Origin of the sequence: Microbacterium sp. S1037, from assembly GCF_048381605.1 — a bacterium.
GTDB classification, from domain to species: Bacteria; Actinomycetota; Actinomycetes; order Actinomycetales; family Microbacteriaceae; genus Microbacterium; species Microbacterium testaceum_B.
The window spans coordinates 1,848,963-1,906,633 of the sequence record NZ_JBLWIG010000001.1; the positions used below are offsets into that span (position 1 = coordinate 1,848,963).

Below are 57,671 nucleotides of genomic sequence, written 5' to 3' on the forward strand. Positions count from 1 at the left end.
TGCTTTCTCGCCGGCGCTGGCGCTCGTGCTCGCCGACGCGGTCGGCCCCGACACCGTCGTCACGACGGTTCCCTCGTCACGGGCCGCCTATCGGCGTCGCGGCTATCGACCCGTCGCCCTGCTCGTGCGCCGAGGGGGACACGCTCCCGTTCCGCTGCTTCGGGTGGCGCGTGCTCCGCGCGATCAGCGGGGGCTCGATCGAGAGGCGAGACGCGCCAATGTCGGGGGAGTGTTCGTCTCGCGCCCGGTCCGCGGGCGCCGCGTGGTGCTCGTCGACGACGTCGTCACGACCGGCGCCACGCTGGACGACGCGTCGAGAGCGCTCCGGGTCGCCGGAGCCGCCGAGGTCGTCGCGGTGACGCTCGCGCACACACCCCTTCGCGTCGACCCGTCGAGACGGCATGCGAAGGATAAGAGCGGATGACGAAAGGGTGATTCACGCGTGACAGGCGGCGGTCGCGCTACTAGCGTGGGGATGACTGAAGGCGACGGACGTTCCGCCCTTAGACCGGGCGGAACCCGGAACAAGGAGGTCACGGATGGACACCAACATCGTCGGCGTGGGAGTCGGGATCACCGATCGTTTCCGCTCGGTGGTCGAAGAAAAGGTGAGCCGTATCGAACACCTGGCCCCGCGAGCGCAGGCGCTCGAGGTCAAGGTCACTCACCGCTCTTATCGCAACGGGCGGATGGAGGACGACACGGTCGAACTGACGCTCGACGGCAAGGGTCCCGTCGTCCGTGCCGAAGCGACCGATGCGGACAAGTTCGCCGCCCTCGACCTCGCGGTCGACAAGATCTCGGAGCAGATCCGCCGAGCCAAGGACAAGCGCATCGACGCGCGCAACCACCCCCGCGGAGCCAAGTTCGAGAAGGGCACCGGCGAGCTCTCCGGTATCGACGTGCAGCCGGCCTCGGTCGACGTCCTGCGGGCTGTCGCCACGGGTGAGGTTCCCGTGCAGAACGACTCCGCCGACGAAGCGGACTACTCGCCCGTGGTGATCCGCGAGAAGGAGTTCGGCGCCGAGTGGATGACGGCCGAAGAGGCCGTCGACCGCATGGAGCTGGTCGGCCACGACTTCTTCCTCTTCATCGACGCGCGCACCGACCACCCGAGCGTCGTGTACCGCCGCAAGGGCTGGGACTACGGCGTCATCGCCCTGTCGACGCAGGCCCCGCCGCAGGCCGTCGCGTCCTGACGGGCCGTCGACGTACGGAAGCCCCCGGCCTCGGCCGGGGGCTTCCTCGTGTGCGCCGGTCGATCAGCCGTCGAAGATGTCGCCGAGGAGCGAGCCGATGACGAGGCCGCCGAGCATCCCGCCGACCATGTTGCCGCCGCTCATGCCGCCCTGTCCGCGACCGCCGCCGCCCCAGCCGCCGCCGTCACCCCAGTCCGACGGGCGGGACTGCTCGATGTCGCGCTGCGCGATCTGCAGGGCCTCGGCGGCCAGCGCTCCCGTGCGTCGTGCGGTGGCGAGCACCGTCTCGCGGTCGTCCTCGGCGACGGGGCCGAGCGGGAGCCCCGACCGCAGCCGCTCGGCTTCGACGAAGCGTGTGCGGGCATCCGCGCCGATCCAGCCGCGGTGCCCGGTGATGAGCCCGCGCGCGACGGCGAGTTGGCGGTCGGCGTCGTCGATCGCGTGATCGACCTGTTCTTGAGAGGGCACGGGACGCGCAGCGCGTTCACGCGCCGCATCGAGCTCGGCGTTGGCCTGCCGAAGTGTCGAGAGCGAACTGAAGGGGTCGGTGCGCGAGCCGGCCGGAGGAAGGGAAGCGAGGGCTCTTTCGAGATTCGCCATGGCCTGGGTCACGATGGGCGTCATGGGCCCGCGGCGGGCCTCGGCGAGGTCGCCGCGGGAGTCGTCGATGACGGCCGCGAGCGTCGATTCGGCACGGAGGGCTTCGATCTCGAAGGTGTCGACGGCGTCGAGCAAGGACTCGGCTCGGCGCACCGCCTCGGTGGCCGCCTCGAGGGCGACGGATGCCTGTTCGCGCTGACCCGCTTCGCGTCGGCGCTCGGAGACGCCGGCGGTGTGCACGGCGAAGTCCAGCAGCTGGTCGATCTCGTCGGGGTTCCCGCCGATCTGCTGCAGGGCTGCGTCGTTGTACCGGTGCGAGAGACGCTCCACGACCTCGCGGGCGTGCGGCACGCGTTCCGCGAGACGCTCGCGGTCGGCGCGCACCCGGGCGAGGATCTCGGGGGCCCGACGCACCGCGTCGATCTTGGGCTGGAGGACGAGCGTGCGCTCTTCGAGGAGGTCTTCCGCCCACTTCGACAGCTGGATGATCCGCGCGTTGCGCGTGCGCAGCTCCTCGGCGGTGTCAGGGATCTCGTCGTGGTTGAGCTGGTGCAGCTGGAACGCTTCCGCGAGGTGCGTCTTCACCGAGTCCAACGCCGCAGCGAGGTCCTCCGTGGCCTTGTCGCCGAGCTCGGCGCGGGCGAAGTCGAGTTCGTCCGACGTCAGCCGAACGCGTTCGTCCGCCGCGACGATCGCAAGCTCCGCCCGTCGCGCCAGATCGGCGTCCGCGGCATCCTGTTCTTCGCGCTTCCTTCTGCCCCAGAAACCGGCCATGGCACGATCCTAGGCCGCGTCATCGAGGAGGGTGCCGTGTGTTCGCTACGGGCGCGAGGGCATCGGGCCGGCTCGCAGGTCACGAACGGGTAACACGGATAGCATGGGCGATGTATGCCTGTTCGCAGGCCGGCGTCCGCACGGGCGTCGCACCCGACAGATGGAGATGCTTCGTGGCCAATCCGCTCGAGAAACTGCTGCGCGCCGGTGAGGGACGCATCCTGCGCCGCCTGCAGGGCGTCGTGAAGGCGACCGGTGCGCTCGAAGAGGATTACGAACACCTCACCGACGACGAGCTGCGCAACGAGACCGCCGAACTGCGCGCGCGGTACGAAGCCGGTGAGACCCTCGATCAGCTGATGCCCGAGGCCTTCGCCGCGGTGCGCGAGGCCGCCAAGCGCACGCTCGGACAGCGCCCCTACGACGTGCAGATCATGGGTGGCGCGGCTCTCCACCTCGGCAACATCGCCGAGATGAAGACCGGTGAGGGCAAGACGCTGACCGCGGCGCTCCCGGCGTACCTGAACGCCATCGCCGGCAAGGGCGTGCACGTCATCACGGTCAACGACTTCCTCGCGAGCTACCAGTCCGAGCTGATGGGCCGCGTGTACCGCGCGCTCGGCATGACGACCGGCACCGTCATCTCGGGCCAGACCCCCGAGGTCCGTCGCCAGCAGTACGAGGCCGACATCAGCTACGGCACGAACAACGAGTTCGGCTTCGACTACCTGCGCGACAACATGGCGTGGCGCAAGGAAGACCTCGTTCAGCGCGGGCACTTCTTCGCGATCGTCGACGAGGTCGACTCGATCCTCATCGACGAGGCGCGCACCCCGCTGATCATCTCGGGACCCGCGTCCGGCGAGGCCAACCGCTGGTTCGCCGAGTTCGCCAAGCTCGCCCGCACCCTCGAGCCCGGCGTCGACTACGAGGTCGACGAGAAGAAGCGCACGATCGGTGTGCTGGAGCCCGGCATCGAGAAGGTCGAGGACTACCTCGGCATCGACAACCTCTACGAGTCGGCCAACACCCCGCTGATCTCGTTCCTCAACAATTCGATCAAGGCGATCGCGCTGTTCAAGCGCGACACCGACTACGTCGTCATGAACGACGAGGTCATGATCGTCGACGAGCACACCGGTCGCATCCTCGTCGGGCGCCGCTACAACGAGGGCATCCACCAGGCCATCGAGGCGAAAGAGAACGTGCCGGTCAAGGCGGAGAACCAGACGCTGGCCACCGTCACCCTGCAGAACTACTTCCGCCTGTACGACAAGCTCGCCGGCATGACGGGTACCGCCGAGACCGAGGCGGCCGAGTTCATGTCGACCTACAAGCTCGGCGTGGTCCCGATCCCCACGAACAAGCCGATGGTCCGCAAGGATCAGCCCGACCTCGTCTACAAGAACGAGACCGCGAAGTTCGCTCAGGTGGTCGAAGACATCGCCGAGCGTCACGAGAAGGGCCAGCCGGTCCTCGTCGGTACGACGAGCGTCGAGAAGAGCGAGTACCTCTCGCGCCTTCTCGCGAAGAAGGGCGTGAAGCACGAGGTGCTCAACGCCAAGAACCACGCGCGCGAGGCCGAGATCGTCGCTCGCGCGGGACGCCTCGGCGCGGTCACGGTGGCCACCAACATGGCCGGTCGTGGAACCGACATCATGCTCGGCGGTAACGCCGAGTTCCTCGCCGTGCAGGAGATGAAGGCGAAGAACCTCGATCCGGTCGAGACGCCCGAGGCCTACGAGGCCGAGTGGGATGCCGTGTACCAGGGGGTGCGCGACACCGTCGCCGAAGAGGCGGCGAAGGTCGTCGAGGCCGGCGGCCTGTACGTGCTGGGCACCGAGCGTCACGAGTCGCGCCGCATCGACAACCAGCTGCGCGGTCGCTCCGGCCGTCAGGGCGACCCCGGCGAGAGCCGCTTCTACCTGTCGCTGACCGACGACCTCATGCGTCTGTTCCAGTCGGGCGCGGCCGAGGCGATCCTCGCCCGCACGAACTTCCCCGACGACGTCGCGATCGAGTCGGGCCTGGTCTCGCGCGCGATCAAGAGCGCGCAGTCCCAGGTCGAGGCGCGCAACGCCGAGATGCGCAAGAACGTCCTCAAGTACGACGACGTCCTGAACCGCCAGCGCGAGGCGATCTACGCCGACCGTCGTCACATGCTGCAGGGCGATGACATCGCCGACCGCGTGCAGCACTTCATCGAAGACGCCATCACCGCGGTCATCGACGACCACACGGGTTCGGGTCACACCGAGTCGTGGGACTTCGACGCGCTGTGGACCGAGCTGAAGACCCTCTACCCGGTGAGCGTGACGATCGACGAGGTCGTCGCCGAGGCCGGCGGCAACAAGGGTCGCATCACGGCCGAGGGCCTCAAGCGCGAGATCATCTCGGACGCCCGCATCGCCTACCAGAACCGCGAGGAGTCGCTGGGTGCTCCCGCCCTGCGCGAGCTCGAGCGCCGCGTGGTGCTGCAGGTGCTCGACCGCCGCTGGCGCGAGCACCTGTACGAGATGGACTACCTCAAGGACGGCATCGGCCTGCGCGCCATGGCTCAGCGCGACCCGCTGATCGAGTACCAGCGCGAGGGCTACCAGATGTTCCAGTCGATGATGGGGCAGATCAAGGAGGAGTCCGTGGGCTTCCTCTACAACCTCGAAGTCGAGGTCCGCAAGGTCGAGGGCGAAGAGAGTGCCCAGGTCGAGGCGAAGGGTCTCGCGCCCGCGCCCGTCGAGGGTCAGCGCCTGGAGTACTCCGCGGCCAACGACGCCGGCGAGGTCGAGGTCCGCAACGACCGCGGCCAGGTGCAGCAGGCGGCGACGAACCGCCTGCGCCAGGCCGCCGCGCAGGCTCCCGCCGCCGAGGCCCCGGCGCCGAGCGGACCGCGCGGCGCCTTCGGCCAGCGCACCGAGGCTCCCGAGCAGCCCGTGGCGAACAACCGCGCCGATCGCCGCGCCGCCGGCAAGAAGAAGTAACGGACACACGGATGCCGCGCCCCTGACGCTCATCGGGGGCGCGGCATCCGCGTACCCAAGGGCAGTCCACCCGGTGTCGATTGGCTCTGAGGGGGCGGGGATATCCTGAACCGATGAGCCCGTTGCGCCCCCTCGATCAGTCGTCGAAGTTGAAGGATGTCCTCTACGAGATCCGTGGAGAGGCCCTCGTCGAGGCAGACCGGCTCGAGGCCGAGGGGCACGCGATCCTCAAGCTCAACACGGGCAACCCGGCGATCTTCGGCTTCGAGGCGCCGCACCAGATCGTGCGCGACATGATCGCGGCCGTGCCGAACGCGCACGGCTACAGCGACAGCCGAGGCGTGCTGTCGGCGCGCCGCGCGGTGGTCTCGCGCTACGAGCAGGAGCCCGGTTTCCCGCACCTCGACCCCGACGACGTGTACCTCGGCAACGGCGTGTCCGAGCTGATCACGATGACCATGCAGGCACTGCTCGACGAGGGTGACGAGGTCCTCATCCCCGCGCCCGACTACCCGCTGTGGACGGCGATGACGAGCCTCGGCGGCGGCACCCCCGTGCACTACCTGTGCGACGAGTCGCGCGAATGGCAGCCCGACCTGGAAGACATCCGGTCGAAGGTGACCCCGCGGACCAAGGCGATCGTGGTGATCAACCCGAACAACCCGACGGGTGCGGTCTACTCGCGTGAGGTGCTCGAGGGCATCGCCGACATCGCTCGTGAGCACTCGCTGCTCGTGCTCGCCGATGAGATCTACGACCGCATCCTGTTCGACGACGCCGTGCACATCCCGATGGCGACGGTCGCACCCGACCTGCTGGTGCTGACCTTCAACGGCCTGTCCAAGACCTACCGTGTGGCGGGTTACCGCTCCGGGTGGCTCGCGATCACGGGGCCCAAGACGCACGCGGCCGGCTTCCTGCAGGGCATCAACCTGCTGGCATCCACGAGGCTGTGTCCCAACGTGCCGGCGCAGTTCGCGGTGCAGGCCGCGCTGTCGGGTGTGCAGTCGATCGACGCGCTGATCGCCCCCACCGGTCGTCTGCACGAGCAGAGGGATGCCGCGTGGCAGGGCCTCGAAGCGATCCCGGGTGTCTCGTGCGTGATGCCCCGGGGTGCCCTCTACGCCTTCCCTCGATTCGACCCCGAGGTCTACGAGATCCCCGATGACGCGAAGTTCGTCCGCGACTTCCTCGTCGCGGAGCACGTCTTGCTCGTGCAGGGTTCGGGCTTCAACTGGCCCGCGACCGACCACGTGCGGATCGTGACGCTGCCCGAGGCTCGCGTGATCAGCGACGCGATCGAGCGGCTGGGCAACTTCCTCGCGTCGTGGCGGCCCTGAGCCGGCGCCCCCGGCGCCGCGGCCGCGAACCGGCGGCCCGGACCATCAGAGCAGAGCGAGGGCGGTGACGCGCCAGCGTCCGTCGATGCCCTCGAGACGCAGGGCGACGGCGCGGGTCCGCGCTCGGGCGGCGGCCGTCACGGTCGCTTCGAAGACCCCGTCCGTCGGGGCGAAGAGGTGCACGTTCCGGATCTCGTGGACATCGCGTGGCACGGGCACGCCGCGGGCGCTGCGTGCACGTTTCGCGAGGCTGGCGCGTACGACGAGCGAGCGGTAGACCTCCTCCGACGTCCAGCGCGCGAGCTGTTCGACCTCGCGGACACCCGCCAACACCTCGAAGACGCCGCGAACGATGTTCCGCGTGAACACGTCTGCGCGCGGCAGCCGCGCAGCGGGGGTCTTCTGCGGGGCGAAATCGTCGATCTGCGGGGCCGTCGCGAGGCGCGCGGAGTCGACGATCGTGAGCGGAACGGTCATACGTTCCTCCTTGTGTGGCGGCGATGGAAGCGGTCTTCGTCGCTCGACAGTAGGACACCGCCACCCCCGTCGACGGGGTGAGGAACTCAGGTTGTGGATAAGAATCGCAGGGTGAATGCATGGGGAAGAGCGGTCAGTCCGGATGCCGGACGTCGCCCTCTCCCCACAGCTCGGGGAAGCTCGCCTCCTGGGACTGATTCCACAGGGCAGCCCGCCGGGCGATCTCGATACGGTCGTCGACGTACGTCGTGACGCTCTCCTCGTCGATGACCCAGCGCGGGGGAGTGCCGACCTCCATCCCGCGGATCTCGCCGCGACCGATGAGCCCGAGCACCTCGTCGCGCGTCATCCCGAGGCGCGAGGCGACGGCATCCGGGTCCACGTATCGGCTCGGAGGTGAACTCATGTCGGTCACGCCCTCATTATGTCCGCCGTATGGTCGGGAGAACGGCCTCACCCACAGGATGCGTGGCGCATTCAGAAGAATGTGTCCCGTGGGGAGAGGGTAGGCGTTCCGCGCACCGCCGGGAAGGGGGACGGCCTCTAGTGTGGAGTGGTGTCGACACTCAGTGAACTCGTCTACGCCCAAGGCCGCGCCAGCGAGGCCGATGTCGAGTGGCTGCACCGCCTGGCGGGCGACGGGCAGCTCCTCGCCGACCTCGCCTTCGCCGACATCGTGATCTGGGTGCCGACGCCCGACGATTCGTTCGTCGCTGTCGCGCACACGCGACCCGGGGGAGCGGCCACCCTGTTCTACCGCGACATCGTGGGTGACCGGGTTCGCCCGCAGTGGCGCACCCAGGTCCGCGATGCGTTCCAGAGCGGACGCATCGTCGACTCGGCATCCCCCGACTGGTTCGAAGAGACGCCCACCCGCGTCCGCGCGGTGCCGATCGTGCGCGAGCTCTCGCGCGAGGGCGACGCGGTGACGACCGTCGGCGTGCTCACACGGCACACCAACCTCGGCGAGACGCGAACCCCCTCGCGCCAGCAGATCACCTTCAACGACTGCGCCGACGACCTCTTCGGCATGATCGCCTCGGCCGAGTTCCCCGATCTCGCCGCGCCCACCGCACCGCGGCGTGGCGCTCCGCGCGCCTCGGACGGTCTCATCCGCCTCGACGTCGACGGCATCACCACGTTCGCCAGTCCCAACGCGCTGTCGGCCTTCAACCGCATGGGATTCGACGACGAGCTCGAGGGGGAGTCGCTCGCCGAGGTGACCGCGCGGATCCTTCCCGCCAAGCGGCTGGACGTCGATGAGTCGCTCCCCGTCGTCGTGAGCGGCCGCGCGCCGTGGCGCGCGGACATGGAGGCGCGCGGTGTGCAGGTGTCGCTGCGAACGATCCCGCTGCGGGATCGCGGGACGCGCATCGGTGCCATCGTGCTCAGCCGCGACGTCACCGAGATCCGCCACCAGGAGCAGGAGCTCATCACCAAGGACGCGACGATCCGCGAGATCCACCACCGCGTCAAGAACAACCTCCAGACGGTCGCCTCGCTCCTTCGCATCCAGGCCCGTCGCACCCATTCCGACGAGGCGCGCGACGCGCTCACCCAGGCCATGCGGCGGGTCTCGGCCATCGCGGTCGTGCACGACACCCTCTCGGAGGGCCTCGCGCAAAACGTCGACTTCGACGACGTGTTCGCCCGCGTGCTCAAGCTCGTCGCCGAGGTCGCGGCGGCGCCCAACACCCGCGCGCGCACCCGCACGACGGGTCAGTTCGGCACCCTGCCGAGCCAGTTCGCGACGCCGCTCGCGCTCGCCCTGACCGAGCTCGTCACGAACGCCGTCGAGCACGGCCTCGCGGGTCAGGAGGGCGACGTCGAGATCGCCGCTGAGCGCACCGACGAGGTGCTCGCGGTGAGTGTGCGCGACACCGGGGTGGGCCTGCCCGAGGGGCAGGTCGGCCGCGGTCTCGGCACGCAGATCGTGCGCACGCTCATCCAGGGCGAGCTCGGCGGAACGATCGACTGGCACACGCTCATGGGCAGCGGCACCGAGGTGACGATCGAGATCCCCCTGCGCTACATCGGCGGCACGTCCGTCTGACGCGCGCTTCGGCGGGCGGCGCTGATAGCGGCGGGGGCCGGTGGATTCCTCTTCGGCGCGGATACTCATCCGTCCCGCGCGGGCCGGCCGGCTCGCCTCGCCGTGCCGTCCGGCGGAGTCCGTGCGCGACGCGCCGGGGGCCGTCGCGCCCACGCGGCGTGTCGCTTACCGATTCCGCGTGACGGCACGCGCCGTACTTCCCCGCCGTCCGGTGTCGGGCTTCCCTGGCCGTCCGGTGTCGGGCCGCCCGGCCGTGCCGTCCGGCGGAGTCCGCGCGCGACGCGCCGGGGCCTGTCGCGCCCACGCGGCGTGTCGCTGACCGACTCCGCGTGACGGCACGCCTCCGGGCCGTCCCCAGGCCCACCAGGATGACACATCGCCCGGGGCCGCCCGATTCTCCGTCGGGTCCGAGGACCTGCTCGTGCGGGGCCGCGTGCGCACACGACGAAGCCCGCCCCCGGAGGGACGGGCTTCGTCGAACGGCGGATGCCGTGAGGTCAGGACGCGCGGCGAGCGCGAGCGGCGCGGCGCTTGAGAGCGCGACGCTCGTCTTCGCTCAGACCGCCCCACACGCCCGAGTCCTGGCCGGACTCGAGGGCGTACTGCAGGCAGACCTCGGTGACGGTGCAGCGAGCGCAGACCGACTTGGCCTTCTCGATCTGGTCGACCGCGGGGCCGGTGTTGCCCACGGGGAAAAACAGCTCGGGGTCGACGGTCAGGCAGGCTGCTTTGTCGCGCCAATCCATAGGGGTGCTCCTTGTAACAGAAAAATGGTCGATTCGGCACCGGCATTCGGGTCCGGTACCCTGGTGGGAACGCGAGCGATTGCTCGCCCCACTTCGCTGTGGGAGCACACGGCTTGTTCCATGCTCCCATAGCGATTCCGCACGATCAAGAGGTAACCGGTAGGTTTCCAGATCGTAACGGCGTGATGATCTCCGCCGGGAGGGCTTTTCCGATGCCTGTTCGCCTCTGGGCCGCGCTCGTTCTGGGCCTCGAAGCCCTCGGCATCCTGGCCCTCGCCGGCTGGCAGGTGGTCGCCCTCATCGGCGGCGATACCGACTCCGTCGTCAGCTCGATCGCCCTGATCGTGCTCACCGTCATCGGTGCGGCCATCGTCGCGGCGTTCGGCGTGGCCACCGCTCGCGGGGTATCGGCCGGACGCTCCGGCGGCATCGTCACCCAGCTGCTGATCCTCTCGGTCGCCCTCGGTGCCATCACGGGGGAGTGGGCCGCGCCCGCCGTCGCCCTGCTCATCGCGGTCCCCGCGGTGATCGGTCTCGTCCTGCTCGTGCTCGCCGTTCGGGCTGCCGCGCCGCGTCGCCGTGACGCTGCCGACGGCGACGGCGCCTGACGTACGCCCGTCCGCGGCGACGACGTCGCGGGGCGTGGGCGCCGACGGTGGTCGCGTTTCCTCGCCATAAACGCGATCCGCGCCCGTAAACACGGGCTCCTCGCGTTTATGCGAGCGGAGAGCGTTTATGGGTCGTCTGGGCCGCGCACCGTTGCGGATCCGGGCGGGCTCGGTGTGGCCGCGGGCCGGGGCCGTGAGCCGGTCCCGTCGAGCGAGCAGCGTCGGCGGTGTGCCCGCCTGCCCTCGCCATAAACGCTATCCGCGCTGATAAACACGTGCTGCTCGCGTTTATGCGAGCGGAGAGCGTTTACGGGGCGTGCGGGCCGAGGCGTGCGGCGCCGCACGAGCGCCGCGCAGCGTTGCGACGCCGGGAACGATGCGGCCCTGCCGCCGCGCCCGCACCGCGCAGCGTCGCGACGCGGGGAACGACGCGGCCCCGGCGCCGCACGAGCGCCGCGCAGCGTTGCGACGCCGGCAACGGAGCGGCCCCGCCGCCGCGAGCGCGGGGCGAGGCCGTGGCGTCCGTGTCAGGCGGCGAGGCCGAGCGCCTTGCGCAGGCGCGCGACGTGGCCGGTGGCCTTGACGTTGTACTGCGCCTCGACGATCGTGCCGTCTTCGTCGATCACGAAGGTCGAGCGCAGAACGCCCGTGACGGTCTTGCCGTAGTTCTGCTTCTCGCCCCACGCGCCGTAGGCCTCGTGCGCGGCGTGGTCGGGGTCGCTGAGCAGCGGGAAGGTCAGACCGTCGCTGTCGCGGAACGCGCGCAGCTTCTCGGGGGTGTCGCGCGAGACTCCGAGCACCGTGTAGCCGGCGCCCTGGAGCGAAGCGAGGCTGTCGCGGAAGTCGCACGCCTGCGTCGTGCACCCGGGGGTCTGCGCCGCCGGGTAGAAGTACACGATCACACGGCGCCCGCGGAAGTCGCTCAGCGAGACGGGGTGCTCGTCCTGGTCGAGCAGGGTGAAGTCGGGGGCGGTGTCGCCCTTTGAGAGGTTCGTCACCCCTCCAGCCTAGAACGCTCGATGGCCTGGAACGTGGTCAGCAATCGGTGAAGCGAGTCGAGTCGGGCCTCGGCCCCCGGGCCCAGGCGACCGGATGCCACGGCTTCGGCGATCGCGCAGTCCGGGGCGTCGGGCAGGTGCGTGCAGCCACGAGGGCAGTCCTCCGCGGCCTCGGCGAGGTCGGTGAAGGCCCCGAGCACGTGGGCGGGATCGACGTGGCCGAGGCCGAAGGAGCGCACTCCCGGGGTGTCGATGACCCAGCCGGAACCCGCGGGACCGCGGTAGCGCAGCGACACGGCGGATGACGAGGTGTGGCGCCCGCGGCCCGTGACGGTGTTGACGTGCCCGATCGCGCGCTCCGATCCGGTGAGCGCGTTCACGAGCGTCGACTTGCCGACGCCGGAGTGCCCGACGAACACCGTCGAGTGCCCCGCGATGGCCTCGCCGATCTCATCGAGCGGCATGGCTCCCTGCGCGCTGGTGAAGACGCGCAGGTCGATGCCGTCGAAGTGCGAGAGGAACTCCGTCGGGTCGGCCAGGTCGGTCTTGGTGACCACGAGCAGGGGACGGATGCCGGCATCCAGCGCCGCGACCAGGTACCGGTCGACGAGCCGCTCCCGGGGCTCGGGATCGGCCGCCGCGACGACGATGAGCATCTGGTCGGCGTTCGCGACGATCACCCGCTCGACCTGGTCGGTGTCGTCGGCGCTGCGGCGGAGCAGGGACGTGCGCTCCTCGATCCCGACGATGCGCGCGAGCGTGCCTTCGTCGCCCGAGAGGTCTCCCACGACGCGGGCGCGATCGCCGTTGACGATCGGCTGCTTGCGCAGCTCGCGCGCGCGGGTCGCGAGGACCCTGCGCTCGGTCGGCTCGTCCTCGTCGAGCAGCACGGTGTAGCGACCGCGGTCGACGCCCAGGACGCGGGCGATCCGGGCGTCCGCGTGCGCGGGTCGACGCTTCGTGCGCGGCCGGTTCGCCTTGGGGTTGGGCCGGACGCGGATGGACGACTCGTCGTACTCGAGGTCGTCGTCGTCGCCGTCGTCGAGCCAGCTCACGCGGCGCTCCGGGCGTCAGCGCGCGGCATCCGTGCCCTCGTCCAGGCCCAGCATGGCGTGCCACAGTCCGGCGAACTGGGGGAGCGTCTTCGCGGTCGTGCCGATGTCGTCGATCTCGACGCCGGGGACCCTCAGGCCGATCAGCGCGCCCGTCGTCGCCAGGCGGTGGTCGTGGTGCGCTTTCCACTCGCCGCCGCGCAGGGGCTGCGGCACGATGCGGATGCCATCGTCGAGTTCGTGCGCCTCGCCGCCGAGCGAGCGCAGGTTGCCCACGAGCGCGGCGATGCGGTCGGTCTCGTGACCCCGGATGTGGCCGATGCCGTGCAGCGTCGTGGGGCCGTCGGCGAACGCGGCGAGACCGAAGAGGGTCGGGGCGAGTTCGCCCGCGGCCGAGAGGTCGAGCTCGAGTCCCGCGATGCGCTCGCCCGCCGACACGGTGAGCGCGCCGCCGCGGCGGCTCACTCTGGCCCCCATCTCGCTGAGGATGTCGGCCAGGAGCGCACCGGGCTGCGTGCTGTGGAGGGGCCATCCGGTGACCGTGACGGATCCGCCGGTGACCATCGCCGCGGCGAGGAACGGAGCGGCGTTCGAGAGGTCGGGTTCGATCGCGACGTCTTTCGCACGGATCGGGCCCGCGGGGACGATCCATTCGCCGACCGCCGGTCGTTCGACGTGGATGCCGCGGTGCGCGAGCGCCTCGACGGTCATGTCGATGTGCGGGATGCTCGGCAGGCGAGAGCCCACGTGGCGCAGGTGCAGGCCGACGTCGAAACGTGGAGCGGCCAGCAGCAGGCCCGAGACGAACTGGCTCGACTGGCTCGCGTCGATCTCGACCTCACCGCCGCGCACGTGGCCATGGCCGCGGACGGTGAACGGGAGCGCCCAGTGGCCGCCGTCGTCGATGTCGACGCCGACCTCGCGCAGCGCGGAGATCATCGCGCCCATCGGACGGTGCAGCGCGCTCTCGTGCGCCGTGACGTGGACGTCGCCGCGCGCGAGTCCGGCGACCGGTGCGACGAAGCGCATCACGGTACCGGCCTGCCCGCAGTCGATCGTGACGTCGCCCGAGAACGCGGCGGGCGGGCTGACGAGCAGGTCGGGTCCGAAGGGCGAGTCGGTGGCCACCTCTTCGATGCCGACGCCCAGTTCGCGCAGGGACTCGACCATGCGGGCCGAGTCGTCGGAGTGCAGGGGAGCGTGCAGCATGCCGGGGCCGTCGGCGATCGCGGCGAGCACGAGTTCGCGGTTGGTGAGCGACTTGGAGCCGGGCACCGTGACGGTGGCATCCACCGCTGCGTCGGCGACGGGCGCGTTCCACGCCCCACGAGGAGTGGCGGCGGAAGGGGAATACCCGAGACGTGTCATCGGTTTCTAGCCTACTGAAAGGGGACGACACGTGACCGCACTTCTCGAGCGCTCCGGCGTGCGCACGACCATCCCGGTGGTCGTCGACATGCCCGACGTAGACTGGCGCCCAATGGACGACACGGCAGACACCCTCCCGCCGGTGGCGGAACCCCGCGCGCAGTTCGAAGAGCAGGCGCTGCCCTTCATGGACCAGCTGTACGCGGCGGCGATGCGCATGACGCGCAACCCCGCCGACGCGGCCGACCTCGTGCAAGAGACGTTCGTCAAGGCCTACGGGTCGTGGGCGACGTTCACACAGGGCACCAACCTCAAGGCGTGGCTGTACCGGATCCTCACGAACACGTACATCAACACGTACCGCAAGAAGCAGCGTGAGCCGTACCAGAGCGCGATCGACGACCTCGAGGACTGGCAGCTCGGCGGCGCCGAGTCGACGACCGCGACCAGCGCGCGCTCGGCCGAGGCCGAGGCCATCGACCACATGCCCGCGTCGGTCGTCAAGGACGCGCTGCAGTCGATCCCCGAAGACTTCCGCCTGGCGGTGTACCTCGCCGACGTGGAGGGCTTCGCCTACCAAGAGATCGCCGACATCATGAAAACCCCGATCGGCACGGTCATGAGCCGTTTGCACCGCGGCCGACGGCTGCTGCGCGACCTGCTGTCGGATTACGCGAAAGAACGTGGCTTCCAGGCCGCGACGGGAGAGAAGAAATGAGCGACTGCGGCTGCGACCAGGCACGGCGCGACCTCGAGGAGTACCTGCGCAACGAGGTCTGCAAGACCGAGGCGAAGGACATCCGGGACCATCTCGAGAACTGCCCCGGATGCCAGGACGAGGCGCTCGTCGCCCGCACGCTGACCGAAGTGGTCGCGCGGGCCTGCAAAGAGACGGCGCCGGAGGAACTCCGCGACCAGGTGCTCGCCCGACTCCGTTCGGTGCAGGCCGCTCACTGACGCGGACGGGCAGCGGCCCCACGAGGGTCCGTAGGCTGGGGGTATGGCCACGACAGACACGCGCGCTCTCGCTCTCGACGCCACCTCCGCCGCCGATCTGGAAGCCAGCGGCCTCGAGTACGCCCTCGTACCGGCTGACCACGAGGGCTTCGAGCCTTTCCTGCGTGCGGTGTCGCGAGGATTCCTCGGTGAGGATCCCTCCGCGGACGAGGTCGAGAGTGCTCGCCGAGCGCTGACCCCGCGTCGTCTGACCGGCGTGTTCGACCGTTCGGGCGTGGCCCCCGAGTCACCCGTCGCGACCGTCGATTCGTGGGCCACCGAGCTCACCGTGTCGCCCGGGCGGACGATCCCCCTCTGGTCGATCAGCGCCGTCACGGTGGCGCCGACCCACCGGCGCCGGGGGATCGCCCGCGCGATGCTCACGGGCGAACTGCGCACCGCGGCCGCCGCGGGCTTTCCGCTCGCGGGACTGACGGTCACCGAGGCGACGATCTACGGGCGGTGGGGGTTCTCTCCCGCCGCCTGGGCCTCCGACGTCGTCGTCGACACGCGGCGCGCACGGTGGACCGGTCCCGTCGCACCGGGGCGCCTGGACTTCGTCTCGCGCGAGAGCCTCCCCGAGCGACTGAGCCGCGTCCACGAGCGGGTTCGCCTCGAACGCCCCGGGTCCGTGCCCGGCTGGGAGGGGCGTTGGCGCGGCGTGGCCGGTCTCACCCCCGACGCCAAGGACGGCAACAAGGTGCGCGCGGTGTCGTACCGCGACGCGGCGGGCGAGGAACGCGGCATCCTCGTGTACACGCTCGACCCCGGACCGAACGACGACTACTCGGCACACGTCCTGAGCGTGCGGGCGCTCTTCGCCGACGGCGACGAGGCGGCGGCTGCGCTGTGGCGCTTCGCGATCGAGCACGATCTCGTCGGCGAGGTGAAGGCGTCGCTGCAGCCCGCTGTTCCGCCGGTTCAGTGGATGGTCGCGGACCGTCGGGCCGTGACCGCGACGCTCACCGACCACCACTGGCTGCGCATCCTCGACGTGCCCGCGACCCTGAGTGCGCGCCGCTACGCACGTGCTCTCGACGTCGTCATGCGGGTCGAGGATCCCCTCGGCTTCGCCGATGGCGCATGGAGCCTGCGCATCGACGCCGACGGGGTGGCGGAGGTCGACGCGGCCCCCGAGTCCCGCGCCGTCGACGTCGAACTGTCGGTCGGCGCGCTCAGCTCCCTGCTGCTCGGCGGTGTCCGAGCCCGTGAGCTCGCCGCCGCGGGCCTCGTGCACGGTTCCGCGCAGGCACTGGCCGAGGTCGACGCCGCCTTCGTTCCGGACGTCGCCCCTCTCCTGGACATCTGGTACTGAGCGTTTCTCATAGGGTCGCCCCGTAATCTCCTGCCGATGTCCGACGCCCCACCCCCCTCCCCGCCGCGGCGCTCGCGGTTCCGGGTCGATCCGCGCGCCGTCGCGGCGGCCCTCGGGCGGTACGTGCGGGCCAACCCGGTCGCGGTGTGCATCGCGGTGCTGATCACCGCGTCAGCGGCGGCGACGGGCACGCTCTGGGGCGAGGACGCTCTCATCTGGGGCGCAGGCCCCCTCGCCACGTTTGCCTCCGGGCGGTGGTGGACGATCGTGACCGCGCTGTTCATCCCCGACTCGCCGATCGACGCGGTCACGTCGGTGGTTCTCGCCCTGACGGCGCTCGCCGCGGCCGAACGACTCCTCGGCTCCCGGCGTACCGGCATCCTGTATCTCGTCATCGGTGTCGTCGGGCTTCTCGCCGGCGTGGGGATGCACGCGGCCGTCTGGTCGGTGACCGATCTGCGACCGGTCGTGGCCGCCGAGGTGCCGGTCCTCGACCCCACGACACCGCTCGCGGGCGTCGTGATGGTGGCCAGCGCGTTCGCCCTCACCCTGTGGCGCCGTCGACTCCGCCTGGTCGGGTTCGCCCTGCTTTCGCTGTTCGCGCTCTACGCCGGCGACGCGGACTCCTGGTACCGCATCATCACGGCGACCATCGGACTCGTCGTGGGTGCGGTGCTCGCCCGGGGGATCGAGCGACGGTCCTGGCATCGCAGCTCCGCGCGCGAGACGCGGACGCTCCTGGCCCTGATGGTCGCCGTCGTGGGGAGCGGGCCCCTCGTCGCGCTCATCAGCGGCGGCGGACGCGGACCCCTGTCCCTCGTCGTCGACGCGTACACGCAGTACGACGACGCCCTCCTCGCGCGGTGTGAACAGCTCTCGGAGTCGGTCTGCAACGAGCAGGTCGCGCTGCTGATGACCCGGGGGCTGGGACCGGCGCTGCTGGCGATCGTTCCCCTCGCCCTCATGCTGGTCGCGGCCTGGGGGCTGCGTCAGGGCCGGCGTGCGGCCCTCGTCCTCGCGGTCCTCACCCTCGTGATGTCCGCTGTCTCGCCCCTCGTCGCCTTGGCGAACGGTCGGCTGCGCATCGACCCGTGGGTCGACGGCAGTGGTGCCGAGTACGTGCTGTGGGCCCTGGCATCCGTCTTCATCCCGCTGGTCCTCGCCGCAGCCCTGGTGGTGGCTCGGCGCCGTTTCCCCGTGCGCGCGACGCGGCGCGCGACGCGCACCTTCGCCATCATCGTCGGGCTCGCCTTCGTCGCGATCGGCTCGGGCTTCTTCGTCACCGAGGAGCTGGGGCGACGCGCCTTCGACCGCGAGATCTCCGTGCTCGACATGCTGGGACTCACGCTGCGCCGGTTCTTCCCGCCGTCGTACACCACGCCCGGAGCCTCGGGATTCCCGCACCACGGCGTGGCCCTCTTCGCCTACCAGTGGGTCGGTGTTCTCTTCTGGGCGATCGTGATCGCGGCGATCCTGTGGCTGTATCGCCGGGTGCAGCGCCCGGATGCCGAAGACGACTCGCTCTACCGGGAACTGCTGCGGCGGGGGAGCGACACCCTCGGCTTCCTCGGCACGTGGGAGGGAAACCGGCACTGGTCGTCGGCCGATCGGCAGAGCGCGATCGCGTATCGACTGGTCGGCGACGTGGCGCTCGCCGTCGGCGACCCCCTGACGCCGCCCGGCGGGCGCACCGAGGCGCTGCGGGCCTTCACCGATTTCTGCGTCGAGCACGGGTGGACACCTGCGTTCTACAGCATCCATTCCGACACCGCGGACGATCTGCGCGACCTCGGGTGGAGGCAGATCCCGGTCGGCGTCGAGACGGTCATGGATCTTCCCGGACTGACGTTCGCGGGCAAAGCGTGGCAGAAGGTCCGGCAGCCGATGACGCGCGCGGAGCGCGAGGGCTACACCGCCGTCTGGACCCGATGGCACGAGCTGACGGTGTCGCAGGTGTCGCAGGTGATCGCCATCGACGAGGAATGGGTGGCCGATCGGGCGCTGCCCGAGATGGGCTTCACGCTCGGCTCCCTCGATGAGCTGCGCGACCGCGACGTCCGTCTGCTCCTGGCGGTCGGGCCCGACGACCGCATCGAAGCGGTGACGAGCTGGATGCCGAGCTGGACCGACGGCGAGCTCACGGGGTGGACGCTCGACTTCATGCGTCGACGCACCGACGGGCCCAACGGGATGATGGAGTTCCTCATCGCTAAGGCGGCCCTGCAGCTGCAGTCCGAGGGGGCTACGGTCCTCAGCCTGTCGGGAGCGCCCCTCGCGGACGATCCCGATGAGCCGGCGGACGGCGACCCCGGTCCGCTGCGGGCTCTGCTGCGGTGGCTCGCCGAGGTGCTCGAACCCGCGTACGGCTTCGCGTCGCTGTTCCGCTTCAAGGGCAAGTTCCGCCCGCGCTACCGTCCGCTCTCGCTCGCCTATCGCGACCCGCTCCAGCTTCCGGCAATCGGTGCGGCCGTCGGCCGCGCCTACCTCCCCGACGCGTCGCGCCGTGAGATCGTCGCTTTGGCGAGAACCGCATGGGAGGGGCGCCGGTGAACCGTTTCGTGCTGTCCTTCGAACTCATCGACAGTCCACTGCTCACGATCTGCGCGGTGATCGCGGGTCTGGGCGTGATCGCCGTGATCGCGTGGGCGCCGCGGCGGATCGTCCCGACGCTGCTCATCGGCGTCAGCGCGGGCATCCTCATGTACATCGTTGCCCACATCCTGGAGGCCAGGGGGCTCTTTCAGGGGCCGCTACCGGCCCACGCGGCCACCTGGGCCACGGGCGGGATCGTCGCCGTCGCCATCGGCGTCGTGGGCATCTGCCGTCGCCCGTGGGGTCGTCGGGTGGTGGGTGTGGTGACGGTGCTCGCAGGTCTCTTCGCGGCCGCGCTCGGCGTCAACACGTCGTACGGCGTCACGCACAATCTCGCGGCGATCCTGGGCGTGCAGGCTCTCGACCCCGCGTCGCTGCCCGCACCCACCGCGACCGCGGGCGATCCGGCGACGCTGTACCAGAACTGGCAGCCTCCTGCGGGAATGCCCTCGAAGGGTTCGGTGAGCGCCCTGACGGGGGATGCCAAGATCCCGACGGGGCAGTACGCCGCGCGCGATGCTTCCCTCTACCTCCCGCCGGCGGCGCAGGTCGCGAACCCGCCCGCGCTCCCGCTCCTGGTGTTCATGATGGGGCAGCCGGGTTCCCCCGACCCGACCAACCTCGCCAAGGCGCTCGACGCGTTCGCCGCTCAGCACAACGGTCTCGCTCCCATCGCCGTGGTCGTCGACCAGCTGGGCGCCGCCGACAGAGACCCCGCCTGCGTCGACTCCGCGACCTACGGCGCCGTGTCGACCTACATCAACCAGCTCGTGCCGCAGTGGGCGGAGGCGAAGCTCAACATCGTCAAGGACCACCGGTACTGGACCATCGGCGGGTTCTCGAACGGTGGGTCGTGCGCCGCGGTGTACGGCGCGAAGTATCCCGAGGTGTGGGGCCAGATGCTCGACATCATGGGCAACGAGTTCCCGGGCTCCGAGCACGTCGACAAGACCGTGGCCGAGGTGTTCAACGGCGACGCGAACGCGTTCCAGGCGACGAAGCCGTCGGTCATCATGGCCGCCGCGCCTCCCGGCACCTACACCGGCCACCTCGCGATCTTCACGTGGGGGAGCGAGGACACCACCTACGGCCCCGGGCAGAAGGCGAACTCCGAGGCCGCCCAGGCCGCGGGATTCACCGTCGTGACCTACGTCGTGCAGGGAGCGGGGCACACCGGAGAGGCACTGGATGCCAGCCTCACGTACTCGCTCCCCGTGCTGGCCCCGGTGCTCGGTCTGGCTCCGCCCGCGTCCTGACGCGGCTGTGTCCTGACACGGCCGCGCGGCCGCGAGCGTTCTGACGTGCGGCTTATGCACCCGCCATCACCGTTGGGGCCCACGGAGGCCAGACGGCGTGAGGGGCGCACGAGAAAAGGCCCGGTCTTTCGACCGGGCCTTTTCTCGTGGGGAGGATCAGCGCTCGAGAGCAGCCTTCATGATCTCGGCGTGCTCGTTCGCGTGCACCTTCGGCGAGCCGGTCGCCGTCGAGGCGGCGGCAGCGCGCGAGATGACGCGGATCGGGCGACCCAGCTTGTCGTCGACCTCGAGCGCGATGAAGGGCCACGCACCCTGGTTCTCGGGCTCGTCCTGCACCCACACCAGTTCGGCGTTCGGGTACTGGTCGAGAGCGCGCGTGAGCTCTTCGATCGGCGCCGGGTAGTACTGCTCGAGCCGGACGAGGGCGATCTCGGGGTTCGGGTTCTTGTCGAGCTCGGCCCGCAGATCCCAGTGGATCTTTCCGGCGTGCAGCAGCACGCGCTTCACGGCGCCGCCGTCGAGACCGCGGTCATCGTCGAGCACCGGCTCGAAGCGACCCTCGAGGAAGTCCTCGACCGGGCTCGTCGCCCCGCGCAGGCGCAGCATGGCCTTCGGCGTGAAGACGATGAGCGGACGGCGCGGGCGCTGGTACGCCTGGCGACGGAGCAGGTGGAAGTACGACGCGGGCGTCGACGGGCGCGCGACGATCATGTTGTCCTGCGCGCACATCTGCAGGTAGCGCTCGATACGAGCCGAGGAGTGGTCGGGGCCCTGGCCCTCGTAGCCGTGGGGGAGCAGCAGCACGACGCTCGACTGCTGCGCCCACTTCTGGTCGGCCGACGAGATGAACTCGTCGATGACCGACTGGGCACCGTTCGCGAAGTCGCCGAACTGCGCCTCCCACAGGACGAGCGCGTCGGAGCGCTCGACCGAGTAGCCGTACTCGAACGCCATCGCGGCGTACTCGCTCAGCAGCGAGTCGTAGACCCAGAATCGACCCTGGTTCTCACTGAGGTTCGCGAGCGGCAGCCACTCCTGGCCGTTCTTGCGGTCGTGCAGGACCGCGTGACGCTGCACGAACGTGCCGCGGCGCGAGTCCTGACCCGCGAGGCGGACGGGCGTTCCCTCCATGAGCACCGAGCCGAAGGCGAGGAGCTCGCCGAAGGCCCAGTCGATGCCGCCGTTGCGGCTCATGTCGAAACGCTTCTCGAGCAGCTGCTGGAGCTTGTTGTGCACCGTGAAGCCGTCGGGCTTGTTCACGAAGGCATCGCCGATGTGGTGCACGACCTCGCGCGACACCCCGGTCGTCTCGGGCGCGCCGGTCGGCACGTCGTCGGCGGCCTCGGTCGAGATGACGGGGTTCGTCCCGGTCTCGGCCTCGTGCGTGTCGGCGAAGGCGACTTCGAGACGGTTCTGGAAGTCCTGCTTGGCCTGCTCGTACTCGTCTTCGGTGATGTCACCGCGGCCGACCAGCGACTCGGTGTACAGGCGACGGACGGAGCGCTTCGCCTCGATGAGGTTCGTCATCAGCGGCTGCGTCATCGAGGGGTCGTCGCCCTCGTTGTGACCGCGGCGGCGGTAGCAGACGAGGTCGATCACGACGTCGCGGTGGAACTCCTCACGGTACATGAACGCGAGCTCCGCGGCGCGGACGACGGCCTCGGGGTCGTCGCCGTTCACGTGCAGGACGGGGGCCTGGATCGTCTTGGCGACGTCGGTGGCGTACACCGAGGTGCGGGCGTCGGTCGGCGTGGTGGTGAAGCCGACCTGGTTGTTCACGACGACGTGGATCGTGCCGCCCGTGCGGTAGCCGCGCAGCTGCGACATCTGCAGCGTCTCGACGACGACGCCCTGGCCCGCGAACGCGGCGTCGCCGTGCACGAGGATGGGCAGCCACGAGAACGTCCCGATGGGCTTGCGGTCCTGCTTGGCGCGGACGATGCCCTCGAGCACGCCGTCGACGGTCTCGAGGTGCGACGGGTTCGCGGCGAGGTACACGGGGAGCTCTTCGCCGTTGTCGCCGACGAAGGTGCCCTCGGTTCCGAGGTGGTACTTCACGTCGCCCGAGCCGCGCTTGCTACCCACGGCGACGGCGCCCTCGAACTCGCGGAAGACCTGGCCGTACGTCTTGCCGCCGATGTTGGTCAGCACGTTGAGGCGACCGCGGTGGGCCATGCCGATCGCGGCGCCGTCGAGGCCCTTGGACGCGGCGCCCTGCAGGATCTGGTCGAGCAGCGGGATGAGCGACTCGCCGCCCTCGAGGCTGAAGCGCTTCTGGCCGACGTACTTCGTCTGCAGGAAGGTCTCGAACGCCTCGGCCTGGTTCAGCTTCGACAGGATGCGCAGCTGCTCGTCGTGGCCGGGCTTGGTGTACTTGACCTCGACGTTGCTCTGGAACCAGGTTCGCTGCACGGGGTCTTGAATGTGCATGTACTCGACGCCGATGGTGCGGCAGTACGAGTCGCGCAGGACGCCGAGGATGTCGCGGAGCTTCGCCACGCGCCGGTTGCCGAGGCCCCCGGTCACGAACTCGCGGTCGAGGTCCCAGAACGTGAGTCCGTGCGACTCGATCTCGAGGTCGGGGTGGGTGCGCTGGACGTACTCGAGCGGGTCGATGTCGGCCATGAGGTGGCCGCGGACACGGTAGGAGTTGATGAGCTCCTGCACGCGTGCGCTCTTGTCGATGCGCTCCGAGATGTCGACGTTGATGTCGGCGGCCCAATGGATCGGCGCGTACGGAATGCGCAGCGCCGCGAAGATGTCGTCGTAGAAGCCGCGCTGCCCGATGAGCAGCTCGTGCACCTTCTTGAGGAACTCGCCCGAGCCCGCACCCTGGATGACGCGGTGGTCGTAGGTGCTGGTGAGGGTGATCGTCTTGCCGATCGCGAACTCGTTGAGCGTCTTCTCGCTCGCGCCCTGGAACTCGGCCGGGTAGTCGAGCGCACCGGCGCCGATGATCGCGCCCTGGCCGCGCATGAGGCGGGGGACCGAGTGCACCGTGCCGATGCCGCCGGGGTTCGTCAGCGAGATCGTGGTGCCCTGGAAATCGGCCGGGGTGAGCTTGTTGTTGCGCGCACGGCGCACGAGGTCTTCGTACGAGGCGAGGAACTCGCCGAACGTGAGGGTGTCGGCGCGCTTGATGCTCGGCACCAGGAGTGCGCGCGACCCGTCGGGCTTGGGCATGTCGATCGCGATGCCCAGGTTGATGTGCGCGGGCGCCACGACCGAGGGCTTGCCGTCGATCTCGGCGTAGTAGACGTTCTGGCTCGGGAACTCCTTGAGCGCCTGGATCAGCGCCCACCCGATGAGGTGCGTGAAGCTCACCTTGCCGCCGCGCGTGCGCGACATGTGGTTGTTGATGACGATGCGGTTGTCGATCATCAGCTTCGCCGGGATCGTGCGGACGCTCGTCGCCGTCGGGACCGTCAGCGAGTCGTCCATGTTGGATGCCAGGGCCTTCGGCATCCCCTTCAGGACCGTCACGCGGTCTTCTTCGGTGCTCTCGGTCCCGGACGACGGCGCCGCGGCGGGCGCCTGCGCGGGGATCGGCTGGGGGGCCGCGGGCTTCGTCGTGGTGCGAGCCACGGGAGCCTGACCGACCACGGGAATGGGGGCCGTCACGGGCTTCGGCTCGGCCGCGGGGGCCGAGGGAGGACTGCCGGCCGCGGCGGATCCGTCGACGACCGGGTGGTACGCCTCCAGAATCGGCCACCAGGCCTTGTCTACGGAGTGCTTGTCGACTTTGAACTGTTCGTAGAGTTCGTCTACGAGCCACTCGTTCGCGCCGAACTCGCCCTCGCTCGAAGTACCGACGCCCGTCACCTGGCTCGACACAGTCGATCGCCTGCTTTCCTCGATGAAGATTCCTGTGGAATGCGCACGACGTCACCGTCACGCACTCTCTCAACCCTAGCCGAGGAATCTGGACGGCTTCCGGGTCTTTACAATCCCCTGATGTGGTGAGGTGGATGCCATGGAGTTCTCCGGTGCTCAGCCCGATGTCGATCTGACCTACTCGGACGTCTTCCTCGTCCCGCGGCATTCCGAGGTACGCAGCCGCCTGGACGTCGATCTCGCTCCGGGGGACGGGAGCGGGGCGACTCTGCCGCTCGTCTCGGCCAACATGAACTCGGTCACCGGGACGCGGCTGGCGGCGACGCTGGCGCGCCGCGGCGGGCTCGGTGTGCTGCCGCAGGACCTGCCGCTTCCCGAGCTCGTGGATGCGGTCGGCTGGGTCAAGGCGCAGCCCGTGGCGTGGGATGCTCCGCTCGTCCTCCCGCCCTCGGCCACGGTCGCCGACGCCCGTCTCGTGCTGCCGCCGGTGCCCGGTCGCGGCATCGTCGTGGCCGACACGCGTGACGACGGCGTCATCGGCGTCTCGGACTTCCGCGGCATCGTTCCCGCTCCGCGCCTGGCGACGGCGCTCCCGGATGCCACCCTCGGCGACATCGCCCGCACCGACGCGCCGCTGGTCGAGGTGACCCGGGTCGGCGACCCCCGCGAGGTGTTCGCGCTCGTGGGGGAGGCCGACATCGTCGCGGTGGTCGACGGCGACCGGATCGTCGGCACGCTCTCCGCGCGCAGCGCGCTGCGCGACTCCGTGTACCGTCCGGCCGTCGACGCCGAGGGACGCCTGATCGTCGCCGCGGCCGTCGGCGTCAACGGCGACGTCGCGGGGAAGGCCCGCGCGCTCGCCGCGGCCGGGGTCGACGTGCTCGTCGTCGACACGGCGCACGGACACCAGGCGCAGATGCTGCGCGCGCTCCGCGAGGTCGCGGCGCTGGATCTCGGCATCCCGATCGCCGCGGGCAACGTCGTCACCGCCGAGGGCGTGCGCGACCTCACCGACGCCGGCGCGTCGATCCTCAAGGTCGGTGTCGGTCCGGGCGCGATGTGCACGACCCGCATGATGACCGCCGTCGGTCGCCCGCAGTTCTCGGCCGTCCTCGAGACGGCCGAGGCGGCGCGCGGCGTCGGCGCGCACGTCTGGGCGGACGGGGGCGTGCGCTACCCCCGCGACGTCGCCCTCGCGCTCGCGGCGGGCGCGGCATCCGTGATGATCGGCTCGTGGTTCGCGGGGACGATCGAGTCCCCGGGGCGTCTTCGCACCGACGAGGGCGGCCGCATCTACAAGGAATCGTGGGGCATGGCCTCGACGAAGGCCGTGCAGGGACGCTTCGGCCGACTCGATCCGTTCGAACGCGCCCGCAAAGAGCTCTTCGCCGAGGGGATCTCGTCGTCGCGCATCTACCTCGACCCGCAGCGTCCGGGGCTGGAAGACCTGCTCGACATGATCACCTCGGGCGTGCGTTCGTCGTTCACGTACGCGGGTGCGGCCACGGTGGCGGAGTTCCACGAGCGTGCGCGCGTCGGCCTCCAGTCGGCCGCCGGGTACGAAGAGGGTAAGGCGCTCCCCGTCAGCTGGTGAGGGATGCCGCGACGTCCGCCTCGAGCGTGATCCACGCCCCGAGCTGGACCGAGAGGTCGAGGTCGTCGCCGTCGGCGCGTGCCGCCCGACGCGGATCGGCGGGGAACAGGTCGCCGCGACGGCCCTCCCACAGCGCCTCGGCGTTGACGCGCACCAGGCGTCGCGCGCTCTCGGCCACCGCGCCCTGCTCGTCGTCCGCGGGGCCGGAGAATGCCGCGGCCGCCTCGGCGAGGTAGCGGGCGAGGATGCCGGCGAAGAGACCGCCGTCGCCACCCCCGGCCGCGGGGAAGAGGCCGTTGTCCGGGGCACACCAGCGCTCGACCGCATCGACGAGGCCCGCCGCGCGAGAGAGGTGCGCATCGCGGGAATCGGCGTCGGGCGCCGTTTCCGCGAGCGCGAGAGCCGAGCCGATCGCCACCCCCTGGTTGTACGTCCACAGCTCGGGCCGGACGGCGCCGTGCTCGACGCCGTCGCGGACGAGTCCCGTCCCGGCATCGTCGAGGGTCGCCGCGACCCACGCGTCGAGGTCGACCGCCACCCCGCGTCGCGCGGTCCACGCCAGGGCGATCGCCGCGGGGGAGTTGGCGGGCGCGTTGTACAGGCTGCTGCCCACCGCCCACGGCAGCGCCCCCACGGCGGGGTCGATCGCGTCGGCGAGTCGGCGGACGAGCCGCTCGATCCGCCGATCCCCGAGGTCGTAGCGCTGCAGCGCGAGGGTCATCCACGCGACGTCGTCGTAGAACGGCGTCGTCCAGCGACCGAGCGTGCGGAGGGCGACGCCGCGGTGCAGCTCGCGTTCCAGCCGCGCGCGCCGGGGATCGGGGCGGTGCTCCTGCGCCTCGCTGAACGCGTGCAGGAGGTGAGCGTGCCACCAGTAGTGCCACGTGCGCGCCCCCGCGACCCCGGGCGCCGCAGCGTGCGCCCACGCCACCGGGCCGAAGCGGTGGATGAAACGGCGCACGACGGCGGCCTCGGCGGACATCGCGCGCGACTGCGCCGGGGAGGTGGCATCCATTCCTCCATCCTGCCCGCGGCGCGGATCCGGTCGGACCGGCCGCGAGGGGCGTGGTGCTGCCCTAGAATCGTCGGCACGATGGACGACCCTCCCAGTTGTAGACCCAGGCCCCAACGACCCTCTCCCGCCGACCGCTCGAGCGGGGGTGATGCCTGATGGATTACGTCATGCTGGGCGTGGGGCTGCTCCTCACCGTGGGAACCGGACTCTTCGTCGCGAGCGAGTTCGCGCTGGTCAACCTCGACCGCGCCGACCTCGAAGCCCGCCGCGAAGCCGGCGAGTCCCGACTGTCGCTCACGATCGATGCGCTGCGCATCACCTCGACGCACCTGTCGAGCGCGCAGCTGGGCATCACGCTGACGACCCTTCTCACCGGTTACACGATGGAACCGGCGATCTCGAACCTGCTGCGCCCCGTGTTCGCGTCGTGGGGACTGCCCGAGGCGGTGACCGTCTCGGTCGCGGCCGTCATCGGCGTCGGTTTCGCGACCGTGCTGTCGATGATCCTGGGCGAACTGGTGCCGAAGAACTTCGCGCTCGCCATCCCGCGGCAGACGGCGAAGCTCGTGATCCCGTTCCAGGTCGCCTTCACCGCCGTCTTCAAGCCCGCGATCGTCGTCCTCAACGGCAGCGCCAACGGCGTGCTGCGTGCCATGGGCGTTGAGCCCAAGGAGGAGTTGTCGGGAGCCCGGTCGGCCGAGGAGCTGTCGAGCCTCGTCAAGCGATCGGCGAGCGCCGGCATGCTCGAGAAGGACACCGCCTCGCTGCTGGATCGCAGCCTGACGTTCGCGCGCCTCAGCGCGGCCGACGTCATGACTCCCCGCCCGAGCGTTCACGCGCTCGCCGCGGGCGACCCCACCGACGACGTCGTGCAGCTCGCCCGACGGACCGGGCACAGCCGCTTCCCCGTGTACGGCGAGTCGATGGACGACATCGTCGGCGTCGTGCACCTCAAGGCCGCGATCGGCGTGCCCCGCGAGAAGCGCGGCGAGGTGCCGGTGGCGGCCCTCGCCACCGAACCGCTCCGCGTTCCCGAGACGGTGCACCTCGACGCCCTCGTGTCGGAGCTGCGCTCGCGCGGCTACCAGATGGCGATCGTCGTCGACGAGTACGGCGGGACCGCGGGGATCGTGACGCTCGAGGATCTCGTCGAGGAGATCGTCGGCGAGGTGCTCGACGAGCACGACCGCTCCCGCGCCGGTGTGGTGCGGACGGCCGTCTCGCTGACCTTCCCCGGCGACCTGCGTCCCGACGAGGCGCTCGACCGCGCGGGCGTCCGCGTGCCCGAGGGCGACGCCTACGACACCGTGGGCGGCTTCATCATGGCGACCCTCGAACGGATCCCCGCGGTGGGGGACACCGTCGACATCGAGGACGGTGTCCTGACCGTGAACCGCATGGACGGCCGTCGTGTCGATCGCGTCCAGTACACGGCAAACCCGGTGGAGGAGAACATCGACGACCTCGTGCGCGCCGCGAAGGGCGGTGATCAGCGATGAGCGATTGGGCAGGTATCGCCTGGTTGGTCGTCCTCCTCGTCGCCAACGCCTTCTTCGTCGGCGCGGAGTTCGCCGTCATCTCGGCGCGTCGCTCGCAGGTCGAGCCGCTCGCGGAGCGCGGCTCGCGCGCGGCCAAGACGGCCCTCTACGCGATGGAGCACGCGACGCTCATGCTGGCCACGTGCCAGCTCGGCATCACGATCTGCTCGCTGCTGATCCTGAACGTCTCGGAGCCGGCGATCCACCACCTGCTCGAGGGCCCGTTGGGTCTCACGGGGTTGTCCGAGGCGGCCGTCGATGTGGTCGGCTTCGTCGTCGCCCTGCTGCTGGTGTCGTACCTGCACGTCGTGTTCGGCGAGATGGTTCCGAAGAACCTGGCGTTCTCGCTGCCCGACCGGGCTGTGCTCATGCTCGCCCCGCCGCTCGTCGCGGTGTCGAAGGCGTTCCACCCGATCATCGTCGCGCTGAACTGGACCGCCAACCACGTGCTGCGACTGTTCCGTGTCGAGCCCAAGGACGAGGCGGCATCCACCTTCACCCTCGATGAGGTTGCCACCATCGTGAACCAGTCGCGGCGCGAGGGCGTGCTCGACGACGCCGCGGGTACGGTCACGGCGGTCGTGGAGTTCACCGAGAAGAAGGCCGCCGACATCGCTGTGCCGATGGCCGCGCTCGTCACGCTGCCCGAGCGGACCACGCCGGGCGAGATCGAGCGCGCGGTCGCCCAGCACGGCTACTCGCGGTACGTGATCGTCGACGAGGCCGGCCATCCCACGGGCTACGTGCACCTCAAGGACGTGCTCCGCGCGGCGGACGGGTCGGATGCCGACATGGCGCGCCCCATCCCGAGCAAGCGCATCCATCACATGGTGTCGGTGCTCGAGACGACCGACCTCGAGGACGCCCTCGCGCTCATGCGCCGCTCGGGTCGCCACCTCGCGCAGGTGCGCGACGAGGCCGGCGACGTGCGCGCGGTGCTCTTCCTCGAGGACGTCATCGAAGAGCTGGTCGGCGAGGTGCAGGACGCCACCGCGCGCCGCCGCTTCGCCTGACGCAGAACACCGGATGCCACGGGGCCCAGGCCTCGCGGCATCCGGTGTTCTCACCGCCGGGCGGTTCGCGTGATGCCGCGCGGTTCGCGCGGGGTTCGCCGCGCGCCCGCTCGCGGCTCAGTAGGCGCGGAGGTACTGCGCGGGCGCGGGAACGGGGTCGCCGAGGGTGGCCGCGGCGCGCAGCGCGTAGTGCGGGTCGCGGAGCCATTCGCGGGCGGACAGGATCGCGTCGGCGCGGCCGTCGGCAAGGATCTGCTCGCCGAAGGTCGGGTCGTCGATCATGCCGACGGCGGCGACGAGCAGTCCCGTCTCGCGGCGGACGGTCGCCGCGTAGCCGACCTGGTATCCCGGCCCGGGGACGATGTGCTGATGCGGCACGAGCCCGCCGCTCGAGACGTCGATGAGATCGGCGCCCGCCTCGGCGACCAGCCGCGACGCGGCGACGGTGTCGGCCACGTCCCAGCCTCCCTCGGCGGCGTCGGTCGCCGAGAACCGGACGAACACGGCCACGTCGGGGGCGGCGGCGCGCACGGCCTCGGTCACGCGCACGACGAGGCGCACGCGGTTCTCGAAAGAGCCGCCGTAGGCGTCGTCGCGGTGGTTCGTGAGCGGCGAGAGGAACTGGTGGAGGAGGTAGCCGTGGGCGGCGTGGATCTCGACGACGTCGAATCCGGCCGCGACGGCTCGGCGGGCGGCATCCGCGAAATCGGTGACGACCTTCTCGAGGCCCTCCACGTCCAGCGCGACCGGCTCGGCGAACGAGTCGTACGCGAGCGCCGAGGGAGCGACGGTCGTCCAGCCGCCGTCGGCGGGCGAGACGCTGCCGCGGCCGCCCGTGAGCGGCGACGTGGTCGAGGCTTTGCGCCCCGCGTGGCCGAGCTGCACGCCCGCGACCGAGCCGCGCGCACGGATCGCCGCGACGATCGGGGCCCACGCCTCGGCCTGTGCGTCGTTCCAGAGGCCGACGTCGTCGGGCGAGATGCGCCCCTCCGGGGAGACGGCGGTCGCTTCGGCGATGACGAGGCCCGCACCCCCCGCCGCGAACTGGGCGAGGTGGACGTGGTGCCAGTCGTTCGGCATCCCCTCGGTCGCGCTGTACTGACACATGGGCGACACCCACAGGCGGTTGCGCGTCTCGATACCGCGGACGGACAGGGGTGTGAAGAGGGTGCTCACGTCGGACCTCTGCGTTCTATGGTGGCGCCATGACGGCGAAGGAATGGACCGGGGAGGACTGCTCCCGCGCCCTGCGGAGACCAACGGCTCGCGACGACAAGTATTCCCGCGGGGTGGTAGGCCTTCGCACCGGCTCTACCCGCTACCCCGGCGCGGCCATGCTCGGCGTCGAGGCCGCGTGGCGCACCGGCACGGGCATGGTGCGTTACCTCGGCCCCGAGCGCGCGCAGGATCTCGTGCTGCAGCGTCGACCCGAGACGGTGACCGCCGACGGGCGCGTGCAGGCGTGGGTGATCGGATCGGGAACGGATGCCGCCGAGCGTGACGCGGCCGAGACGGCGGCGCTGCGCGGCCTTCTGAAGGGCGACCTGCCCGTCGTCGTCGACGCGGGCGCGCTCGATCTCGTCGTCGGGGCCAGCGCCCCCGTCATCGTGACGCCGCACGCGCGGGAACTCGATCGTCTCCGCTCCGACCTGGGGCTGCCGTCGATGGATGCCACGGACGACGACGCACGCGAGGACGCGGCTCGCGAGACCGCCGCGGCGTTCGGGGGAGTGGTGCTCCTGAAGGGCGCGACGACGATCGTCGCGACGGCGGACGGGTGGACCCGTCGGGTGCGGGCGGGCACGCCCTGGCTCGCGACCGCGGGGACCGGTGACGTGCTCGCGGGAGTCCTCGGTGCGGTGACGGCGGGAGCGGTCGCGGAGGATCGCGTCGGTCTGGAGGATCTCGCGGCGTGCGCGGCGACCGCCGCGTGGCTGCACGGGACGGCCGGGCGGGCGGCATCCGGGATCCACGGGGGAGCGGGCGGGCCGATCACCGCGCTCGACGTGGCGGAGGCGTTGCCGCGGGTGCTCGCGGAGGTGCTGTCGGACTCGATCGCGTAACGGTTGCCGCGTCCGCACCGGCCGAGCGCGGCTGCCCGTCCGGGCCGTCGAGGGTCTCCCGCTTAGGATGAGGCGGTGCTGAGGCGTGTCGTTCCCCTGTTGATCGCGTTCGTCGCCGTGCACGTCACCGTGGCGGTCCTCGGCTACCAGCAGCCGAACGAACCCATGGGCGACGTGTACCTGGTCTACGAACCCTGGTCGCGCTGCGCGCTGTTCGGGGGCATCGACGTGACCTCCTGCACGCGGTCCACGACGTGGGAATGGCCCGGCATCACCGAGAAGTGGATCTACCCGCAGCTCGCCTTCGTGCCCATGACCTTCGCGTGGGTGTTCGCGTGGGCGATCGGCTACACCCCGGCGTGGGCGCTCACCGTGTCGCTGGCGAACCTCGTCGCCTTCGTCATCCTCGTCGGCAAGGGTCGCTCGACCGGCCGGGTCGTGGCCGCGTGGTTCTGGCTCGCCGCGATCCTGCTCATCGGGCCGGTCGGTCTCTACCGCATCGACGGGATCACGGTGCCGTTCGCGATCCTCGGCAGCATCTGGCTCGTGCGGCGGCCGTTCGTGGCATCCGTCCTCCTGTCGATCGCGGTGTGGATGAAGGTGTGGCCCGCGGCGATCCTCGCGGCGGGACTCATCGTGGTGCGACGCCGGCTCTCGCTCGTCTGGGGCGCTGTCGCGGTGTCGCTGGCCACGGTCATTCCCGTGGTGGCGCTGGGCGGTGCGCCGTTCGTGCTCGGGTTCGTGGGCGACCAGACCTCGCGCGGGATCCAGATGGAAGCGCCCGTCGGGGGTCTCTACATGATCCTCGCTTCCTTCTACGTGCCCGGCTCGGAGGTCTACTACGACGGCGGGGTGCTCACGTTCCAGGTGACCGGTCCCGGCGTCGAGCCGGTCATCGCGATCATGACCCCGCTGATGCTCCTCGTCATGGCCGGTGTCGCGGTCGTTGGTGCGCGCAAGCTCTGGGCGGGCGCGACCTTCGTGACCCTGTTCCCACCGCTCTCGCTGGCCCTCGTGACGGCCTTCATCGCGCTCAACAAGGTCGGCTCGCCGCAGTACTACGTGTGGGTGTTCGCGCCCGTGATCCTCGGGCTGATGATCGATCGCCGCCGGTGGTACGGTCTCGCGGCGCTCACCCTCGTGATCGCCGGGCTGACGCAGTGGATGTACCCGATGGTCTACGACGGCCTGATGGCCACGCACCCCGCTCCTTTCCCGGTCTTCCTGCTCGAGGCGCGCAACGTGCTCGCGATCGTGCTCATGGTGTGGGCGATCGTGCGCGTGGTGCGGGTGCCCGTCGGGCGCGTCGCCCGCCCCGGCGACCTGCGCGAGTTCGTGACGGGCCGCCGTACGACGGCGATGGCGGCGACGGCCGACTAACCTCGACAGCATGCTCGTCGCCTTCTCCGTCGCCCCGTCCGGAACGGGCAGCCTCTCTGCCGAGAACCCCGACGGGTCGGTGCACGACGCCGTTGCCGCCGCGGTCGCCGTCGTGCGCTCCTCGGGCCTCGCCCACCGCACCACCTCGATGTTCACCGAGATCGAGGGCGAGTGGGACGAGGTGTTCGACGTCGTCAGGCGTGCCACCGAGGCGGTCCTGCCGTACGGCTCGCGCGTGTCGCTCGTGCTCAAGGCCGACATCCGCCCCGGTCGCACGGGCGAGATCGACGGCAAGATCGAGCGCCTCGAGCGCGCGATCGACGACGCCGCATCGGAGTGAGTCCGCGTTGACCCGGCCGGCATCCGGTCCGAGGTCCCTTGCCGCGCCGTCGCGCGTCGCGCAAGCGGCGGGATCACGCGTCGCGCAAGCGTCAGGATCGAAGCGCGCGGCCGGATAAATTGAGACAGGGAGAGCGGGGGGAACGGGTGGAACCGGAGATCGGTGAGGCGCTGGGCGCCTCGTACCGTTTCGTCGATCGGATCGGATCCGGCGCCGCGGGCGAGGTGTGGCGCGTGCGCGACGTGCGCGACGAGACGCTGCGTGCCGCCAAGGTGCTCCGCCGGGAACACGCACAGGATGCCGACCTCGTCGAGCGTTTCATCCGCGAGCGCACCGTGCTCACCCGCCTGCGCGACCCGCACGTCGTCGCGGTGCGCGACCTCGTGGTCGAGGGCGAGCGCCTCGCGATCGTCATGGACCTGGTCGAGGGCGGGAGCCTGCGTCAGGCCCTCGACGAGCGCGGTACCCTGCCGCCCGCCGACGCCGTCGCCCTCACCGCGGCCGTGCTCGACGCGCTCGCCGCCGCGCACGCGGTGGGCACGGTCCACCGCGACATCAAGCCCGACAACGTCCTCCTCGATCGCGACGAGCGAGAGGGCGACGACCCCGGGGCTGCCGTCCGTGTCGTCGACTTCGGCATCGCGCGCGTGCTCGACGAGCGCCGCCGCTCGACGACCGCCGTCATCGGCACGCCCGAGTACATGTCGCCCGAGCTCGTCACCCTCGGCGAGGCCGGGCCTCCGAGCGACGTCTACGCCACCGGCATCCTGCTCTACGAGCTCCTCTCGGGTCGGACGCCGTTCGCCGGTCCGGGAACCGACTTCACCGTCGCGTATCGGCACGTCAGCGCCGAAGTGCCCCGCCTCGACGTGCCCGACGACCTCTGGCGTGTTCTCGCCCGCCTTCTCGCGAAGGCGCCGGCGGAGCGCCCGTCGGCCACGGAGGCCGCGGCGAGCCTTCGGCGTCTGAGAGCGTCGATCGCGGAGCTCGCGGCTCTCACACCGGTCGCCGCTCCCGAGGGTTTCGTCGAGGCGGAGAGACCCGCGACCGTGCTCCGGGGCGTCGCCCCGACGGCTCCCGAACCGGTCGCGGTGTCGTCGGACGAGCCGGCACCCGAGCTCGGTGCGGCGACCCAGGCGACGGTGCTCCGACCGATGCCGCGTCGCGAGGCGCCCCAGCCGGTCGAGGCGGAGCCCGAGGCGAAGACCTCGCTGTGGACCCGGATGCCGCGCGGCCGCGCCCTCTGGATCGCGGGAGCCGCGGTGGTCGCCGTGGCCGCGGTCGCGGCGTTCTTCGTGTTCCGCCCTCCCGCGGGGGAGGCCGCACCGGCGGCGGCCGGACCCGTCGTGACCTCCAGCCAGCAGGACCGGGCCCTGCCGACCGGGCTGAGCGTGAGCCGCTCGGTCAGCTACGACCCGGAGAAGAAGCTGGCGACCGTCACGATCGAGTACGGCGCGCAGAACGCTCCCCTCGGCGGGCCGTTCCTTGAGGTAATTCCCGGGGCCGCGGAATCGGACGCGTGTCCCGCCGTCACGTGGTCGGATGCCACGGTCGATCGCAACCAGGCGAGCGTCACCGGCATCTCGGTGCCCTGCGGATGGAGCGTCGACGGCCTGACCGTCCCGACGCAGGACTCGGTCACCGTCACCGCCCAGGTCTCGATCGCGCTGAACGGCCAGGAAGCCGTCGATGCGTGGCTGAAGGCGGCCGCGGCGGCCACGACGAAGGCGATCTCGGACTCCGAGGTGTCGGGGGCCGCGTATCCCGTGCAGCGGCTGCGCAGCGTTCAGGTGACGACGCCCTCTCGCACCGTCGGCGGGACGGCCCTGCCCGTCACGCTGCTCCCCGTCTGGCCCAGCGGCCCGGATCCGGTGAACCCCCTGTTCACGAGCCCGTCGGTGGGGGAGCCGAGCGCGATGCTCGACGCCGTCGCCGGGGGGACCAGCGGGGTGCGTTTCAGCGACGGATGCGCCGGCGCCCTGACCGTCTCATCGGACGGGCTCGTGGTGACGGCGCTGTCGGTCGCTCCCGACTGCACGGTGCGCGCGCGGGTCGGCAACTTCACCGACCTCGTGAGCCCGCCGTTCGGCATCACGACGCGCTGAGGCGCGCGGGCACGCGCGGAGTGGCGCTGAGGCGCGCGGAGGTACGCGGAGAGGCGTTGAGGTGCGCGGAGGCGCGCGGAGGCACCCGCCGCGTCACGCGTGGAGCAGGCGTTCCGCTTAGCCCGCGGGGACGGCGACCGACGGCCCCGCCGCCTGGACGAAGCGGGCCGCGCCCGCGACGCACGCGTACCCGCGGCCGGTCGTGACGGCGACGGGGGCGCGGCGGGGGAGCGTGACACCCAGCAGATCGCCGTCGTAGTCGACGTCGGGCTGCAGCAGGACCCCGCAGCGCGACTTGCGCAGGGTCTTCGTCCAGCCGGAGTACTGCGCGCGGAGGTCGGCGGAGCGTCCCGCCGCGATGATCAGCACGTGCGGCTGCGACATCGTGAGCAGCCCCGCGAGCGACTGGTCGGAATCCTCGAACGACTCGGCGTCGTCGACCAGGATCACGACCGGCCCCTTCTCGAGACGTACGGATGCCACGAGCGCGGGGATCTCGTCGGAGCCGACGACGACGCGGTCGAGGTCGGCCGTGGCCAGCGGTGAGCGGCGACCGCAGACACCCCACACGGTCACCGGGGCGGTGGCATCCGGAGTCGTCCGCAGGGACTGCGCGATCGCGAGGAGCAGCGTCGACTTGCCGGAGCGGGCGGGGCCGGCGACGAGGACGTGCTCGCCCTCGTAGACCTCGAGGAACGCCGGGGCGAGGTCGGATTCGGCGACGCCGATGGGGATACGCCACGGCTCCTGCCGGAGGTCGGCCGCGACCCCGAGGTCGGCGATCCCGACCTGCTCGGGAAGGCGGCCCACCACGGGAGCCTTCGCCGCGGCGCCGGCGTACGTCTCTTTCACGCGGGCCACGGCGCCAGCCAGCCCGTCGTCGGGGGTGGCGACGTGCGCCTGCCGGGCCGATTCCGCGAGCACGCAGCGACCCGGGACCGACGCCGGGGCGTCCTTGGGGCGCAGGCCCGCGGAGGTGTAGTCGTAGGGGTCGGCGAGGCGGAACATCCATTTCTGGGTGGTGACCTCGTCGATCGCCGAGGGGACCGCCTTGGCGCGGGTCGTCGACACGGCGAAATGCAGACCGAGCTCGGGTCCGTCGGCGTACGCGCGGTAGAGACCGTCGAGGAGCTGCTGGCCCTCGTGGTCCTGGAACTCGTCGCGCAGGGCCGCCAGCCCGTCGATCAGCACGATCGCGCGGCGACGCTGTCCCTCGTCGGCGCGGCGCCGCTCGAGGTCGGTGCGGAGGTGGCGCAGGAATCGCGCCTGCTGCTCGCGCGCACCGCCCCCGGCACCCACGTAGGCGACGGTGTGGGGAAGGTCGGCGAGCGGCGCGAGGTCGCGGGCACCGGCGTCGAGCACGAGGATGTCGAGGTCGTCGGGGTGCGACTCGGCCGCGAGGGCCAGGGCGATCGACGACAGGGCCGTGCTGGTGCCGCTGCCGGGGATGCCGACCGCGAGCAGGTTGCCCCGCGACAGGTTCCACCCCGCGGCGACCTGCCGCTGGCTGTCCGGCTCATCGGCGAGCGCGAAGAACACCTCCGCACCCTGCACGCCGCCGACCGCGGGGACACCCGGCGTCGGGGTGTCGTCACCGAACCCAGCCAGCGGCACGCGCGCGCCCAGCGCCTCGGGCCACACCGGTCGCGGAGCGGCGATCCCGGCCTCGTCGGCCGCCGCACGGATGGCGTCGATCACGACGTCGAGGTCGGTCGTCGAGTCGTCGACCACCGTCGTCTTGGACGCGGGAGCGATCCCCGAGAACGTCACCGGCTGCAGCTCGACGGCCTCGACGACGGCGCGCTCCGAGGCGCCGGTGACCAGCGCGGTCTGCACGGGCGCGATGTCGTCCTGTCCGCGCTTGATGTACGCGCGACCGCGCTGGGCGCGACCGATCGCGGATGCCGCCGGGACACCGATCACGTTGTTCGAGTCGTCGCGGCTCTGCACGCGCAGAGCGACCCGGAGGTTCGTGTTCGCGAGGATGTCGTCGTTGACGACACCCGCGGGGCGCTGGGTGGCGAGGATCATGTGGACGCCGAGCGTACGGCCGACGGCGGCGACGCTCACGAGCGATGACAGCACGTCGGGGAAGTCCTTGGCGAGCATCGCGAACTCGTCGACGACGAGCAGCAGCCGCGGCATGGGCTCGGCGGGCTTCGTCGCGAGGTAGGCGTCGAGGTTGTCGACGCCCTCGCCCGCCGCGGCGAAGATGCGCTGACGCCGCCGCATCTCGGCCTCGAGGGAGCGGAGGGCGCGGTCGGCCAGCTGCTCGTCGAGGTTGCTGATGGTGCCGATCGTGTGCGGGAGCCGCTCGCACGCAGCGAAGGCCGCGCCGCCCTTGAAGTCGATGAGGATGAAGCTCAGGCGGGTGGGGTCGTTGCGCAGGGCGAGCCCCGCGACGAGCGAGCGGAGGAACTCGCTCTTGCCCGAGCCGGTCGTGCCGCCGACGAGGCCGTGCGGGCCGTCGTGCACGAGGTCGAGCTCCATCGTGCCGCCCTCGCCCGTTCCGATCGGGGCCGTGATACCGCGGGCGTTGGCCCACAGCTCGCGGACCGCGTCCGCCGTCACCTCGTCCAGGCCGAGGAGCGGCGGGAGACGCACGAGGCCGGGCAGCGCCGCGCCCGGGACGACGAGCTCGGGATCGTCGAAGCGGGCGACGTCGCGGGCTCCCGCCGCGGCGGTGTCGACGTCGATGCCCGCGAGGATGACGTCGTCGACCGTCACGAGGTCACCGGGGCGGGTGACGGTGGCCGCGGCATCCGGCGCCACCCGCACCACGACGGTGCACGCGGCGGGGAGCTGCTCTTCGGACGACGCGAGGACGATCCCCGAGACCTGCACGCCCTGGCGGTCGCGCGAGAGCGTGGTCGCGCCGTCGGGGCGTCCGTGGCCGAGCAACTCGCGCGCGGGGGCGTTGCGCCCCTCGGTGAGGACGTCGGAGTCCAGCACCAGCAGAACGGCTGCCGTGGGGATGTCGTGGATGCCGTCGCGCAGACCACGCAGCAGATCGGTGCTGCGTTCGCGGTTGTCGGACATCCAGCGTTCCTGGGTGCCCGTGCCCTGTCGGCGCGTGTGCGGGAGCCATCCGGCCCACGCCCAGTCGGGAGAACGGCCGGCATCGCAGAAGACCCCGAGGGTCAGATCGGCCGGGCCGACATGGATGCCCGCCTGGATGACGAGGCTCCGGGCCAGCGCGAGAGCCCCGTCGCGGTCGCCGACGATTCCGACGACCCCGCCCGCGGTGAGGTCGATCTCGACGGGCGCGGCGGGGATGGCGGCGGTGTCGAGGATCTCGCGGACCTCGTCCTCGAGGCGGGCGCCGGAACGCTCGTCGATCGCGGGGCGCCACGGGACATCGCCGATGCCGGCATGCAGCGCGAGCAGGTCGGGCGAGCCCGCGCGGCGCTGCCACAGCGTGGTCGCGGGGATCGCCGCGCGCCGGAGGGTCGTGGCCGGGTCGGGGATGGCATCCATTCTCCGGGCCTTCTCGGCCTGACCGGCCGAGGCGATGTCGTCACGCAGGGTCTGCAGGGCCTGCGTGAACCGCTCATCCTCTTCTTTGACGTTCTTCGTGTGGCGGCGCTTCTGCTCGAACCAGACGCCGACACCCAGGACGGGGCTGAGGGCGGCGAACAGGGCGTACCTCGCGTCGCCGAGCATGAGGACCATCGCGAACGCGAGCACCAGCGGGGCCGCGACCGTGATGATGCTGAACTTGGAGGCCGGGGGGACGTCCTTGCGGGTCGGCGGCGTGATCGGGTCGGGCTCAGGGGGCCGACCGGGCCGCGGCGGACGGTTGAAGGGAGCGGTCGCGGCCGGGGTGATGTTGTGCAGCGAACCGGGCTCGGGGGCGGGGGTCTCATCGATCGAGGGGCGCAGGAGCACGGTCGTGCCTCCCGCGGTGATGACGGCGGGACTCTCGACGACCGTGCCGTCCTCGGCGGCGGGCGTGCCGTCGACGAGGGTGCCGTTCGTCGATCCCCGGTCGTCGACGCGGAGCCCGTCGTCGTCGCGCGCGGCCGAGAAGTGTTCCCACGAGGCGCTCGTGGTGGGGAGCCTGAGGTCGGCCTGAGGGGAGCGTCCCGCGACCAGTGCCCGCCCGCGCGGCACGTCCACGACCGGTCCGGCCTCCAGGCCGCCGGACAGGGTCGCCGTCCAGTCCGTCGCGGGCTTCGGTCGGGGCGACGCCGAGAGGGCGATGCGCGTGCCCTCGAGCAGCAGCACCTCGCTCAACGCCGTCGAGGCGGGGTGCCGCTCCGCGTCGACCGCGACGAGGGTGTCGGGGGCGACATCGTGTCCGGTCGCCGCCGCGATCAACTCGCCCAGCGTCGCCTGGCTGCGGTGACGGGCGAGGTCGACCACCTGCTCGTCTTCGTCGATCGCGATCAGCAGACGCATCGGAGCCTCCGGGAGATGTCAGTCGGGCTGTCCGGCGAACCACACCAGCGGTGCGGTGGTGTCGGCCGACAGGGGGCGCAGGCCCAGATTCTGATCCGCCGAGTACAGGGGAATGATTCCGGGCACCAGGGCGGTGGGCTTCGTGCCGTCGAGCTGCGGACCGGCGATGCCGTCGGCCGCCCCGGCCGACAGCGTGCCGAGTGCCGAGGCCACCGCGGAGGGCTGCGTGCTGCCGGCGGATGCCGCAGCGAGCGCGAGCAGGATGGTGGCGTCGTGGCTGCGCGAGTCGGCGAGGCCGGCGACGGATGCGAACGAGCGGTCCTCGAAGAGTGTCGTCGCCGAGGCGTCGTCGGCCACGACGCGCACGCCCGCGAGGAAGGCGGACATGGCTCGGCCGTCGGCGTCGGACGAGAGGGCGACGGTGTCGCTCCAGCCCGCGCCGACCGTGGTCAGGTCGGTCGAGAGGGTGCCGCCCGCGGACACGAGCGCCTCGGAGAACGCCGGCGACGTGGCCTCGGGCGTGACGACGATCGGGAGATCGGCGTCGTCGCTCTGGAGGAGCTGTACGACGCTCGCCTGCGTCGAGGCGGGCCCGTTGATGAGGACCGCGTCGAGGGGGCGCGATCCACGGGCCGCGGCGACGGCGGCACGGAAGGCCGCGGCGTCGCCGCCGGCGGCGAACGGCACGATGGCGGCGGGGGAGAGGCCCGCGGGCGTGCCGTACCCGGCGTCCACGAGAAGGACCGACGAGGCGCCCTTCAGCGCCGCGGGAAGAGCCGCGCCGATCGCGTCGCTCGTGGGGCCGGTCAGCCAGACGCCGTCACCCGCGAGCGAGCCGTCGGTCACGTACGGAAGGACGGCGGGGACGCCGGCCGATCGGGCGACCTCGACCGCACCGGTGACGTGCGACCCGCTCGTGGCGACGACGATGCCGGCGGCTCCGTCGTCGACGAGCTCCTGTGCGGCGGCGCGCGCGCCATCGGCGGTGCCCTTGTCGTCCACCGCGCGGACCGTGATGTCGTGACCGCCGAGAGCCAGGCGGCGGGCGGCCACGACCGCGCCGTTCGCGGCATCCTTCCACTCCGCGCCTTCGCCGGGGGCGGAGGAGAGCGAGACGATCACGCCGATCGTCAGGTCATCGGGGACCGGCGCCGAGATGGCGACGGGGATCGAGCCGACCGCCTGGGCCTCGGCGGGGCGCGTGAGCGACCAGGTGGTGACGCCGGCGGCGACGAGGACCACGGCGGCGGCCCCGGCGATCAGGGCCACGGTGCGACGCTTCACTTGCCGTCTCCGATCCGGAAGGTGTACACCGTCTGCGTCGCGGCGCCCGCGGGAGCCTCGATGTGGAACGGCGGCAGCTTCGCTCCGGCCTCCAGCGAAGCCTGCGTCTGCGCCTGCTGGAGCAGGATGCCCGCGACGTCTTCGGAGCGCACGTTGGCGTACCCCTGCGCCTGCTGCGAGGCCAGGGCGAGCTGGACGTCGGCGGTGTCGACCTTCGCGGCGCTGGTGACCATCGATCCCAGCAGTCCCGAGCCGTTGACCTGACGGTCGCCCAGGTCGAGGAGGACCTTGTTCAGGTCGGCCTGCAGGAGCGAGGACGCGCCGTCCGTGTCGCGGGTGGCGGCGCCGATGCTCGACGAGATCGACGACAGCGACGACAGGGTCTGCGCGGAGACGCTCTGCGAGATCGCCTCGCCGGCGGCCGTGAGGTCGTCGCGCTGCGACTCGACGGTCTCTTTGCCGCTCTGCGCGATGTCGGTCGAGGTCGAGGTCAGACCCGACACGGAACGGTCGAACATGGCGCCGATGGTGGCGGCATCCGTCTTCCCGCGGGCGGAGATGACGCGCACCTGCTCCTCGATGAGGGCCGAGACCTTCTTGGCCGCCTCGGCGTCGGCGTCGGCGAATGCCCGCTCGATGCTCGGGCCGAGGCCGTCCTGCTGCTTCTTGAGGGCGTTGATGCGCTGGTCGAGCTCGGTGCGCTGGTCGGCGAGGGCCTTCGTCGAGTCGGTCAGCGAGGTCACCAGAGCGGTGAGGTTCTCGTTGCCGTTCCACGCGGAGGAGCTGATGCGGTTGACCGCGTCGCGGACCTTCGAGGTCTGGTCGAGCAGGCCCGCGATGGCGGTGCCGAGGTCGCCGGAGGGCTGCGTCTTCTCATCGACGCTGATCCACGCGGCGGTGTCGGCCTTCAGGCGGTCGAGGAGCGGCGCCGAGTAGCCCCACGGGGTCGAGAGCTGGTCCCCCTCGCATCCCTCGGAGGTGAGGAAGGAGCGCAGACGGTCGACCTCGGCGAGCGTCGGGCCGCCGATGACCACGGGGGAGGAGGAGCTCTTCGCGTCGGAGTCGCCGCTTCCCTCGTCGTCGCCGCCCGTTCCGGAGGTCGAGGTGGGCTTCGGCGTGGGCTCGTTGCCGCCGCCGGGAGGAGTCCAGTCATCGTCCGGGGCGAGCGTGCAGATCTCGTCCGCCAGTCGGTTTGCCTGCTCGCGGATCGAGCCGCGCTGGTCGGTGTTGCCCAACTCAGCCTGGGCGTCGCGAGCGATCTGGTTGACCTGCGACAGTGCGGAGTTGAGCGATCCGAGCGAACCCGACAGCGTGTCGAGTGCCGTGCTGACCTCGCCCAGCGACTGCGGGACGGAGCCGTCGGGGAGGCCGTCGGTGACCTTCTTCGTCGCGGCCTGAACGGCTTCGACGGCCTGCGAGGTCTGGTCGAACTGCGTCACGACCGACGACATGAGCTCGGGCTTGAGAGAGTCGACGAGCTCGCGACCGTCGACCACCAGCTGGGCGAGCGTGGCGTTCACCTCGCCCTGAGCGCTGAACAGGGCGCACGTCGTCGACGGGGTCTGGCAGGTGTCGGCGCTGGGAGCGTCGGGGCCGATGGTCGAGCGCAGCGCGTTCTGCACCTCGCCCTTGCACTCGTCGGCGGCGGAGGCGTAGTTGTCGAGCTCGACCGCGAGGCGCTGGATGTTGCCGTAGATCGTGTTGGCTTCGCCCGGGATCGTCGACGTCGCCGAGCATCCGCTGCCGCTCGGGATCGACGGGGGCGGCGGTGCGCTGGTGTCGCCGAGCATGCCGTCGACCGCCGAGAGGGCGCTGCCGAGCTGCTGGAGGACCGCCGAGTTGGTGCTGTTCACCGTCGTCGAGAGGTCGGACTGCAGACCCGTGAGCTGCGCGGTGAGACCGCGCATCGACGTTCCGAGCGAGGTGGTGCTGTCGGCGAGCTCTCGTGCCGTGCGTACACCGAGGGTGTCGGCCGTGCTCTCGAGGTTCGTGCGCACCTCGGTGATCGTCGTCCCGGCTCGGCCGAGCACCTCGTTCACCGCCGCGACGACCTCGATGGTGCGGCGCTGGAGCGCGAGCTGCGACGTGGGGTCGTCGTTGAATGCCGCGTCGAGGACACCGCCGATCGACGGATCGGTCGAGATCCCCGGCTGCACCGCGATGTCGAACGCGGGCACCGAGAAGTCGTCGACGTCGGCGACGAGGGTGAGGGTGCTGCTGGCGCGACCGGAGGGCGGGGCGAGAAGCGACGCCCACTGCACCACGGCGTCGCCGTCGTCGGAGCGGCTCAGCACGCCGTTGGTCACGGCCGAGTCGGTGTCGGAGTCGATGACCACGCGGCTGGGGGCCACGCCGCCGAGGACGGTCGACGCGGCGATCGTCAGGGGCGCGCCCACGAGCGCTTCGCGCGTGCGCGACTGACCCGCGGCGTCGTACGTGAGCTCCTGGGGCTTCACGGTGAGGTTCTCGACCGTCACGTCGATCTCGACGCGGCCCGAGTAACCCTTGAGGTCGCCCAGGTCGGTGCCGCTCGAGTCCGCGGTGCGGTACGAGGTGCGGATGCGCACGGGGATGTCGTTCGCGACGTCGGCCGGGGTGAACGAGGCCGTCTCGCTGGTCGTCTCCGAGGGGGAGTTGCCGATGGCGATCGTCGTGGACTGCACGCTCTGGATGGCGGCGTCGGTGGTGACCCCGACGGCGACGGACTGCAGCAGTCGGGTGGGCGTGATCTGCGCCTCACCGTTCGTGCACGCGGTCACCGTGACGAGCGCGCCGACAGCGACCATCGCCGCGATGACGCGCGGGAGCGCGCCTCGACCCTTTACAGATTTCCCCACTGACATCCGTCCCCCTTGAACACCGTCCGGCAGCCGCCGTCGATCGTAGTCGCTCCCGCTGACATCGCCGGATTCGGGGGTCGAGCTTGACATCCGACCCCACCGTCGTTCGTCGGCATCCGACGTTCGCGCGGGCGGCGGCTCCTCGCCTCGAAACGATTCGACAGGCGTTCTCCCGCCGACTACCATCGTCGGGTGACCTCTTCGACGACCTCGAGAGGTGCGGCGATGCGGGCGCTCCTTTCTCTCGCCATCGGCAGCTTCGGCATCGGCATGACCGAGTTCGTGGTGATGGGCCTCCTGCCCAACATCGCCCGCGAACTGGTGCCCACCGTGTGGGCCGCGTCGCCCGACGACGCGATCGCCCAGGCCGGCTGGCTCGTGTCGCTCTACGCGCTCGGCGTCGTCGTCGGCGCCCCCACGATCGCCGGCTCCGTCGCGCGGTTCCCGCGGCACCGGGTGATGATCGTGCTCGCGGCCGCCCTGGCGTTCTTCACGCTCCTCACGGTCATCGCCCCGACGTTCGAGCTCGTCGCCGCGTCGCGATTCCTCGCGGGCCTCCCGCACGGCGCCTACTTCGGTATCGGTGCCCTCGTCGCCGCCGACGCCCTCGGTCCCGGTAACCGCGCGAAGGGCGTCGCCTTCGTCCTCACCGGTCTCACGATCGCCAACGTGGTCGGTGTCCCGCTCGGCACGCTCCTGGGCCAGCAGGTCGGCTGGCGCGCCGCGTTCGCGGTCGTCACCGGCATCTTCGTGCTCGCCACGATCTGCATCGCCCTCTTCGTCCCGAAGCACCCCGGCGCACCGGGACGACGACTGCGCGACGAGCTGCGCGTCTTCCGCATCGGACAGGTCTGGTTCGCGCTCGGCATCGGCGCCGTCGGCTTCGGCGGCTTCTTCGCGATGTACAGCTACATCGCCCCCATGATCACCGAGGTGGCCGGGCAGCCCGAGTGGGCGGTGTCGCTCGTCCTCGTGCTCGTCGGCGTCGGCATGACGGTCGGCAACGTGGTCGGGGGCGCGCTCGCCGACAAAGACCTGCGGTTCTGGCTCTTCGTCGGCCTCGTCGCGCTCGGTGCGGCGTCCGTCGGACTGGCACTGACCGCCGGGTGGATCGTCACGCTCGTGCTGTTCGCCTTCCTCGTCGCGTTCTGCGGTGCCGCCCTGAGTCCCGGCATCCAGACCCGGCTGATGGATGTCGCCGAAGACAACCAGTCGATCGCCGCCGCGCTGAACCACTCCGCGTTGAACATCGGAAACAGCCTGGGGGCCTTCCTCGGCGGTCTCGCGATCGCCGCCGGTCTCGGACTCGTCGCTCCCGCGTGGGTGGGGGCGGTGCTCGCCCTCGGCGGGCTCATCGTCGCCATCGTGTCGTACCGCGTGGAGGACCGCTCGGGTCGTCACCCCGAGCACCGGATGCCGGCGGCCGAGGCTGCGACCACCGCGATCACCGGCTCGATCCCGACGCACGGCTGACCTCGGCGGTGCCCGCCGCCCGCCTGCGCCCTGGGGCCCGAGCACCCGCGCCTCGACGCACCGCACCTCGCTACCCCGCGCTCCGTTGCCCCGGGTCTCGCGTCCCGTCACCCGCGCCCCGGCGCCCGCACGAGTGTCGAGTGTCCAAGACACCCGGACGCCGATCGCATCGGTTCCGGGTTTCCTGGACACTCAACGCTGTCCGGCGCAGCCGCGGAATCCCGACCGCGGGCCGGCGCGGCCTCGACCGGGACGCACCCGAACGGGACGGATGCCGGGGGCCCGGCATCCGGAATCGTCAGGTCGCGAGCAGGCGGCGCAGGTGCGTGGCGACGGCCGCGGTCTCGATCAGGAAGCCGTCGTGGCCGAAGTCGCTCGCGAGGACCACCGCCTCGTCGCCGTCGAGCGTGTTCGGGATGCCGCGGGCGATGCGGTGCTGCCCGTCGATGGGGAACAGGCGGTCGCTGTCGATGCCGAGCACGAGGGTCGTGGCGGTGACACGACGCAGGGCGTCTTCGACCCCGTCGCGGTCGCGCCCGACGTCGTGCGAGTTCATCGCCTCGACGAGGGTGAGGTAGCTGTTCGCGTCGAAACGCCTCGTGAACTTGTTGCCGTGGAAGTCGAGGTACGACTCGACCGCGAAACGACCACCGCGCCCGAGCGGGCTCACTCCCGACTGCCACGACCGCTGGAAACGCTGGTTCAGCTCGGTGGGGCTGCGGTAGTTCAGCAGCGCCATGCGGCGGGCGAGGGCGAGTCCGCGGTGCGGGCCGTCGCCGTCGCCGGAGTCGTAGTACTCGCCGCCCGCGAAGCGCGGGTCCATCCGGATGGTGTCGAGCTGCACTGAGTTCAATGCGATCTGGTCGGCGGTGGTGATGGGCGGCGCCGACAGGATCGCGGCGCGCTCCACCCGGTCGGGGTGGCCGACCGCCCATTCGAGGGCGTGCATTCCGCCCATGGAGCCGCCGATCACCGCGGCCCAGCGGTCGATGCCGAGCGCGTCGGCCAACTGCGCCTGGGCGCGGACCTGGTCGCGGATGGTCAGGTAGGGGAAGCGCGAGGCCCACTCGTATCCGTCGGGCGCGATGCTCGCCGGTCCCGTCGAGCCCTGGCATCCGCCGAGCATGTTGGGCGCGACGACGAACCACCGATCGGTGTCGATCGCGGCTCCCGGGCCGACGAGATCACTCCACCAGCCCGCGGTCGGGTGGCCGGGGCCGGCTGCTCCGCGCACGTGGCTGTCTCCGGTCAGGGCGTGCAGCACGATCACGGCGTTGTCACGTGCGGGGGAGAGCTCACCCCACGACTCGTACGCGAGACGGAACGCCGGAAGGGACTCGCCGTTCTCGGTCGCGAACGCTCCGAAAGCGGCGAAACGGCGCTCGCCCACCGGGTCGCCGTCGCGCCAGGCGCCCGTCGCGGGTGGCCGGCCGAGCAGGGAGCGGGCGTCGGCCTCCGTGATCGGCGCCGAGGGCACCGTGTCTTCGGAGATCTGCCAGTCCATGGCATCCATTCTCCCCGGTCCGGCGGGGCCGCACCCGACTGTTACGTCGACGTCGGAGTGAGGCCCGCGGGAGGGCGACCCCGAGTGGGTCGCCGAGAACGAGAAGCTGCGCGCGGCGCTCAGCACCGACTGAGCGCCATGTCCAGCCCCCGCCCCGCGCGAGTCGGGGTGGGGATGATCGCCGCATGGCGACCTTCCTCCTCATCGCGGCGTCGAGTGACATCGGCCGTGCGACCACGACACGACTGCGCGACACGGGCCACCGCGTCCTGACCACAGCGCGGGACTCCTCGGTCATCGAGCCCGATTTCGTCCTGGATGCCACCGACTTCGACGCCGTCGACCGGGTGGTGCGCGAGGCGGGCGAGCTGGACGGCATCGCGGTGTTCGCGGGATCGATGCTGCTCAAGCCCGCGCACCTGACCTCGCGCGAACAGTACGACGGCCTGATCGCCGCGTCCCTGACGACTGCTTTCGCCGCCGTCCGAGCGGCCGGAGCTCACATGCGCGACGGCGGGGCGGTCGTGCTGGTCTCGTCGGCGGCGGCGCTCGCGGGGCTGCCGAACCACGACGGCATCGCCGCGGCGAAGGCCGGGGTGATCGGGCTGACGCTGTCGGCCGCGGCGAGCTACGCGGCCCACGGTCTGCGGGTGAACGCTGTCGCCCCCGGTCTCGTCCAGACGCGCTTGACCGAGAAGCTCACCTCGAGCGACCTGTCGCGAAAGGTGTCGGAGGCGATGCACCCGCTCGGCCGCCTCGGCGAGCCCGACGATGTCGCCCGGGCGGTGGAGTTCCTGCTGTCGCCCGAGAACGCTTGGATGACCGGCCAGGTGCTCGGCGTCGACGGGGGTCTCGGGAGCCTCCGGCCGCGGCAGAAGGTGTGACGGAGGGAGGGGCAGGGACGGAGGGAGGAGGATCTCGCGGCGCGGGTCCTCCCGGCATCCCTCGCCCTCCGCTCGTCACGGAATGCCCGGCACCGGCACGGGGTGGCGCACACGAGAACGCCCCGACCCGGCCGAAGCCGGATCGGGGCGTGTCTGCGCGAGGGTCAGGCGCGAGCGGCCTCCGACAGGCGGCGCGCAGCGGCGAGAGCCTGGTCGAGGTCGGCCTTGAGGTCGTCGATGTTCTCGAGACCCACCGACAGGCGCACGAGACCGGGGGTCACCCCCGCGGTCAGCTGCTGCTCGGGGGTGAGCTGCGAGTGCGTGGTCGACGCGGGGTGGATGACGAGCGAGCGCACGTCGCCGATGTTCGCGAGGTGGCTAAAGAGGTTCAGCGAGTTGACGAACTCGCGACCCGCCTCGACGCCGCCCTTGAGCTCGAACGACAGCACTGCGCCGACGCCCTTGGGGGCGTAGTTGTTCGCGGCGGCGTACCAGGGCGAGGTGGGAAGCCCCGAGTAGTTGACGCTCGCGACATCGTCGTGGCTCTCGAGCCACTCCGCGATCTCCTGCGCGTTCTGCACGTGACGCTCGATGCGCAGCGACAGGGTCTCGATGCCCTGGATGAGCTGCCACGCGCTCTGCGGCGAGATCGAGGCGCCGAGGTCGCGCAGCAGCTGCACGCGCGCCTTGATGATGTAGGCCAGGCCGTCGCCGACCGCCTGCGTGTAGACCGCTCCGTGGTACGAGGGGTCGGGCGTGGTCAGGCCCGGGAAACGCTCGGAGTGCTCCGACCACGGGAAGCGGCCGCCGTCGACGATGACGCCGCCGATCGTGGTGCCGTGTCCGCCGAGGAACTTCGTCGCCGAGTGCACGATGATGTCGGCGCCGTGCTCGAACGGACGGATGAGGTAGGGCGTGGCGATCGTGTTGTCGACGATGAGCGGAACGCCGGCCTCGTGCGCGACGTCGGCCACCGTGCGGATGTCGAGCACGTTGATCTTCGGGTTGCCGATCGTCTCGGCGAAGAACAGCTTCGTGTTCGGGCGGACCGCGGCACGCCACTCTTCGGCGTCGTCCTGGTTCTCGACGAAGGTCGTCTCGATGCCGAGCTTGGCGAGGGTGTACTTGAAGAGGTTGTACGTGCCGCCGTAGATCGAGCTCGACGACACGATGTGGTCGCCGGCCTGCGCGATGTTGAGCACGGCGAACGTCTCGGCTGCCTGGCCGCTGGCGACGAGGAGGGCGCCGGTGCCGCCCTCGAGGCCCGCGACGCGCTGCTCGACGACGTCCTGCGTGGGGTTCTGGATGCGCGTGTAGATGTTGCCGAACTCGGCCAGCGCGAACAGGTTCGCCGCGTGGTCGGCGTTGTCGAACACGTACGACGTGGTCTGGTAGATCGGGGTGGCGCGGGCCTTCGTCACCGGGTCGGGCTGGGCGCCCGTGTGGATCTGCTTGGTCTCGAAACGCCAGTTCTCGGGTGCCGACATGGCTGCTCCTCTGGTCTGGGGGCCGAGGCGGTCGCCGTGGCCTCCTGCGAGCGTACGGACCCCCTCCGACACCGACAACCGCCGGGGTCACGGGCCGTAATACCACCGTCACGCGTGGTCGCGCCCGGGACCGCTGGACGTCGGAGGGGACGAGTAGCGTGGATGCCATGACGCGACGCGCAGTGGTGACCGGGGCCAGTTCGGGTATCGGAGAGGCGACCGCACGCCTCCTGCGCGCGCGGGGGTGGGACGTCGTGGGCGTCGCCCGCCGCGCCGACCGGCTCGCGGCTCTCGAAGCGGAGACGGGGGTCGTCGCTCGCGCGGCCGACCTGACCGACGCCGACGACATTGCGGCCCTGCGCGACTGGCTCGCCGAGACCGGCGGGGTCGACGCCCTCGTGCACGTCGCGGGCGGAGCGCGCGGCAGCGACCGTGTCGAAGACGGCGATCCCGATGACTGGCGCTGGATGTTCGAGGCCAACGTGCTCTCGTCGCAGCGGCTCGTGGCATCCCTCCTGCCGTCGCTGCGCCGCGCCGCCGACGACGCAGGGCACGCCGACCTGCTCTTCGTCACCTCGACCGCCGCCCAGACCGCGTACCCCGGTGGCGGCGGGTACAACGCCGCGAAGGCCGGCGAGTCCATGCTCGTGCACGCGCTCCGGCAGGAGCTGAACGGCGAGCCGCTCCGCGTCATCGAGATCGCGCCGGGCATGGTCCGCACCGAGGAGTTCACGCTCAACCGGCTGGGCGGAGACAGGGATGCGGCCGACAAGCTCTATGAGGGCGTCGAGGCGCCGCTCGTGGCCGGTGACGTCGCCGACGTGATCGCGTACGCCCTCGACGCGCCGGGTCACGTGAACCTCGACCTCGTGACCGTGCGGCCGGTGGCGCAGTCGGCGCAGCACCTCCTCGCGCGCGGGCCATTGCGTACTCGGTGACGCGGAGCCCGCTGTCATGACCGAGCCGACGACGCTCGACGTCGAGGCGCTGCGCGCGCGCCCGAGCCGCGCGGAGCTTCGGCGGTTCTGGGCGCGGTTCCGGCGGGAGTACCCGCGGGTCCGCGACCCCGAAAGGAGGGGGCGGCGGGCCGTCTTCACCTTCCTCCTCATCGTGTCGGGCATCGGCGCGTTGGGATCGTGGGCGACCATCACGTCGGAGATCCGTCGCGGCGGATCCGACGAGGTGCGAGCCATGGCCCTCTTCCTGTTCCTTTTCCTGGGGGTGTTCGTCTTCAGCGTGTGGGGCGTCGTCCGTACGGGCAAAGGGCGCACGCGCCCGCGCGAACACTGGGCTCTCGCGCACTTCGCGGAAGACAACGGCCTCGTCTACACCCCGGGTCCGCGCTCGGGCACGATGCGCGCGTGGTGGAGCATCACGGGTCACACCGTCTCGCGGGCGATGACGCGGGAGAACGCGGACGGGCGGACCGTCGAGTGGGCGGACTACGAGATCCGCAACGCCACGCGCCGGTTCACCTACCCGCCCGTGGGCGGGTGGATCAGGATCGGCTTCCGGCGCCCGCTGCCGCACATCATCGTGCGCGCAGCGCGGCGCGGAACCCGCGCCTTCGCGGTGGCGGCCATCCCCGACTCGGCCCAGAGGCTCTCGCTCGAGGGAGACTTCGACGAGCACTTCGACCTGTACTGTCCCGAGGGGTACGAGGCGAACGCGCTCTACCTCTTCACGCCCGACGTCATGGCCCAGGCGATCGATGGCGCGGGCGGATGGGACATCGAGATCGTCGATGATCTGCTCCTTCTCGTGCACCCGCGCGATGTCGTGACGACCGACCCCGAGCGGTGGGTCGAGGTGATGCGCACCGCGGACGCCTTCGCCGCGAAGCTCGCGCAGTGGGAGCGCTGGCGCGAGGGTCAGCTCCGAGACGACCCCGCGGTGACGGGACTTCGGCGCGACACCGGGGAGGTGGCGCCGGCCGGTCGCCGTCTGCGGACGTCGTGGGGCCTCGCGGCCTGGGTGTCGTTCGGTGTCGTCGTGGCGCTCGTCGTCGGGTTCTTCCTCCTCGGACGCCCCTGAACGGCGAGGATCAGCTCACGTCGCCCTGCGCCGCGCGCGCATCCACCTCGGCCTCGGGGCGGTCGGCGAACGCGACGCGGGGGACGAAGAGCAGCAGAACCGCCGCCGCGAACCCGCCCGCTGCGCAGATCGACCACACGGTCAGGTAGCCCGCGAGGGGAGCGGCCGTCGCCGCCACCGCCGAGCCCGCCCCGGCCGCCAGGACCACCCCGAACACCGCGGACGACATCGTGCCGCCCACGGTCTTCGTCGTGTTCGTGAGAGCGGATGCCACACCCGTCTGCCCGCGCGGTGCGGCGGCGGCGGCGGCCGCGGGCATCGCCGCGACGAGCGCTCCCGAGCCGAGCCCGGCGATCGCGAGGCACATCAGCACCTGCCACAGCTCGACGTGCAGGGGGAGGAGCAACGCGTATCCCGCTCCGACGAGGACCGCCGCGCCGATGAGCACCGCGCGCGGACTCGCGCGGCGCGAGGTCACGGCGAACAGCACCGCCCCCACGATGAGCGAGACGAGGTAGACGCCGATCACGTTCGAGCGGTCCGTGGCATCCAATCCCAATCCGTACCCGAGAGAGCGGTCGGTTCCGGCGTACGTGGCGAGGGGGCCTTGCGCGCCGAGCAGGCTGATGCCGACGAGGAAGGCGGTCGTCTGCACCGGCCACATCTCGGGGCGGCGGAGGACGCGGATGTCGACCGCCGGATCGGGCTGACGCAGCTCGAACCACACGAAGATCGCGCCGAGGGCGACGCCCGCGACGAGGAGCGCGCCGATGGCGATGGGCCCGGGCCCCTCCGGCAGCCGGACGAAGGAAAGGGCGCCCGTGACGCACAGGAGTGCCCCGGCGAGGATCGCGAAACCGCCGACATCGAGTCGCCGCGGGTCGGCGGAGCGCTCCGACTCGGGAACCCCGAGCCAGATCACGAGACAGACGAGGGTCACCACCACCGCGGGGACGGCGAGGGCGAGCCGGAGGTCTCCGCCCGTCGCGGCGAACAGGCGACCGGCGGCGAGAGCACCGAGGATCGCGCCCGCTTGCAGGCCCACGACGAGCAGGCCCGCGGCGCTGCGGGTGCGCGAGACGCCCCGCTGGAGGCGCCGACCGCGGTCGAAGATGAGGGCGATCTCCAGCGGCAGCCACACGACGTAGAACCCCTGCAGCGCCCACGCGAGCAGGAACGACGTGAACGAGTCGGCGAAGACGAGCCACCAACTGGCCGCGGCCGTCGCGAGCGCGGAGGCGAGCAGGATGCGCTTGTGCCCGAACATGTCGCCGAGCTTCGCGAGGATCGGCAGGACGAGCGCGGAGAGCAGCAGTTGAGCCGCCTCGAACCAGTTGACGTCGGCATCGCGGATGCCGAGGTGCACGACGATGTCCGGCAGCAGCGGCACGTAGTACCCCTGCAGGATGCCGCTGGCGAGTTCCACCACGACGAACCAGCCGATGAGACCCGCGGTCACCCCGAGCGCGGACCCGCGCACCCGACCGACCGCGCCGGAGACGCGCGACATGGCGCGACGATAGCACCGCAGGGGCGCGGCATCCGGGAATCGCTCCCGCGGCCGCGCGGCGCGAGAGCGGCGGCCCGCGCCCTAGGGTGAAAGCAGTCGATGAGAGGAGTCCGGTGTGACGGACGAGCGTGAGCGGTTGAGCTGGGACGATTTCGGCGCGGCGACCCGCGACATCTCGCGAGCGATCGTGGCGGATGGCTTCGAGCCCGAGGTCGTCGTCGCGATCGCACGCGGCGGCCTGCTCCCCGGTGGCGCGATCGCCTACGGCCTGGGAGCCAAGAACTGCGGGGCGTTGAACGTCGAGTTCTACACCGGGGTCGGGACCGTGCTCGACGACCCCGAGGTCCTCCCGCCCGCCCTCGACCTGTCGTACCTGAGCGGGCGCCGCGTGCTCCTCGTCGACGATGTCGCCGACAGCGGTCGCACCCTCGACCTTGCGGTGAAGCTCCTCGCCCGGCACGGTGCCGAGACGCGGTCGGCCGTGATCTACACGAAGCCGTCCACGATCATCACGCCCGACTACTCGTGGAAAGACACCGACCTGTGGATCGACTTCCCCTGGTCGTTCCAGGGGTCGGTGCGCGAGGAAGACGCGGCGTGACGGCGAAGTCCCTCGCCGAGCTCGCGGATGCCGGGCTGATCGACGCGTCGTGGGTCGAGCCGCTTGCTCCGGTCGCGGCCGATATCGCCGCGGTGGGCGAGCGACTGCGCAGCGAGGGCAAGCCGTACCTGCCGGCGGGCGACCTCGTGCTGCGGGCCTTCCGCACGCCGATCGACGCGGTGCGCGTGCTGATCGTCGGCCAGGATCCGTACCCGACGCCGGGGCACCCGATCGGCCTGTCGTTCGCGGTCGACCCGCACGTCCGGCCGCTGCCTCGCAGCCTCGCGAACATCTACCGAGAGCTGTCCGACGATCTCGGCATCCCTCCCGCCCCGCACGGCGACCTGTCCGCGTGGGCGGCGCAGGGCGTCATGCTCCTGAACAGGGTGCTGACCGTGGCGCCCGGAGCCCCGGCTTCCCACCGCGGCTGGGGGTGGGAGCGCGTCACCGAGCACGCGATCCGCTGCCTCGTCGCGCGCGACGCTCCACTGGTCGCGGTGCTGTGGGGGCGGGATGCCATGAATCTCACGCCGCTCCTCGGTGACACGGCGATCGTCTCGTCACCGCATCCGTCACCGCTGTCGGCGAGCCGCGGATTCTTCGGGTCGAAGCCCTTCTCGCGCGTCAACGCGCTGCTCGAGCAGCAGGGCGCCGAGCCCGTGGACTGGCGCCTTCCGGCCTGAGCACGTCCTCGCGCGGCCGTACGCGGCCGGGGTCATACGCTCGAAACGCCGGTCTGCGTAGAGTGGCGTGCGTGCTGGAAGAAGAGTACGAGAAGAGTCGTCGGCGGTTGCCGGCGCACCTGCGGCGCGCCCCCGAGCCGGAACGCCCCTTCTCGTACGAGATCCGCCCCGCGACGGAAGCGGACATCCCCGACATCCGCGAGATCTACAACTACTACGTCCGCAACTCGGTGGTCACCTTCGACGAGAAGGCGTGGTCGATCGCCAAATGGCGCGACAAGTTCGCGACGCTGAAGCGGCTCGGACTTCCGTTCCTCGTGGCGGAGTCGCCGAGCGGCCAACTGCTCGGGTACGCGCTCGTGCAGCCGTGGCAGTCGAAGTCGGCCTACCGGTACACGGTCGAGAACTCGATCTATCTGGGCCAGGCGGCCGCGGGCAAGGGGCTCGGCCGCGCGCTGCTCGAGGCGCTGATCGCGGCATGCCAGGATCTCGGCATCCGCGAGATGGTCGCCGCGATCAGCGACAAGGGCGCCGACGCCTCGATCGCCCTGCACGAGAAGCTCGGCTTCACAGAGGTGGGCCGTATGGGGCGCGTCGGCTTCAAGTTCGGCCGGTGGCTCGGCGTGGTCTACCTGCAGAAGAGCATCCCGTCGAAGAAGAAGCGGCGGAAGCTGTTCGGCTGAGCCGCGCGCTCCGGCGAACGGCGCGGGCGGGCGAAACTCCTGAGTTTCCGCCCTCGGATGCCGTGTGTCGCGCTCGCGCGCGGATCGGCGTTCGGTTCGTCAGGAGTTTCGCCCGCCGCGTCAGTCCTGACGCGCGGCGGCGAGGATGACCCGGGCGAGGTCGCGCGGGCGTGACCACATCGGCCAGTGCCCGGTCGGGAGATCCACGGACTCGGCGCGGGTGAGCCGGGCGACCTCGGCGAACATCGGGTGTCCCGCCCCCGCGAGCTCGTGCACGTGAGCGCTCGGGAGAGAACAGCACACGAGAGTCGTCGGGACGTGGTGTCGGGCCTCGTTCCCCCAGGCAACACTCTGGCGGAGGACCGAGGCCGGTTCGGCGACGGCGCGCTCGCGGAACCGCTCGAGCAGGTCGGGGGTCAGACCTTCGAGGCTCGCTTGCTGCGCCAGGGCGTCGAACGCCGGGAGAAGTAGATCTCTCGCTTCGGCCGGTAGGTCGGGCGCGAAAGCCCTTCCATCCCAGGGTCCGGAGTCGACCCAGACCACCCGGCGGACGCGTTCCGGATGCCGGTCCAGCACGACGCTCACGGGGGCGTTGGCGCCGCTGTGCGCGACGAGCACCGCCGGGGCGTCGAGGGTCGTGAGCATGTCGACGATCGCGGCAACCTGGTCGTCCAGGGTCCGCTCGGCGCGGTCGGCGTCTCCTGGATCGAGACCGGGCAGGGTCAGGGCGTGTGCGCTGTGAGAGGGGAGGTGGGCGAGGACCTCGTCCCACGCCCACGCGCCGAGCCAGTGGCCGGCGAGGAGGACAAGGGGCGGTGTACCGGTAATGGTGTTCATGGCTCCAGCTTCCGGGGCCGTCCGGGCAACGGTATGTCACTATTCATGTCATGAACATCCGGATCGCCCGTCGATGAAACGCGCCGAGCGGTTGCACGCACTGACCGAGATGCTGCGAAGGCGGGGCGCCCTCGGATGCTCGGCCGAGCGTCTGGCGCGCGAGTTCGACGTGTCGGTGCGGACGGTGAAACGTGATCTCGCGGCTCTCGAGCGCAGCGGGGCGCCGATCTGGTCGCGTCCCGGCCCGCGTGGTGGCTACGGGCTCGCTGCCGGTCCATCGCTTCCGCCCGTCACCTTCTCGCCGGCGCAGGCGGTGGCACTCCTCGCGGCGGTGGCGGCGAGTCGGGACGCCCCGTACAACGATCTGGCGCGCGCGGGAGTCGCCAAGATCCTCGACGTCGTCGACCCCCGCACGCGCGCGCGAGCGGAGGAACTGGCGGGGCGGGTGTGGATCGACGCTCCCGCGCCGCCCTCTCGCGCGGTGAAGTCCGCGCTCGAGGACGCTCTGCTCGATCAGCGCGTCGTGCGATTGCGGTACACCTCGGCGGCGGGGGAGACCACGACCCGCGACGTCGAGCCGGTGCTGTTCGCGTCACGAGAGGGCCGATGGTTCCTCATCGGCTGGTGTCGTCTGCGCGACGCGATGCGCTGGTTCGCGGTGGAGCGGATCGAGCGAGCGACGGTCCTCGCGGCGGCCTGCGGTGGTCACACCGTGGCGGAGGTGGGCGAGCCGCCCCGCTCTTCGCGACCGGTGGGCGGTGTCGCCGCGGGGCGGTGAGGGTGCGCGCCGGTGAGTCACCACTCCGAAAGGGCGCGCGGTGCCAGCGGCGGCGGCTCCGAGATCGCGCTCAGCGTCAGTCGGATTGCGGCGGCGAGGTCGCGCTCAGTGCGCGCGTGGATGTGGTGATGCCGCCTCGCGCACTTCGTCGATCAGCGAGCGCCACGGACCCTCGACCTGCTGGTCGCTCAAGCGCGCCTGGTGCACGGCGGTGTCGCCGCGGTGCACCTCGATGCGCCACTGGTAGCGGTCGGCTCCGGTGGGGAGGATCGGCGGCGCATCCCAGGGGCAGCTCTCGACGAGCTCCCTCCAGTGCGGGGCCCGCTCGGGGTCGGGTTCCGCCCGCCACTGCTTCGACAGGCCGGCGATGCCCCCCGAGCGCACCACGACGATGGCGAACTGCTCGTCGGTGTCAGGCTGCGGCATCCTCCTCGACGCCGACGCCGGCCCAGGCGGCGCGGACGGCGGCGACCTCCTCCGACTTCTCACCGTACTCGGTCGCCGCCGCGGCCAGGGTGGCGCGGGCGAACGCGGCGAAGTCGGCCGTGGGTGACAGCGTGCCGGCCGTCAGGGTGCGGTACCAGATGAGCCCGGCACGCTCCCACGCGAAGCCGCCGAGTTCGGTCGCCGCCAAGTAGAAGGCGCGGTTCGGGATGCCGGAGTTGATGTGCACACCGCCGTTGTCGTCGTCGGTCTTGACGTAGTCGCGCATGTGGCCCGGCTGCGGATCCTTGCCGAGCACGTCGTCGTCGTACGCGGTGCCGGGCGCGCTCATCGAGCGCAGGGCCTCGCCCTGGACGGCCTCGGCGAAGATCCCTGCCCCGATCAGCCACGACGCCTCGTCGGCCCGTTCGCCGCGGTGGTGCTGCTCGGCGAGCGCACCGAACACGTCCGACAGAGACTCGTTCAGCGCGCCTGACTGTCCCTGGTACTCGAGGCCCCCGGCGGCCTCGGTCACCCCGTGCCCGAGCTCGTGGGCGATGACGCTGAGCGACCGCGTGAACCCCACGAACACCTCGCCGTCGCCGTCGCCGAACACCATGCGCTCGCCGTTCCAGAACGCGTTGTCGTAGTCGTCGCCGAAGTGCACGGTCGCGAGCAGCGAGCCACCGGCCGCGTCGATGCCATCGCGCGCGAAGGCGTCCCAGAAGAAGTCGTACGTGGCCCCGAGGCCGTCGTACGCCTCGTCGACGGCGCTGTCGCCGGAGGGCGGCTCGTCTTCGCTGCGCACCCGGCGCCCGGGCAGATTCTCGGTGTTCCTGGCGTCGGAGATCACCCGGTCGGGCGCGGGCACGGCCTCGGCGACGAGCGCATCGCCGTCGATCGACAGGCGCAGCCGTCGACGGGTGGCACGCTGCGGCCGCGGCATCGCGAGCGTCTTCCGCGCGGCGGCGGCGGCTCGCGCGAGACGGGGGTCGTCGGTCGAGGCGAGCCGATC

General features: G+C 71.2%; 45 protein-coding genes (2 of these 45 cut by a window edge). 26 read left to right on the forward strand and 19 right to left on the reverse strand.

Translation table 11 applies throughout. The features are described 5' to 3' along the window. Positions 1 to 424, forward strand: partial view of a ComF family protein gene (locus tag ACMW4R_RS08265; RefSeq protein ID WP_418299639.1) — the 3' portion only. It extends 260 nt beyond the left edge of the window; the window shows 424 of its 684 coding nt (coding positions 261-684); the start codon falls outside the window, past its left edge; the stop codon is at positions 422 to 424. A 115-nt stretch (positions 425 to 539) separates the two neighbouring features. Continuing rightward, positions 540 to 1,199 (forward strand): ribosome hibernation-promoting factor, HPF/YfiA family, encoded by a 660-nt coding sequence (hpf, locus tag ACMW4R_RS08270; protein ID WP_058598172.1) that lies wholly within the window; start codon positions 540 to 542, stop codon positions 1,197 to 1,199. A gap of 63 nt (positions 1,200 to 1,262) precedes the next feature. Here hpf and ACMW4R_RS08275 read toward each other — a convergent pair whose 3' ends face one another. After that, complete coding sequence (locus ACMW4R_RS08275) at positions 1,263 to 2,573, reverse strand: hypothetical protein (RefSeq protein WP_058629453.1); 1,311 nt, start codon at positions 2,571 to 2,573, stop codon at positions 1,263 to 1,265. A 173-nt stretch (positions 2,574 to 2,746) separates the two neighbouring features. Between ACMW4R_RS08275 and secA the strand changes: the two genes are divergently transcribed. Both secA and ACMW4R_RS08285 read left to right on the forward strand, forming a co-directional pair. Continuing rightward, the gene (secA, locus tag ACMW4R_RS08280; protein WP_058597181.1) at positions 2,747 to 5,551 is read left to right on the forward strand and encodes a preprotein translocase subunit SecA; all 2,805 of its coding nucleotides are present in this window, start codon (positions 2,747 to 2,749) and stop codon (positions 5,549 to 5,551) included. A gap of 113 nt (positions 5,552 to 5,664) precedes the next feature. Beyond that, a complete protein-coding gene (locus tag ACMW4R_RS08285) occupies positions 5,665 to 6,891 on the forward strand; it encodes a pyridoxal phosphate-dependent aminotransferase (RefSeq protein WP_058597182.1) in 1,227 nt (408 codons plus the stop codon). A gap of 45 nt (positions 6,892 to 6,936) precedes the next feature. Here ACMW4R_RS08285 and ACMW4R_RS08290 read toward each other — a convergent pair whose 3' ends face one another. Next, positions 6,937 to 7,368, reverse strand: coding sequence for an Rv3235 family protein (locus ACMW4R_RS08290; protein WP_058597183.1), 432 nt, complete (start codon positions 7,366 to 7,368; stop codon positions 6,937 to 6,939). A 133-nt stretch (positions 7,369 to 7,501) separates the two neighbouring features. Continuing rightward, complete coding sequence (locus ACMW4R_RS08295) at positions 7,502 to 7,774, reverse strand: hypothetical protein (protein ID WP_058597205.1); 273 nt, start codon at positions 7,772 to 7,774, stop codon at positions 7,502 to 7,504. 150 nt (positions 7,775 to 7,924) lie between these two features. On the opposite strand from ACMW4R_RS08295, the gene ACMW4R_RS08300 reads away from it, so the two are divergent. Continuing rightward, complete coding sequence (locus ACMW4R_RS08300) at positions 7,925 to 9,421, forward strand: sensor histidine kinase (protein WP_058597206.1); 1,497 nt, start codon at positions 7,925 to 7,927, stop codon at positions 9,419 to 9,421. Between the two features lie 497 nt (positions 9,422 to 9,918). Here ACMW4R_RS08300 and ACMW4R_RS08305 read toward each other — a convergent pair whose 3' ends face one another. After that, a complete protein-coding gene (locus ACMW4R_RS08305) occupies positions 9,919 to 10,167 on the reverse strand; it encodes a WhiB family transcriptional regulator (protein ID WP_013583608.1) in 249 nt (82 codons plus the stop codon). 212 nt (positions 10,168 to 10,379) lie between these two features. Between ACMW4R_RS08305 and ACMW4R_RS08310 the strand changes: the two genes are divergently transcribed. Next, the gene (locus tag ACMW4R_RS08310) at positions 10,380 to 10,775 is read left to right on the forward strand and encodes a hypothetical protein (protein ID WP_058597184.1); all 396 of its coding nucleotides are present in this window, start codon (positions 10,380 to 10,382) and stop codon (positions 10,773 to 10,775) included. Between the two features lie 527 nt (positions 10,776 to 11,302). Here ACMW4R_RS08310 and bcp read toward each other — a convergent pair. From bcp to aroA, 3 genes are read right to left on the reverse strand one after another with little or no spacing between them, the layout of a single operon-like run. Further along, positions 11,303 to 11,773, reverse strand: a complete 471-nt coding sequence (gene bcp / locus ACMW4R_RS08315) for a thioredoxin-dependent thiol peroxidase (protein WP_418299640.1) — start codon at positions 11,771 to 11,773, stop codon at positions 11,303 to 11,305. After that, entirely contained in the window at positions 11,770 to 12,828 is a 1,059-nt protein-coding gene (gene rsgA, locus ACMW4R_RS08320; RefSeq protein ID WP_058597186.1) for a ribosome small subunit-dependent GTPase A, read from the reverse strand. The genes bcp and rsgA overlap by 4 nt, the downstream gene beginning before the upstream one ends. 15 nt (positions 12,829 to 12,843) lie before the next feature. Continuing rightward, positions 12,844 to 14,193 (reverse strand): 3-phosphoshikimate 1-carboxyvinyltransferase, encoded by a 1,350-nt coding sequence (aroA, locus tag ACMW4R_RS08325; protein WP_058626398.1) that lies wholly within the window; start codon positions 14,191 to 14,193, stop codon positions 12,844 to 12,846. 112 nt (positions 14,194 to 14,305) lie between these two features. On the opposite strand from aroA, the gene ACMW4R_RS08330 reads away from it, so the two are divergent. The 5 genes from ACMW4R_RS08330 to ACMW4R_RS08350 are packed head-to-tail and all read left to right on the forward strand — an operon-like array spanning position 14,306 to position 20,352. Continuing rightward, on the forward strand, positions 14,306 to 14,911 hold the full coding sequence (locus tag ACMW4R_RS08330) for a sigma-70 family RNA polymerase sigma factor (protein ID WP_058597207.1): 606 nt from the start codon (positions 14,306 to 14,308) through the stop codon (positions 14,909 to 14,911). Then, positions 14,908 to 15,150 (forward strand): zf-HC2 domain-containing protein, encoded by a 243-nt coding sequence (locus tag ACMW4R_RS08335; protein ID WP_058597188.1) that lies wholly within the window; start codon positions 14,908 to 14,910, stop codon positions 15,148 to 15,150. Before ACMW4R_RS08330 ends, ACMW4R_RS08335 begins: the two co-directional genes overlap by 4 nt. A gap of 43 nt (positions 15,151 to 15,193) precedes the next feature. Continuing rightward, the gene (locus tag ACMW4R_RS08340) at positions 15,194 to 16,504 is read left to right on the forward strand and encodes a GNAT family N-acetyltransferase (protein WP_058597189.1); all 1,311 of its coding nucleotides are present in this window, start codon (positions 15,194 to 15,196) and stop codon (positions 16,502 to 16,504) included. 36 nt (positions 16,505 to 16,540) lie between these two features. Further along, a complete protein-coding gene (locus ACMW4R_RS08345) occupies positions 16,541 to 19,054 on the forward strand; it encodes a bifunctional lysylphosphatidylglycerol flippase/synthetase MprF (RefSeq protein WP_418299641.1) in 2,514 nt (837 codons plus the stop codon). Beyond that, a complete protein-coding gene (locus ACMW4R_RS08350; protein ID WP_193754809.1) occupies positions 19,051 to 20,352 on the forward strand; it encodes an alpha/beta hydrolase in 1,302 nt (433 codons plus the stop codon). The genes ACMW4R_RS08345 and ACMW4R_RS08350 overlap by 4 nt, the downstream gene beginning before the upstream one ends. A 156-nt stretch (positions 20,353 to 20,508) precedes the next feature. Here the strand turns inward: ACMW4R_RS08350 and ACMW4R_RS08355 are convergent, their stop codons facing one another. Beyond that, positions 20,509 to 24,186 (reverse strand): multifunctional oxoglutarate decarboxylase/oxoglutarate dehydrogenase thiamine pyrophosphate-binding subunit/dihydrolipoyllysine-residue succinyltransferase subunit, encoded by a 3,678-nt coding sequence (locus ACMW4R_RS08355; protein WP_418299642.1) that lies wholly within the window; start codon positions 24,184 to 24,186, stop codon positions 20,509 to 20,511. A gap of 139 nt (positions 24,187 to 24,325) precedes the next feature. On the opposite strand from ACMW4R_RS08355, the gene ACMW4R_RS08360 reads away from it, so the two are divergent. Further along, on the forward strand, positions 24,326 to 25,780 hold the full coding sequence (locus ACMW4R_RS08360) for a GuaB1 family IMP dehydrogenase-related protein (RefSeq protein ID WP_058626393.1): 1,455 nt from the start codon (positions 24,326 to 24,328) through the stop codon (positions 25,778 to 25,780). On the opposite strand, the gene ACMW4R_RS08365 is transcribed toward ACMW4R_RS08360, so the two are convergent. Further along, entirely contained in the window at positions 25,770 to 26,795 is a 1,026-nt protein-coding gene (locus ACMW4R_RS08365) for a glycoside hydrolase family 76 protein (RefSeq protein WP_418299643.1), read from the reverse strand. The two genes, ACMW4R_RS08360 and ACMW4R_RS08365, sit on opposite strands and share 11 nt — an antisense overlap. Before the next feature lie 155 nt (positions 26,796 to 26,950). Here ACMW4R_RS08365 and ACMW4R_RS08370 point away from each other — a divergent pair, with 155 nt between their 5' ends. Then, positions 26,951 to 28,294 carry a hemolysin family protein gene (locus ACMW4R_RS08370; RefSeq protein ID WP_058597194.1) on the forward strand — a complete coding sequence of 448 codons (1,344 nt, stop codon included), beginning with the start codon at positions 26,951 to 26,953 and terminating at the stop codon, positions 28,292 to 28,294. Continuing rightward, positions 28,291 to 29,346, forward strand: coding sequence for a hemolysin family protein (locus ACMW4R_RS08375; protein ID WP_418299644.1), 1,056 nt, complete (start codon positions 28,291 to 28,293; stop codon positions 29,344 to 29,346). Before ACMW4R_RS08370 ends, ACMW4R_RS08375 begins: the two co-directional genes overlap by 4 nt. Before the next feature lie 117 nt (positions 29,347 to 29,463). Here ACMW4R_RS08375 and ACMW4R_RS08380 read toward each other — a convergent pair whose 3' ends face one another. Next, positions 29,464 to 30,522, reverse strand: coding sequence for an NADH:flavin oxidoreductase/NADH oxidase (locus ACMW4R_RS08380; RefSeq protein WP_418299645.1), 1,059 nt, complete (start codon positions 30,520 to 30,522; stop codon positions 29,464 to 29,466). Between the two features lie 29 nt (positions 30,523 to 30,551). Here ACMW4R_RS08380 and ACMW4R_RS08385 point away from each other — a divergent pair, with 29 nt between their 5' ends. The 4 genes from ACMW4R_RS08385 (at position 30,552) to ACMW4R_RS08400 (ending at position 35,234) form a co-directional block, all read left to right on the forward strand. Next, entirely contained in the window at positions 30,552 to 31,409 is an 858-nt protein-coding gene (locus ACMW4R_RS08385) for an ADP-dependent NAD(P)H-hydrate dehydratase (RefSeq protein ID WP_418299646.1), read from the forward strand. A 75-nt stretch (positions 31,410 to 31,484) separates the two neighbouring features. Beyond that, positions 31,485 to 32,789, forward strand: a complete 1,305-nt coding sequence (locus ACMW4R_RS08390; protein WP_058628980.1) for a DUF2029 domain-containing protein — start codon at positions 31,485 to 31,487, stop codon at positions 32,787 to 32,789. Between the two features lie 10 nt (positions 32,790 to 32,799). Further along, positions 32,800 to 33,129, forward strand: coding sequence for a thiamine-binding protein (locus ACMW4R_RS08395; protein WP_058597199.1), 330 nt, complete (start codon positions 32,800 to 32,802; stop codon positions 33,127 to 33,129). Positions 33,130 to 33,275: 146 nt separating this feature from the next. Then, the gene (locus tag ACMW4R_RS08400; protein WP_418299647.1) at positions 33,276 to 35,234 is read left to right on the forward strand and encodes a protein kinase domain-containing protein; all 1,959 of its coding nucleotides are present in this window, start codon (positions 33,276 to 33,278) and stop codon (positions 35,232 to 35,234) included. 117 nt (positions 35,235 to 35,351) lie between these two features. Here ACMW4R_RS08400 and ACMW4R_RS08405 read toward each other — a convergent pair whose 3' ends face one another. From ACMW4R_RS08405 to ACMW4R_RS08415, 3 genes are read right to left on the reverse strand one after another with little or no spacing between them, the layout of a single operon-like run. Further along, on the reverse strand, positions 35,352 to 39,635 hold the full coding sequence (locus ACMW4R_RS08405) for an FtsK/SpoIIIE domain-containing protein (RefSeq protein ID WP_058626388.1): 4,284 nt from the start codon (positions 39,633 to 39,635) through the stop codon (positions 35,352 to 35,354). An 18-nt stretch (positions 39,636 to 39,653) separates the two neighbouring features. Continuing rightward, on the reverse strand, positions 39,654 to 40,919 hold the full coding sequence (locus ACMW4R_RS08410; RefSeq protein ID WP_418299648.1) for an ABC transporter substrate-binding protein: 1,266 nt from the start codon (positions 40,917 to 40,919) through the stop codon (positions 39,654 to 39,656). Beyond that, a complete protein-coding gene (locus ACMW4R_RS08415; protein WP_418299649.1) occupies positions 40,916 to 43,756 on the reverse strand; it encodes a hypothetical protein in 2,841 nt (946 codons plus the stop codon). The genes ACMW4R_RS08410 and ACMW4R_RS08415 overlap by 4 nt, the downstream gene beginning before the upstream one ends. Positions 43,757 to 43,984: 228 nt before the next feature. Between ACMW4R_RS08415 and ACMW4R_RS08420 the strand changes: the two genes are divergently transcribed. Beyond that, positions 43,985 to 45,232 (forward strand): MFS transporter, encoded by a 1,248-nt coding sequence (locus ACMW4R_RS08420; RefSeq protein ID WP_418299896.1) that lies wholly within the window; start codon positions 43,985 to 43,987, stop codon positions 45,230 to 45,232. A gap of 298 nt (positions 45,233 to 45,530) precedes the next feature. Here the strand turns inward: ACMW4R_RS08420 and metX are convergent, their stop codons facing one another. Next, on the reverse strand, positions 45,531 to 46,736 hold the full coding sequence (gene metX, locus ACMW4R_RS08425; RefSeq protein ID WP_058614058.1) for a homoserine O-acetyltransferase MetX: 1,206 nt from the start codon (positions 46,734 to 46,736) through the stop codon (positions 45,531 to 45,533). A gap of 185 nt (positions 46,737 to 46,921) precedes the next feature. Here metX and ACMW4R_RS08430 point away from each other — a divergent pair, with 185 nt between their 5' ends. Further along, a complete protein-coding gene (locus tag ACMW4R_RS08430; RefSeq protein WP_058596548.1) occupies positions 46,922 to 47,620 on the forward strand; it encodes an SDR family NAD(P)-dependent oxidoreductase in 699 nt (232 codons plus the stop codon). Positions 47,621 to 47,784: 164 nt separating this feature from the next. On the opposite strand, the gene ACMW4R_RS08435 is transcribed toward ACMW4R_RS08430, so the two are convergent. Further along, the gene (locus ACMW4R_RS08435) at positions 47,785 to 49,107 is read right to left on the reverse strand and encodes a bifunctional o-acetylhomoserine/o-acetylserine sulfhydrylase (protein WP_058596549.1); all 1,323 of its coding nucleotides are present in this window, start codon (positions 49,105 to 49,107) and stop codon (positions 47,785 to 47,787) included. Positions 49,108 to 49,274: 167 nt separating this feature from the next. Between ACMW4R_RS08435 and ACMW4R_RS08440 the strand changes: the two genes are divergently transcribed. Together ACMW4R_RS08440 and ACMW4R_RS08445 are read left to right on the forward strand one after the other, a co-directional pair. Next, positions 49,275 to 50,045, forward strand: a complete 771-nt coding sequence (locus ACMW4R_RS08440; protein WP_193753613.1) for an SDR family oxidoreductase — start codon at positions 49,275 to 49,277, stop codon at positions 50,043 to 50,045. A 16-nt stretch (positions 50,046 to 50,061) separates the two neighbouring features. Then, positions 50,062 to 51,141 (forward strand): hypothetical protein, encoded by a 1,080-nt coding sequence (locus ACMW4R_RS08445; protein ID WP_418299650.1) that lies wholly within the window; start codon positions 50,062 to 50,064, stop codon positions 51,139 to 51,141. 10 nt (positions 51,142 to 51,151) lie between these two features. Here ACMW4R_RS08445 and ACMW4R_RS08450 read toward each other — a convergent pair whose 3' ends face one another. Further along, positions 51,152 to 52,651, reverse strand: a complete 1,500-nt coding sequence (locus tag ACMW4R_RS08450) for an MFS transporter (RefSeq protein ID WP_418299651.1) — start codon at positions 52,649 to 52,651, stop codon at positions 51,152 to 51,154. 115 nt (positions 52,652 to 52,766) lie between these two features. Between ACMW4R_RS08450 and ACMW4R_RS08455 the strand changes: the two genes are divergently transcribed. The 3 genes from ACMW4R_RS08455 to ACMW4R_RS08465 all read left to right on the forward strand — a co-directional run bounded on the left by ACMW4R_RS08455 (position 52,767) and on the right by ACMW4R_RS08465 (position 54,618). After that, complete coding sequence (locus tag ACMW4R_RS08455; RefSeq protein ID WP_058596552.1) at positions 52,767 to 53,252, forward strand: phosphoribosyltransferase; 486 nt, start codon at positions 52,767 to 52,769, stop codon at positions 53,250 to 53,252. Continuing rightward, positions 53,249 to 53,935, forward strand: coding sequence for a uracil-DNA glycosylase (locus ACMW4R_RS08460; RefSeq protein WP_418299652.1), 687 nt, complete (start codon positions 53,249 to 53,251; stop codon positions 53,933 to 53,935). Before ACMW4R_RS08455 ends, ACMW4R_RS08460 begins: the two co-directional genes overlap by 4 nt. 71 nt (positions 53,936 to 54,006) lie before the next feature. Further along, on the forward strand, positions 54,007 to 54,618 hold the full coding sequence (locus tag ACMW4R_RS08465; RefSeq protein ID WP_058596554.1) for a GNAT family N-acetyltransferase: 612 nt from the start codon (positions 54,007 to 54,009) through the stop codon (positions 54,616 to 54,618). 120 nt (positions 54,619 to 54,738) lie between these two features. Here ACMW4R_RS08465 and ACMW4R_RS08470 read toward each other — a convergent pair whose 3' ends face one another. Next, positions 54,739 to 55,455 carry an alpha/beta fold hydrolase gene (locus tag ACMW4R_RS08470; protein WP_418299653.1) on the reverse strand — a complete coding sequence of 239 codons (717 nt, stop codon included), beginning with the start codon at positions 55,453 to 55,455 and terminating at the stop codon, positions 54,739 to 54,741. A gap of 73 nt (positions 55,456 to 55,528) precedes the next feature. Here ACMW4R_RS08470 and ACMW4R_RS08475 point away from each other — a divergent pair, with 73 nt between their 5' ends. Beyond that, positions 55,529 to 56,233 (forward strand): helix-turn-helix transcriptional regulator, encoded by a 705-nt coding sequence (locus tag ACMW4R_RS08475; RefSeq protein ID WP_058626380.1) that lies wholly within the window; start codon positions 55,529 to 55,531, stop codon positions 56,231 to 56,233. Between the two features lie 105 nt (positions 56,234 to 56,338). Here the strand turns inward: ACMW4R_RS08475 and ACMW4R_RS08480 are convergent, their stop codons facing one another. Both ACMW4R_RS08480 and ACMW4R_RS08485 read right to left on the reverse strand, forming a co-directional pair. Beyond that, positions 56,339 to 56,659: a protealysin inhibitor emfourin gene (locus ACMW4R_RS08480; RefSeq protein WP_058614051.1), complete on the reverse strand. Its 321-nt coding sequence runs from the start codon at positions 56,657 to 56,659 to the stop codon at positions 56,339 to 56,341. Continuing rightward, positions 56,646 to 57,671: the 3' portion of a M4 family metallopeptidase gene (locus ACMW4R_RS08485; RefSeq protein ID WP_058626379.1), read on the reverse strand. Its footprint extends 33 nt past the window's final position; 1,026 of the gene's 1,059 nt are visible here — the last part of the coding sequence; its start codon lies beyond the right edge, outside the window — the gene reads right to left on this strand; the stop codon is at positions 56,646 to 56,648. The genes ACMW4R_RS08480 and ACMW4R_RS08485 overlap by 14 nt, the downstream gene beginning before the upstream one ends.

Coding starts and splice junctions, on each gene's coding strand:
- ACMW4R_RS08340 (WP_058597189.1), top strand. CDS start 15,194: ATGGCCACGACAGACACGCGCGCTCTCGCTCTCGACGCCACCTCCGCC.
- ACMW4R_RS08365 (WP_418299643.1), bottom strand. CDS start 26,795: ATGGATGCCACCTCCCCGGCGCAGTCGCGCGCGATGTCCGCCGAGGCC.
- ACMW4R_RS08275 (WP_058629453.1), bottom strand. CDS start 2,573: ATGGCCGGTTTCTGGGGCAGAAGGAAGCGCGAAGAACAGGATGCCGCG.
- ACMW4R_RS08295 (WP_058597205.1), bottom strand. CDS start 7,774: ATGAGTTCACCTCCGAGCCGATACGTGGACCCGGATGCCGTCGCCTCG.
- ACMW4R_RS08430 (WP_058596548.1), top strand. CDS start 46,922: ATGGCGACCTTCCTCCTCATCGCGGCGTCGAGTGACATCGGCCGTGCG.
- ACMW4R_RS08345 (WP_418299641.1), top strand. CDS start 16,541: ATGTCCGACGCCCCACCCCCCTCCCCGCCGCGGCGCTCGCGGTTCCGG.
- ACMW4R_RS08445 (WP_418299650.1), top strand. CDS start 50,062: ATGACCGAGCCGACGACGCTCGACGTCGAGGCGCTGCGCGCGCGCCCG.
- ACMW4R_RS08335 (WP_058597188.1), top strand. CDS start 14,908: ATGAGCGACTGCGGCTGCGACCAGGCACGGCGCGACCTCGAGGAGTAC.
- ACMW4R_RS08450 (WP_418299651.1), bottom strand. CDS start 52,651: ATGTCGCGCGTCTCCGGCGCGGTCGGTCGGGTGCGCGGGTCCGCGCTC.
- ACMW4R_RS08370 (WP_058597194.1), top strand. CDS start 26,951: ATGGATTACGTCATGCTGGGCGTGGGGCTGCTCCTCACCGTGGGAACC.
- ACMW4R_RS08440 (WP_193753613.1), top strand. CDS start 49,275: ATGACGCGACGCGCAGTGGTGACCGGGGCCAGTTCGGGTATCGGAGAG.
- ACMW4R_RS08475 (WP_058626380.1), top strand. CDS start 55,529: ATGAAACGCGCCGAGCGGTTGCACGCACTGACCGAGATGCTGCGAAGG.
- ACMW4R_RS08470 (WP_418299653.1), bottom strand. CDS start 55,455: ATGAACACCATTACCGGTACACCGCCCCTTGTCCTCCTCGCCGGCCAC.
- ACMW4R_RS08360 (WP_058626393.1), top strand. CDS start 24,326: ATGGAGTTCTCCGGTGCTCAGCCCGATGTCGATCTGACCTACTCGGAC.
- ACMW4R_RS08480 (WP_058614051.1), bottom strand. CDS start 56,659: ATGCCGCAGCCTGACACCGACGAGCAGTTCGCCATCGTCGTGGTGCGC.
- ACMW4R_RS08330 (WP_058597207.1), top strand. CDS start 14,306: ATGGACGACACGGCAGACACCCTCCCGCCGGTGGCGGAACCCCGCGCG.
- ACMW4R_RS08375 (WP_418299644.1), top strand. CDS start 28,291: ATGAGCGATTGGGCAGGTATCGCCTGGTTGGTCGTCCTCCTCGTCGCC.
- hpf (WP_058598172.1), top strand. CDS start 540: ATGGACACCAACATCGTCGGCGTGGGAGTCGGGATCACCGATCGTTTC.
- metX (WP_058614058.1), bottom strand. CDS start 46,736: ATGGACTGGCAGATCTCCGAAGACACGGTGCCCTCGGCGCCGATCACG.
- ACMW4R_RS08310 (WP_058597184.1), top strand. CDS start 10,380: ATGCCTGTTCGCCTCTGGGCCGCGCTCGTTCTGGGCCTCGAAGCCCTC.
- aroA (WP_058626398.1), bottom strand. CDS start 14,193: ATGACACGTCTCGGGTATTCCCCTTCCGCCGCCACTCCTCGTGGGGCG.
- ACMW4R_RS08305 (WP_013583608.1), bottom strand. CDS start 10,167: ATGGATTGGCGCGACAAAGCAGCCTGCCTGACCGTCGACCCCGAGCTG.
- ACMW4R_RS08435 (WP_058596549.1), bottom strand. CDS start 49,107: ATGTCGGCACCCGAGAACTGGCGTTTCGAGACCAAGCAGATCCACACG.
- ACMW4R_RS08420 (WP_418299896.1), top strand. CDS start 43,985: ATGCGGGCGCTCCTTTCTCTCGCCATCGGCAGCTTCGGCATCGGCATG.
- ACMW4R_RS08395 (WP_058597199.1), top strand. CDS start 32,800: ATGCTCGTCGCCTTCTCCGTCGCCCCGTCCGGAACGGGCAGCCTCTCT.
- ACMW4R_RS08405 (WP_058626388.1), bottom strand. CDS start 39,635: ATGCGTCTGCTGATCGCGATCGACGAAGACGAGCAGGTGGTCGACCTC.
- ACMW4R_RS08385 (WP_418299646.1), top strand. CDS start 30,552: ATGACGGCGAAGGAATGGACCGGGGAGGACTGCTCCCGCGCCCTGCGG.
- ACMW4R_RS08285 (WP_058597182.1), top strand. CDS start 5,665: ATGAGCCCGTTGCGCCCCCTCGATCAGTCGTCGAAGTTGAAGGATGTC.
- ACMW4R_RS08290 (WP_058597183.1), bottom strand. CDS start 7,368: ATGACCGTTCCGCTCACGATCGTCGACTCCGCGCGCCTCGCGACGGCC.